The following is a 53,282-nucleotide window of genomic DNA, read 5'->3' as shown; positions in this document are numbered from 1 at the left end:
ACACGATCAAACACCACCTGACCGACGCGCTGCTGATGGCTTATTCGGCCGGCACGCTGCCCGAGGCGTTCAGCCTGGCCGTGGCGGCTCATATCTCGATGTGCGACGAATGTCGCGCCCGGCTGGGAGCGTTCGATACCGTCGGTGGTACGCTGATGGAAAACTGCGACGCGGCAGTGATGTCGGCAGACAGCCTCGACGCGACGCTGGCGATGATCGACCTGGCCGAAGCGCGACCTGCCGAAAGGGATGTGCCCCTGGGCGGCGGCGTGCTGCCCGCACCCGTGCGCGCCTATGTCGGCGGCGATCTCGACTCGGTGCGCTGGCGGCCGGTGGGCATGGGTGTCAAACAGGCGATCCTGCCCACGAAAGGCGACGCAACGGCGCGGCTACTGTACATCCCCGCCGGGGCCGCCGTGCCGGACCACGGCCACAAGGGCACCGAACTGACGCTGGTGATCCGGGGCGCCTTCGAGGACAAGGTCGATCATTTCGGCCCCGGCGATATCGAAGTCGCCAATGAAGACCTCGATCACACGCCGATCGCCGATATCGGCGAGGATTGCATCTGCCTCGCCGCGACCGACGCGCCGCTTCGCTTCAACAGCTGGTTGCCGCGGATCGCGCAGCCCTTCCTGCGGATCTGAGCCCGTCTACCCACCCTTCAGGCGTTTGAGCACTTCCTGCGAAGGGTTGCCGTCCGCGGTCATCCCGGCCGAGCGCTGGAAGGCCACGATGGCAGAGCGCGTGTTCGGGCCGATCAGGCCGTCGATCTTCTCGAGATCGTAACCGCGCCGCTTGAGCTGTCGCTGCAATTCCATCTTGTCGGTGAAGGACAGGGGCTCGTAGCCGCGCGGCCAAGTGCCCTGGATCGGCGGTCCGCCCTTCAGGCGGTCCGACAGGTGGCCGACTCCAAGCGCGTAGGCGTCGGAATTGTTATAGCGCTTGATGACCGAGAAGTTCTTGAAGACAAGGAAGGCCGCACCGTTCCGACCGGCTGGCATCAGCAGCGACGCGCTGCCATGGTCGCGCACCGGCCGGCCATCGATGCCCACGACGCCAAGCTTAGCCCATTGCGACGGCATCCGCTGCCCGCCCGTGCTGCCCAGGCCGCGGGGAACCCGAACCTCGACACCCCAGGGCTGGCCGGAAATCCACCCGAACCGCCGCAGGTAGGCGGCCGTTGATGCCAGTGCGTCACCGGGATCGTCCGACCAGACATCGCGCTTGCCGTCGCCGTCGAAATCCACCGCGTAGGCCATGTAGGAGGTCGGAATGAACTGGGTGTGCCCCATGGCGCCGGCCCATGAGCCCTTGAAATCGCGCAGGGTGACATCGCCCGACTGCACGATCTTCAGCGCGGTCACCAGCTGCTTCTCGAAGAAGCTGCCGCGACGCCCGTCGAAGGCAAGCGTCGCCAGTGCATCGACCATCGGATAGGTTCCCATCCGGGTGCCGTACCGGCTTTCCAGCCCCCAGACCGCCGCGACGACTTCCTTGTCGACGCCGTAGCGCTGTTCGACCCGGCGCAGGGTGCGGTCGTGGCGGCGTATCGCCTGCTGCCCTTCCTCGACCTTCGGCGGGGCGGCCGCATTGTCGAGGTAATCCCAGATGTTGCTCTTGAACTCCGTCTGGTTGCGGTCCTTGGCGATCACGTCGGGCGTATAGTGCGCCCCGCTGAAGGCCGCGTCGAAGACGCGCGAGCTGATCCCTTGTGCCTGCGCCCGGCCGCGGAACCCGCGAACCCACCTGTCGAACCCGGCGTGCGAGGTGGACACCGGGGCCTCCTGGGCCGTGTCCAGATCATTCGGGCGCGCAAGCGGTCGTATGCTGCGGGCCAGCCCGGCATAGACCGTGGCCTGTGTATCGGCGACCGCCGTCACCTCGGTGCTGCCGCCAGGCCGCGCCTTGGGTCGCAAGGAAGTTTCGACCGGCGACGCCAAGGCCATCCCGGCCGTGACAAACGCCGCCATGAGTCCCGTTATCAGTTCGCTGCTCATACCTGACCCTTTTCATGGGTGTTTTGCGGTATCGTAACGCGAAGACGCGTTTTGCGAAAGCGTGCACGCCATCGTGGCGCGATCTTCGGCCCTATCCGGCCGCCCGTTCCTGTGCTTGCGAGCTCATTTCGGCTAGATATGCGCGCAGCATCGGAACCCGGCGCGGCCGGAACGACGCGCCGGTAAGCGACAGTTCGCGCATCCGGTCCAGCCGGAAGGCGCGGAAGTCGTTGCGCAGGTGGCACCACGCCAGCAAACAGTGCGACGCCTGCATGTAGATCACCGAAAGCGGGTCGACCTCGCGCTGCGTCCCGCGCCCCTCGGCATCGGTATAGTCGAACCGGATGGTGCGCTCGTCCCACGTGGCCTGCCGCAACCGGCTGACGTCGATGCCGGGCTCGGGCAGGGGGGTGAAGCGCTGCGCGGTCAGGACGGCGTGTTTCAGCCGATGGGCCTGGCTGGCGGGCAGGCGCGCGCCCAGCTTGGCCAGCGCCGAACGTGCGGCGGCGGCCAGCACCGGGTCGCCGACCTGGTCGACCTCGCGTAGCCCCAGAACCAGCGCCTCCAGCTCGTCCGTGTCGAAACTGAGAGGTGGAAGCGCGGCATCCTCGATCAGTGTGTAGCCGAAGCCCGAGGCGCCATCGATCACCGCGCCTAGCCCGCGCAGGGCTTCGATGTCGCGATAGATGGTGCGTGGTGTCACGTCGAGCATGGCCGCAAGCTGCGCTGCCGTCGCCGGTGGCGGGACGCTGCGAAGCGCCTGCATAAGCTGGAACAGTCTGTCGGTGCGGCTCATGGTTTCAGTATCGCTGGAACTCCTGACAGATACTGTCATTAAGTGCTGATAGGGTCCAGATGATCCTGCCTTTACCAGAGACCGCCCATGCTGACCCTGCTTTCCTTTCCCGGCGACGACCGGCACCCGAGCTTCAGCCCGTTTTGCCTGAAGGCGATGTGCCTGCTCGATATGTCCGGGCAGGACTGGGAGCCGAGTTTCACGACCGATCCGTCGAAAATGCCCTATGGCCGCCTGCCGGTGCTGAAGACGGCAGAAGCCCTGATTCCCGACAGCGGCCGCATCCAGGTCTGGCTGGAGGAACGCGGCGCCGGCTTCGACGATGCACTCACCGCAGGCGAACGGGCGCATAGCCACGCGCTCGTGCGGATGGTCGAGGACGGGCTGCGCTACGGCCTCGTGCATGACCGCTGGCTGCGCGACGAATGCTGGGAGGTGCTGCGCGACCAGTTCTTCGGGGCGCTACCGGTTCCGTTACGGGGTACGATCGCCGGGACCGCCCGCAAGCGCACCCGCCGCATGCTCGAGATGCAGGGCACCGGCCAGTTTTCCGAGGCCGACCGGCTGGCCCGGATGGCGCGTGATCTCGAGGCCATCCGCGAGACTCTCGGCAACACCGACTACCTTTTCGGCCCGGAACCCAGCTCTGCCGACGCGGCCATCGTGCCGGTCCTCGACATGATCCGCGCGCTGCCTTGCGAGACGGACCTGAAGGCGCTGGTTCGCGACGACGCTCGGATCGATGCCTATCTCGACCGCGCCGTTGTCGCGCTTTACCCGTCATGAGCCTCGACGGCATGCCCGACCCGGTGCGTGATGTCATCGATGGCTACCCGCCCGATGCGCGCGCGGGTGTGCTCGAATTGCGTCGGTTGATCTTCGACGTGGCGCACGGCCTGCCCGGGGTCGGCCCGCTTGAAGAGACGCTGAAATGGGGCCAGCCCGCCTACCTGCCCCGGAAGTCGCGAACCGGATCGACCCTGCGGCTGGGGCTTCACGAGATGGCAAGCTTCGCGCTTTTTGCCCATTGCCAGACCACGATCATCTCTGATTACGCCCAGGCTTTCCCGGCGTGGGACAAGCTCGACGGCAACCGCGCGGTGCTCTTCGACAGGCCCGCGCAGATCGAGCCGGAGCGATTGTCGCACCTGGTCCGGCATGCGCTGACCTATCACCTCTGACGACGTCGCCCGCCCCGAAATATCCTTGTCACGGACCCTTGAAAGGCAACCGGGGCAGGCGCATCTGCCGAGTCTGAACGCCCAGTCTCCGGGCGCCAAGACGCAAGGGAGCACGGGAATGGACATTGTCCTCGTTCTGGCTGGACTGGTCGGGCTGCTCGTCGGCGGCGACATGCTGGTGCGCGGCGCCGTGGCGCTGGCGCGGGCCTTCGGTGTCTCGCCCCTGCTGATCGGCCTGACCATCGTGGGCTTCGGCACCTCGGCGCCGGAGCTTGTGACCAGCCTGCAAGCGGCTTTCGCCGGCTCGCCCGGCATCGCCATCGGCAACATCGTCGGCAGCAACAGCGGCAACATCCTTCTCATCCTCGGTATCGGCGCCCTGATCGCGCCTATCGGCGTGGCGCCCGAGGTGCTGCGCCGGGACGGCAGCGTTCTGGCGCTGGCCACGCTCGCCTGCGTTGGCGCCGTCATGGTCGGGGGTGTCGGGCGGCTGGTGGGGGCCGCGTTCGTCGCCGCCTTGCTGGCCTATCTCATCGCTACGGTGCTCATCGAACGCCGTCGGCACACCGCTGCCGCCGACATGTACGAACACGAGGCCGAGGTTCTGCCCGCGCCGCGGGGCGCCACGTGGCGCGCGGCATTGATCCTGCTGGTCGGCCTTGGCGCCACCTTGCTGGGGGCCCGGTTCCTCGTCGAGGGTGCCATCTCTCTCGCCGGGCGTTTCGGCATGCCGGAGGAGGTGATCGGCCTGACCATCGTCGCCATCGGTACCTCGATGCCCGAACTCGTCACCTCGGTCATCGCGGCGCGCAAGGGGCAGGGCGACGTGGCCTTCGGCAACGTCGTCGGCAGCAATATATTCAACATCCTCGGCATCCTTGGCATTACCGCCATGGTGTCGCCCCTTGCCGTGCCCGCCAGCATCGCCGTGTTCGACATCTGGGTCATGCTGGCCGCGACCGTGGTCTTCCTGGTCTTCGCGCGCACCGGTTGGCGCGTCGGGCGGCGCGAGGGCGCCGCACTGGTCACGGCCTACGTGGCCTATATTGGCTGGCTGGTCCTGACGATCTAGCGCCGGCTGCGCTTGACCTTGCGCTTGACCTTGGCGTCCTTCTTCGCGGCACGCGCGGGCTTGCGCTTCACCGGTTTGCCGCGGGACTTGCCCCTCTTGGCGCTCTGGCCTTGCTGAACAGCCTTGCCGTCGATGCTGATCAGGTCGAGCGCGATGCCCCCGGTCACCGGGGCCGCTTCCGATAGACGCACCGTCACCCGCTGCCCCAGCCCGATGGTGAGACCCGTATCGGCCCCCATCAGCGTGCCGGCATCCCGATCGAAATGGAAGAACTCCCGCCCCAGCGCGCGCACCGGGATCAGCCCGTCGGCGCCGGTTTCATCCAGCCGCACGAAGGCCCCGAACCGCGCCACGCCACTGACCCGGCCGGTAAACTCCTCGCCCACCCGTTCCGACAGGTAGGCGGCAAGGTAGCGGTCGTTCGTGTCCCGCTCGGCGGTCATCGAGCGGCGCTCGGTCTCGCTGATATGCTCGGCGGTGCTTTGCAGTTGCTCCTCGTCGGCGCGGCTCAGCCCGTCATCGCCCCAGCCATGGGCCGAGATGAGCGCCCGGTGCACCACGAGGTCGGCATACCGCCGGATCGGCGAGGTGAAATGCGCATAGGCCTGAAGCGACAAACCGAAGTGCCCGAAATTCGACGGGTTGTAATAGGCCTGGGTCATCGCCCGAAGGGTCGACATGTTGATGACGTCGGAATGGTCGGTGCCCTCGGCGGCGTGCAGCAACTGGTTCAGGTGCGACGTGCGCAGCACTTGCCCCTTCGCCAGCACCAGCCCGGCGGCTTCGGCCACCTCGCACAGGGTGTCGAGCTTCTCGGGCGGTGGTTCCTCGTGGACGCGGAAGAGCAGGGGAGATTTCTTGGCGATCAGGGTCTCGGCGGCGGCCACGTTGGCCAGCACCATGAACTCCTCGATCAGCTTGTGGGCATCCAGCCGGTCGGCGAAATTGACCGACAGGACCTTGCCCTCGTCGCTGAGCACCACCTTGCGCTCGGGCAGGTCGAGGTCCAGCGGCTGGCGGGTATTACGGGCGTCCTGCAACGCGGCATGGGCGGCGTAGAGGGGCTTGATCACCTCGTCCATCAACGGGCCGCACTTGTCGCTGGGCTCCCCGTCCATCGCCTGCTGCACCTCCTCGTAGCTCAGCGAGGCGGCGGAGCGCATCAGCCCGCGCACGAAGCGGTGCCCGACCTTCTGGCCATGCGCGTCGATCTGCATCCGCACGGCGATACAGGCGCGCGGCACACCCTCGTGCAGGCTGCACAGGTCACCCGACAGCCGGTCTGGCAGCATCGGCACGACGCGATCGGGGAAGTAGCTGGAATTGCCCCGCTTGCGCGCCTCGGCATCCAGCGCCGAGCCGGAGGTCACGTAATGCGCCACATCCGCGATGGCGACCCAAAGCACATGGCCGCCCTCGTTCTTCGGGTCGTCATCGGCATGCGCCCAGACGGCGTCGTCATGGTCGCGCGCATCCGACGGGTCGATGGTGACAAGCGGCATGTCGCGCAGGTCTTCGCGGCCCGACAGGCCGGCGGGCTTCATGCTGTCGGCCTCGGTGATCACCTCGTCGGGGAAATCGTCGGGGATGCCGTGCTGGTGGATGGCGATCAGCGACACCGCCTTGGGCGCCGAGGGGTCGCCCAGCCGTTCGACGATGCGCGCCTTGGGCAGGCCCATCCGGCCCTTGGGCCCGGCCTGTTCCGCCTCGACCAGCTCGCCATCCTTGGCGCCGCCAGCCGCATCGGCCGCCACTGTCCACTCCTTGCCGTCGCCCTTGTCGATGGGCACGATCCGCCCGCCTTCGGCGCCCTTGCGGAACACGCCGAGGATCTTGCGCGGGTTGGTTCCGATGCGGCGGATCAAACGGGCGTCGTAATGGTGATCCTCGCCTTTCACCTCCTGCAGGCGGGCGAGGATGCGGTCGCCCTCGCCAAGCGCCGGATCAGAGGCGCGCGGGATCAGCAGGACGACCGGCTCGACCCCCTCGCCATGCCATTCCAGCGGCTTGGCCAAAAGCTCGCCATCGCTGGTCTGGCCAGACACCTGGAGCACGCTCACCGGCGGCAGCTTGTCGGGGTCGCGATACGTCTTCTTGCGTTTCTCGAGATGGCCTTCATCCTCGAGTTCCCTGAGCACACGCTTCAGGTCGATCCGCGCGGCGCCCTTGATCCCGAAGGCCTTGGCGATATCGCGTTTCGAGGTGAGGGTCGGGTTGTCGGAAATCCACTTCAGGATTTCGTCCTTCGAGGGCATCTGGCTCATGGCAGTGAGGTAGCACGGTTGGGTAAGGGCGTCATCCGGGAAAAACGCGGGCGCCGCGCGACTGTTCCTGCCCCTGCCGGAAGATCAGCCCTGCCGCAGCATCCGGAAGGCGGCCGACGCGCCCCATCCGGCGGCAATGGCAATGGCCAGCGACATCAGCCCGTAGATCAGCGGCTGTTCCCGCGACATGTTGTAGAGCCAGCGTTCCAGCCCCACCTTGCGCACGTCGATCGTCGTTTCGTAGACGGAAACCACCCTGCCTTCGCGGGTCAGGAAGATGCGGGTGGAATATTCCCCTTCGGTCAGGTTCGCCGGCATGTCGATGGCGGTACGGAACAGCGTCTGCTGGTCGACGGCCACCGAGTCCTCGACGATCTTGTAGAGCCCCGAGCGTTCGCGGATGCGCACCACGGCATCGGCGAAGTTCTGGGCCCCGCGGATATGCATCGCGGCCCCGACCGAGCGGATGGCCCGTTCGATGGACACCCGGTGGCGCAGGTCCTCGACATCGGTCAGCACTTCGTCGAACGGCCCGCTGGTGGCGACGGCGTAGAAGCTCGGCGCGCTGTCGACAAGCACGCTGTCGGTGTTCACCCAGATGCCGAACCGCCGTTCCTTGCGGCGCACGAGCACGGGTTTCGATGGCCCCGAAACCGCGACCACCACCTGAAGCGGCGGGCCGTCCGGGATCGGCACCTCGCGCTTTACCGCCCCGAAGACAAGGATGTGAGAACCGTCGAAATTGGCGGTGATCGCCACTTCGCTCTGGCTGAGGCCGAGCACGACTTCCTCGGCCCGGGCGGGCAGGGCAAGGAACAGGAGAATGACCAGAAGCCGCACCATCGGTCAGTGCCCCCCGAGCGCGCCGATGGAGTAAAGCTCGCTCGGCTGCAGCAGAAGGTCGAGGGCCAGCTTGAAGCAGACGGCCAGCACCATCAGCGCCAGCAGAATGCGCAGTTGCTCCGCCTTCATCTTGGTGCCGATGCTGGTCCCGACCTGAGCGCCTATGACGCCGCCTACCAGCAGCAGCACCGCCAGCGCCACGTCGACCGTGTAGTTGGTGGTGGCATGCAGCATGGTGGTGAAGGCGGTGACGAAGATGATCTGGAAGAGCGACGTGCCGACAACCACCTTGGTGGGCATCCCGAGGATGTAGATCATCGCCGGAACCATGATGAACCCGCCGCCGACGCCCATGATGGCCGCCAGAATACCGACAAGGATGCCAACGATCACCGGGGGGATGACGCTGATGTAAAGGCCGGAGGTGCGGAAGCGCATCTTGAAGGGCAGGCCCTGCACCCAAGTATGCTTTCGCCGGGTCGGGGCCCCGCCACCCCGGCGCGATTTGCGAATCGCGCGCAAGCTTTCGAAGAACATCATCCCGCCGATAACGCCCAGGAAGACAACATAGCAAAGCCGAACCAGCAGATCGACCTGGCCCAGCGAGCGCAGGTAGTTGAACACCACGACACCCAGCGCGGCGCCGATCAGGCCGCCAATCAGCAGCACCGTTCCCATGCGCAGGTCGACCGTCTTGCGCCGCAGATGCGCCAGCACGCCCGAGAAGGAGGACGCGACGATCTGGTTTGCCTCGGTCGCCACGGCGACGGCGGGAGGGATGCCGATGAAGAACAGAAGCGGCGTCATCAGGAAGCCGCCACCAACGCCGAACATACCCGACAGGACACCGACCAGCCCGCCCAGCCCCAGCAGAAGGAAGGCGTTGACGGATACCTCGGCGATCGGAAGGTATATCAGCATGAAGCCCCTTAGCCCCATGTCCCCGCTCAATGCAAGCGAGCACGCCGCTGCAAACCGTTCTGGTCGGATCACATGTTGTGAACTGGCTTTACAGTTGCGTGAATATTCGCCTGTTGCCGGGCGACCCTGAACCGCATGTTACATGCTCATCACGGGCGTCAGGGTATAGAGGTCGGCGGGCACCAGGAGCAGGTCGAGCGCCAGTTTGAAACAGACGCCGACCACCAGTAGCGCCAGCAGAACCCGCAACTGTTCGGCGTTCATCCTTGTACCGATCATCGTGCCCACCTGCGCCCCGATCACCCCGCCCAGCAGAAGCATGACGGCCAGCACCACGTCGACCGTCTGGTTCGTGGTGGCGTGCAGCATTGTGGTGAAGGCGGTGACGAATATGATCTGGAACAGCGAGGTGCCCACGACCACCTTCGTCGGCATCCCGAGGATGTAGATCATTGCCGGCACCATGATGAAGCCGCCGCCCACGCCCATGATCGCCGCAAGCACGCCCACGCTGACCCCGACCAGCAGGGGCGGGATGGCGCTGATGTAAAGGCCCGAGGTGCGGAACCGCATCTTGAAGGGCAGCTTCTGAACCCATGTATGCTTCTTGCGGATCGTCTTGCCGCCCCGGCGCGACCGCCGCAGGGCGCGCAGACTTTCGACGAACATCAGCACCCCGATGATCCCGAGGAAGACGACATAACAAAGCCGTACCAGCAGATCGACCTGGCCAACCGCCTTGAGATAGTTGAACAGCACCACCCCCAGCGCCGCGCCGAACAGCCCGCCGACCAACAGGATCGTACCCATTTGAAGATCGACGGTCCCGCGCCTCAGATGCGCCAGTACCCCCGAGAACGACGCCGCGACGATCTGCGCCGCGCCGGTGGCCACCGCCACCGTCGGCGGGATGCCGATGAAAAACAGCAGCGGCGTCAGGAGAAATCCACCCCCCACACCGAACATGCCCGACAGGATGCCGATAAGCCCGCCGAGGCCCAGCAGCAGGAACACGTTGACCGCGACACCGGCGATGGGAAGGTAGATGTGCATGCTCTCCCCTTACGCCCATGGCAGCCGGGCCCGCAAGGTCGCAGTGCCAAATAGCTGGAGGGGGAACGCGCTCTACCGCTCTTTCACATATGGCTGGCCGCCGGCCCGCGGCGGGATCGCCCGGCCGACGAAGCCGGCAAGGATGATGACCGTCAGGATGTAGGGCAGCGCATCCATCAGCTGTACCGGGATGATCAGCCCGCCCAGCTCGATATTCTGATAGCGCAGGGCCACCGCCTGAAGCAGCCCGAACAGCAACGTGGCCGACAAGGCATACCACGGCCGCCACTTGGCGAAGATCAGCGCGGCAAGCGCGATGTATCCCCGGCCCGCCGTCATGTCCTTGACGAACCCGGCCTGCAGGGCCGTTGCAAGATAGGCGCCGGCGATCCCGCACAGGACGCCGCAGATCATGACGGCCGCAAAGCGCATACCCACGACCGAAATGCCCGCTGTATCGACCGCTGCCGGGTTCTCGCCCACCGCGCGAAGCCGCAGGCCGAAACGGGTGCGGAACAGCACCCACCATGTCGCCGGCACGCAGAGAAGCGCGAGATAGACAAGGATCGTATGGCCCGAGATCAGCTCGGCATAGACCGGTCCCAGTACCGGCACGCTCCTCAGGCTCTCGGCCAGCGGCAGGGTGATCGGCTCGAACCGCGCAGCGCCGATCAGCGAGGGGGTGCGCCCGCCTTCCGCAAACCAATCCTGCGCGATCAGCACGGTCATGCCAGCCGCAAGGAAGTTGATCGCAACGCCCGAGATCAGCTGGTTCCCCCGGAAGGTGATCGAGGCCAGCCCGTGCAGTCCCGCCAACAACATCGACGACCCGATTCCGGCCAGCAGGCCCAGCCACACCGAACCGCTGGCATACGCCACCGCCGCCGAGAAAAAGGCGGCGATCAGCATCTTGCCTTCCAGGCCGATATCGAAAATGCCCGCCCGCTCGCTGAACAGCCCGGCGAGGCAGGCCAAAAGAAGCGGCGTGGCCAGCCGGACCGTGCTGTCGAGCACCTGCAGGACGGTCATGAAATCCATCGCGCTACCTTTCTGCCGTGGCCAGCTTGAACGCGGCGAAGGTGAAGAATGTGCCCAGCCCGGCCTCGATCCACCGGCGCCCGCCGGCATAGGCCGCGCGCACCGGGCGGGAGGACAGCACGAGGGCCCAGGCCGCGTGCATCGCGAAGGAGATGACGAAGGCCCCAGCCACGAAGGCCGCGACCACCGGCGCCGGGGCCCCGTTCACAGCGCCCACGGCCGCGATCGCCAGCCAGAAGGCGATCGCCTTGGGGTTCGTGACCTGCAACAGATAACCTTTCGCGTAGAGCGCTGGGGCAGACTGTACAGCCGTGGCCTCCACGCTCACCTTCGGCGGGTTCAGCGCCTTGCGGAAGGCCCCCCAGGCCAGCCAGAGCAGGTAGGCCGCACCCACCAGCCGCAGCAGGTTCATCGCCCAGGCCGCCTGTGACAAGAGCAGCCCGACGCCGATCATCGTCAGCAGGTTGATTGTCATGCTGCCGGTGGCGATGCCGAAGCAGGTGATCAAAGCGGGCCCGCGCCCTTGTGTCGTCGAGATGCCCAACAGCATCGCCACAGCCGGGCCGGGCGAGGACGCGCCCACCAGCAGGATCGCATAGGCGGCGATGAAGCCGGGCAGGTAGGGGGCGAGCTCGGTCATGTCCGCCTCCGCTTGCGGGTTGCCATGAAAATCCGTTCCAGCGGCATCCGCACCATGTTGTCGAGCGCGCCCGTGAACAGGATCACCAGCGCCTGGATGACAATGATCAGTTCACGCGGGATCGTCGTCCACAGCGCCAGCTCCGCCCCGCCCTGGTAGAGGAAGCCGAACAGGATCGCCGCGAGAAACACGCCCAGCGGGTGATTGCGCCCCATCAGTGCCACGGCAATGCCGATGAATCCCGCTCCCTCCGTTGCGTTCAGGATAAGCCGCTCGGCCTCGCCCATCACGTTGTTGATCGCCATGCAGCCCGACAGCGCGCCGGATATGAGCATCGCGATGACCACGATCTTCACCGGCGGAATGCCGGCATAACGCGAGGCGCTTTGCGAATGTCCCAGAGCCCGGATCTCGAAACCCAACCGCGTGCGCCAGATCAGCAACCACACCAGCAAGCAGGCGGCGACTGCCACCACAAGGCTGATATTCGCCGGTGCCGACTTCGAGAACGCGATGCCGAAGGGTGCCAACAGGTCGTGCAACGTCGGCAGATGCGCCCCTTCGGGGAACTTCGCGGTCGCCGGGTCCATCGATCCGGCCGGGCGCAGGATGTTGACCAGCATGTAGTTTAGCACCGCGGCCGCGATGAAGTTGAACATGATGGTGGTGATGACGATATGGCTGCCCCGTTTTGCCTGAAGCCAGGCCGGGATGAGTGCCCAGAGCGCGCCGAACGCCGCTGCGCCGACGATGGCGGCGGGCAGGGCCAGCGCCCAGTGCGGCCATGGGATGGCAAGGCAGACCAGCGCCACGCCCAGCCCGCCGATCATCGCCTGACCTTCCGAGCCGATGTTGAAAAGCCCCGCGTGGCTTGCCACGGCAAAGGCCAGGCCGGTGAACAGGAAATTGGTGGCGTAGTAGAGCGTGTAACCCCAGCCATAGGTCGAGCCCAGCGCACCCGTCACCATCAGCTTGACCGCCGCGACCGGGTCCTCGCCGATGAACAGGATCACAAGCGCCGAAATCGATGCGGCGAGGATGATCGAGATGAGGGGCACCAGAACCGCGTCCGCCCAAGCCGGCATCCTATCCATGATGCTTTTCCCCCTCGGTCTCGGCCGCTTGGGCGAATTGCGCCTCCTCGACCGCTTTGAACGCGTCCTCGGGCTTGCCTTCGATCCCGGCCATCAGCAGGCCCAGCTCGGTTTCGTCTGTTTCGTCCGGGCGTCGCTCGCCCATGATCCTGCCGTCGAACATCACCGCGATCCGATCCGACAGCGCCATGATCTCGTCAAGCTCGACACTTACCAGCAGGATCGCCTTGCCCTCGTCGCGCAGGCGGATGATCTGGCTGTGAATGAACTCGATCGCGCCGATATCGACGCCCCGGGTTGGCTGGCCGATCAGCAGAACATCGGGGTTGCGCTCGATCTCCCGGGCGAGGACGATCTTCTGCTGGTTGCCGCCGCTGAAGTTCTTGGCCGAGAGCTTCTCGTCGGGCGGGCGCACGTCGAACCGGCCCATCTTGTCGCGGGCCCCGGCCATGAGGGCGGCATTGTTCATCAGCACGCCGCCACCGGTCGCAGGGTCGCGGTGGTAGCCGAAGATCATGTTCTCCCACGCGGTGTAATCCATGATCAGGCCCTCGCGCTGGCGATCCTCGGGCACGTGACCGATGCCTGCGGCCCGCCGGTCGCGGCCATTGGCGCCGCTGCCGCTCAGGGTCAGGGGCTGGCCGTTCACCCGCACCGTACCCTGCGCCTCGCGAATGCCGCCCAACACCTCCAGCAATTCGGACTGGCCGTTGCCGGCCACGCCGGCCAGGCCCACGATCTCGCCGGCCCGCACGGTCAGGTCGATGCCGCGCAACCGCTCGACGCCCTGGCTGTCGGTGACTTTCAACCCTTCGACCTCCAGCACCGGCTTTCCCGGCTTGGCGGGCGATTTCTCCACCCGCAACAGGACCTTGCGGCCCACCATCAGCTCCGCCAACTGCTCGGGGCTGCTTTCGGAGGTCTTCACCGTCTCCACCATCTCGCCCCGGCGCATGACGCTGACGGTATCTGTAATCTCCATGATCTCGCGCAGCTTGTGGGTGATCAGGATGATTGTCTTGCCCTCTTCCTTGAGCCGCGCGAGGATCCGGAAAAGCTGGTCTGCCTCGGCGGGGGTCAGCACGCCGGTCGGCTCGTCGAGGATCAGGATATCGGCCTGCCGGTACAACGCCTTGAGGATCTCGACCCGCTGCTGCATGCCGACGCCGATGTCCTCGATCAGCGCGTCGGGCTTGACGTGCAATTCGTATTCGTCGGCGAGGTCCTGCAACGAGCGTCGCGCCTTGGCGATGCTGGGTTTCAGCAACCGCCCGTCCTCGGCCCCGAGGATCACGTTCTCCAGGACGGTAAAATTCTCGACCAGCTTGAAATGCTGGAACACCATGCCGATGCCCGCGGCAATGGCGGCCTGGCTGTCGGGGATGCGCGTCTCGCGGCCCTTGATGAAGATCTTGCCGCTGTCGGCCTTGTAGAACCCGTAGAGGATCGACATCAGGGTCGACTTGCCCGCCCCGTTCTCGCCGATGATCCCGTGGATCGTGCCGGGCGCCACGGTGATCGAGATGTCCTTGTTCGCCTGAACCGGGCCGAACGCCTTCGAGATGCCCCTCAGTTCAATGGCCGGGGCGGCAGAAGCCTGCCGCCCCGTATCGTGTTCGCCCGTCATCCGCGGTTATTCGACCGGGCAGGTATTGTCGGACATGTAGTCATGCACCTCGAGCTCGCCGCTGGCGATTTTCTCGGCGGCCTCGTCGACGGCGGTCTTCATCTCGTCGGTGACAAGGCTTTCATTGTGCTCGTCCATGGCATAGCTGACGCCGTCATTCGAGATACCCATGACCTCGATGCCGGTTTCCATCTCGGGGCCGGCCGTCATCGCCTCGTAAACGGCGTTGTCGACGCGTTTGACCATCGACGTCAGGACCGAGCCGGGATGCAGGTGGTTCTGGTTGCTGTCCACGCCGATGCCGAGAACGCCCTCGTCGGCGGCGGTTTGCAGCACACCCGTGCCGGTGCCGCCGGCGGCGTGATAGATCACGTCGGCACCCTGGCTGATCTGCGCCTTGGTCAGTTCCGAGCCTTTCACCGGGTCGTTCCATGCCGCGGGCGTGGTGCCCGTCATGTTCTGGATCACCGTTGCATCCGCGTTCACCGCCTTCACGCCCTGCACGTAGCCACAGGCGAACTTGCGGATCAGGGGGATGTCCATCCCGCCGATGAAGCCCACCGTGCCGCTTTCGCTGGCCTGCGCGGCCATCATGCCAACAAGGTAGCTGCCCTGGTGCTCGTTGAAGACGACCGAGCGCACGTTGGGCTCTTCGACCACCATGTCGATGATTGCGAACTTGGTGTCGGGATAGTCCGCCGCGACCTCGCCCAGCGATTCGCCGAAGGCGAAACCGACCATGACGATCGGGTTGTTGCCGGCCTCGGCGAAGCGGCGCAGCGCCTGTTCGCGCTGGGCTTCCGATTGCAGCTCGACCTCGTTGTAGCTGCCGCCGGTTTCCTCGGCCCAGCGTTGCGCCCCGTTATGGGCGCTTTCGTTGAACGACTTGTCGAACTTGCCCCCCAGATCGAAGATCAGCGCCGGGTCGGCCAGTGCGGCGCCCGCGCCGAGGGCCAGCGTCGCCGCCGCGCCAAGGATGTGCTTCATCATCGTCATTCTGTCTCTCCCTGAACCTGACTGCACACGCCGGGCGGTTTGGCCTCTTCGCGTGCGCGGTCGCGATGTAATGGCGGCAAGTAAGCCCGCGTTTGCCGCCTCGGGTCAATAGAAGATACGGCCTGCCCCCGCGTCAAACCCCGGCCCGCTTCCGTGGCGCCGGGCAGGAGTTGCACCGGCTTTCACCTTTCCCCAACTACTCCCGCAGGGGGTATCCGACAGAGCCGCCCGGGGCGGCGCCTTCGATCAGACGAGCCGCTTTGCCATCAGCAGCGCATCCTCCGGCCCGTTCGGCGTCCGGTAATAGCCCCTGCGCCGGCCCGTCTCGCTGTATCCGGCGGACCGGTAAAGTGCGAGGGCAGCGGCGTTTCCCGCCGAAACCTCAAGGAAAGTGCGCGTCACCCCTCGCGCCGCGGCGGTGGCTTCGAAAGCCGATAGCGTTTTGCGGGCCAACCCCTGCCGGCGATGCGCCGGGTCGGTCGCGATGGTCAGCAACTCCGCCTCGTCTGCCACTGCGCGGCCGAGGGCAAAGGTCTGGGGGGAACCCACGGCAAAAACGTGCGGGCTGTCGAGGAGGTCGGCGAATTCCTGAGCCGCCCACTCGCGCCCCTGACCGGCAAAGGCACGGGCGTGGCAGGTGGCCATCTCTTCAGGTGTCATCGTCGAGGATGACCGGCGGGGCATCGCGCGACGGCGCCGCATCGGCCGGTCGGATGTAGAGCGGGGCAGGGGCGGGCGCAGGCACATCCGCCGTGGTTGCTGCCCGGGCGATGGCCAGCGCCAGTTGCCCGGGCTCGGGAGGATAGGCGAGCGGCTTACCGAGGCGCTCGGCCTCCTCCAATGTAACAAGGCGCGGCGCCGCGCCGTCCGGTCGGATGTAGACCTGCTCGCGCGGGGCAGGAACCGCCGGTATGTGCCGCTCTTCGGTGGCGAGGCTGATTGCGTCGAAGGTGGACACGCCTATCGCCGGGATATCCAGCGCAAGCGCCAGCCCGCGCGCCGCCGATACCGCAATTCGAATACCGGTGAAATTCCCCGGTCCGACGCCGGTGCCGATCCGGGACAGGTCGCGCCAGCCTGCGCCGCCCTCGGCCAGCACCTCTTCCAACAGCGGCATCAGCCGCTCGGCCTGTCCTCGGCCCATTTCTTCGGTGTGAACGCTCAAAACCCGGTCGCCAGACAGCAAAGCGGCCGCGCAATGCGCGGCCGATGTGTCAAGGCCAAGAACGAGCGTGTCAGATCCCAACGGGGCGCACCTCGGTCACCTCGGGGATGTAATGGCGCAGCAGGTTCTCGATGCCCATTTTCAGCGTGATGGTCGACGACGGACAGCCGGCACAGGCGCCCTGCATATGCAGGTAGACGACGCCGCGTTCGAACCCGTGGAAGGTGATGTCGCCCCCGTCCTGCGCCACGGCCGGGCGCACGCGGGTGTCGAGCAGTTCCTTGATCTGACCCACGATCTCTGCATCTTCGCCATCATGCTCTGCATGTCCGGAAGAGGCATCCGCCTCGCCAGACATCACGGGCTTGCCCGACTGGAAATGCTCCATGATCGCGCCAAGGATGGCGGGTTTCATGTGGTCCCACTCGGTTTCATCCGCCTTGGTGACGGTGACGAAGTCATTGCCGAAGAACACGCCGGTCACGCCCTGCACCTTGAACAGGCGCTCGGCCAGCGGCGACTTGCCTGCCGTCTCGGAGGTCGGGAAATCCGCGGTGCCGGCATCCAGCACGGTCTGGCCGGGCAGGAACTTCAGCGTGGCGGGATTCGGAGTGGATTCGGTCTGAATGAACATGGGTCGCGCCTTTCCAAAGATGCACCGGATATGCGCCCCATGGCTTCGCCTGTCAAGGTTTGGAACGATTCTAAATTGTGACAGGCAGCGCCGCGCCCGCCTACTCCACTGGCCGGATCAGCTTGCGTTCGAGCACCCGCAGAACGGTTTTCAGGTCGCTTCCTCGCTTCAAAACCTGCCCGTCCATGCCGATCACCGCATACTGCCCCTGCCGACCACGCAGACGGGGACGTTTCTCGATGCGGTAAAGCGGGTTTTCCGCCGTGCGCCGGAAGACGGAGAACACGGCCACCTCCCGCAGGCAAGAGATGCCGTAATCCCGCCATTCGCCAGCGGCGACCATTCGGCCGTATAGGGACAGGATGATGCCGAGTTCCGATCTCTGGAACGCCACCTGCGCGGGGTCGTGTTGCGCGGGAAACGGAGTGGATTGGAATGTCATGCCGTCAGAGTTGCGCCAAGTGACACATAAATCAAGAAAAATGCGCTACCAGTCCTGATACCATCGACCCTCCCGAGGCCCATGCGCCGGATATTCACGCGGCCTTCCTACTCAGGTGATGGCCTCCAGCCGTTCCTTCGACAGATCGCCCGGCACGATGGTCAGCGGGATCGTCAGCGTGCCGGAGTTCTTCGAAAGCTGGGTGACAAGCGGGCCGGGGCCTTTCTTGTCGGTGCCGGCGCCAAGCACCAGGACGCCGATCTCCGGGTCTTCCTGGACCTGTGCCATGATCTCCGATACCGGTTCGCCTTCGCGGATGACCAGTTCCGGGTCGACCCCCTGCTTGTCGCGCATCCACTTGGCGAACACCTCGAAATGCGCGTGTATCCTCTCCCGCGCCTCTTCCCGCATGATGTCGCCCACACCGATCCAGTGGTTGAATTCCTCGGGCGGAATCACCGCCAGGACTTCGACACCCGCACCGGTATGGGCTGCCCGCATCGCCGCGAACCGCATGGCGTTCAGGCACTCCTTGCTGTCGTCCAGAACCACAAGAAACTTGCGCATGGTCTCACTCCTCGCCCGTTGGGCATGATGCCCGGAACACCCGGTGCTGGCAATATCATGATACGCGGCGCCGTTTCGCGCCTTCAGTCGAACGTGCCCGTCACCCGCCCCAGCAGCATGAAGGCGCGCGATGTACGGGTGTTCGACAGCTCGGTCAGGTCTGAATCCGTGGCGGTTTCGGTGAAGGCCGAGATCATCCGGTCGAAGATCCGCAGGAAGTGGTGCACGGCGTCACGGAAGATCGGGTCGCTTTTCATCCGCGCAGCGGTCAGCGCCAGCGAGGAACGATCACGGATGCCCCCCAGCTGGGCAATGGAACGGCCGCGCTCTCCGGCGGCGAAGCGGCGCCAGACCTCGGGGCGGGCAAGGTCGGGGCGGAGGTCGTCCATGTAGATGCCGTCATGCGACATCAGCGTCAGCACGTCCTGCGCGGCCTGGATCAGCTGTGCCGTGGGCCGGTCTTTCAGCGCGCGGCGCAGCGCGGCGAAGCCTTCCTTGTCCTCGGCTGTTTCCGGGAAGTTCAGAGCGCGAATGAAATCGGAGCTGGCCAGTGGCGGCCGCATGTCCTCGGCCGGGGTGCCGAGCGGAAGGGCCACCTGGGCGTCGCCTTGGGGCGGGGCGGCCTCGATCTGCTTCGGGGCTTGCGGCGGGGCCAGCGCGTGGCGGGTCGAGGAGAAGGTGGCCAGCGCGGTTTCCGTCTTGCGCTGGGCCGCCGCGATCTCTTCGAGCTTCTTCGAGACCGATGGCTCGCTGACCGCGTTCCGGTTCTGGCTTTGCGTGATATAGGCGTGGCGCATGGCGTCGATGGCCACCTGCAGCCGCTGGCTTTCCTCGCGCATAACCCGCGACGAGCGCGCGGCGGTTGCCGCCACCCAGATCATGGCCACGGGCATGAAGACGGCCAGCATCACCACGATGAACCATGCCGCGCCGCCGGCACCGCCGATCAGCGCTTCCGAGTCCATGAAGAGAAAGAACACGGCCGCCAGCACCAGCCAGCCGGCGGACAGCGCCGCGGCGACTACCTCGATCGCCGTGACCCGTTCCCTGCGTGACTTGTCGTAGAGCCCCAGCGGGGTGGGCGGGGTCTGTTGACGGTCGGCCATGATCAGGACCTGCTAGATATAGGCGATCTTTAGCACTTCGTAGGCCTTGTCACCACCGGGCGTGTGCACTTCGACGCTGTCGCCCTCTTCCTTGCCGATCAAGGCCCGTGCAATGGGCGATTTGATGTTCAGCAGGCCTTTTTCAATACTCGCCTCGTATTCGCCGACGATCTGGTAGGTCTTCTCCTCGTCGGTGTCCTCGTCCACAAGCGTCACGGTCGCGCCGAACTTGATCGGCCCGGACAGCTTGGCGGGGTCGATCACGTCGGACAGGCTGATCGCGCCTTCCAGTTCCTTGATCCGGCCCTCGATGAACGATTGCTTCTCCTTGGCCGAATGATACTCGGCATTCTCCGACAGGTCGCCATGCTCGCGCGCCTCGGAGATCGCCTTGATGATGGCAGGGCGTTCCACCGACTTGAGCTGTTTCAGCTCGGCTTCGATGGCCTCGTAACCCTTGCGTGTCATCGGGATTTTTTCCATTCGGAGTGCCCTTCATGCTGACGGGGCCGCGCGTGTCGGCCCCGGCCTTTGACCATTTCAGATGTCGCGACAGATTGCCCCGATGCTCAAGGTCTTTGCAATAGCCGATGCATGAGGCGGGCGCATTCCGTTGGCGGAATTGCGGCAAATTGCCGTTTTTAACCATCACTAACGTCGTGTTCCAATTGACGGGGGTGTTTCCGAGACGATAACCACGTGCGGAACGAATTCCGGCGGCCGCGTGCCGCGCCTTTGGAAGGAAGACATATGTCCGAGATCGAACGCGAAGCCATGGAATACGATGTCGTGATCGTGGGGGCGGGCCCGGCGGGTCTGTCCGCGGCGATCCGGTTGAAGCAGCTCGACCCCTCGCGCGAGGTCGTGGTGCTGGAGAAGGGCTCGGAAGTGGGCGCGCACATCCTGTCGGGCGCCGTACTTGACCCGTGCGGGCTGAACAAGCTGATCCCGGACTGGAAGGAAAAGGGCGCGCCGCTGAACGTGCCGGTGAAAGACGACAATTTTTTCATGCTGGGCGAGGGGGGCAAGGTGCGCATCCCCAACTTCCCGATGCCGCCGCTGATGAACAACCACGGCAACTACGTGGTCTCGATGGGCAATGTCTGCCGCTGGATGGCCGAGCAGGCCGAGGAACTGGGCGTCGAGGTGTTCCCGGGCATGGCCTGCTCGGAAGTGATCTATGGCGAGAACGGCGAGGTGAAGGGCGTTGTCGCGGGCGAGTTCGGGCGCAACCCCGACGGCACGCCGGGCCCGTCCTACGAGCCGGGGATGGAGCTGCATGGCAAATACGTGTTCCTGTCGGAAGGCGTGCGCGGCAGCCTGTCGAAGGAGGTGATTGCCAAGTACGACCTGTCGAAAGGCAAGGAGCCGCAGAAATTCGGCCTTGGCATGAAGGAGATCTGGGAGATCGACCCGGCCAAGCACAAGCCCGGCAGCGTGACCCACACGATGGGCTGGCCGCTGGGCTCGAACGCCGGGGGCGGGTCGTTCATCTACCACCTCGACAACAACCAGGTCTACGTGGGTTTCGTGGTCCACCTGAACTACAAGAACCCGAACCTCTACCCCTACATGGAATTCCAGCGCTTCAAGCATCACCCGATGGTCAAGGAGCTGCTCGAAGGCGGCAAGCGCGTGGCCTATGGCGGCCGGGCGATCACCGAGGGCGGTTACCAGTCGATGCCGAAGATGGTCGCGCCCGGCGTGGCGTTGCTGGGCTGTTCGGTGGGCATGGTCAACGTGCCGCGGATCAAGGGCAACCACAACGCGATGCTGTCGGGCATGGCGGCCGCCGAGGCGGCGCATGCCGCGATCGAGGCCGGCCGGGCAAGCGACGAGCTGAATGACTACGAGACCGAAGTGCGCGAGGGCGCGATCGGCAAAGACCTCAAGAAGGTCCGCAACGTCAAGCCGCTGTGGTCGAAGTACGGGCTTCTGGCCAGCCTCAGCCTTGGTGGGCTGGACATGTGGACGAACACGCTGGGCTTCTCGCTGTTCGGCACGCTGAGCCACGGCAAGACCGATGCCGAGGCGACCGAGCCCGCCGACAAGCACAAGACGATAGATTATCCCAAGCCCGACGGAAAGCTGAGCTTCGACCGGCTGACCAATGTCAGCTTTTCGATGACCAACCACGAGGAAAACCAGCCCTGTCACCTGCGGCTGATGGATCCGACCATCCCGATCGAGCACAACCTTCCCAAGTTCAACGAGCCCGCGCAGCGCTATTGCCCGGCCGGGGTCTACGAGGTGGTCGAAAAGGAGAGCGGGCCGGAATTCGTGATCAACTTCCAGAATTGCGTGCACTGCAAGACTTGCGACATCAAGGACCCGCCCCAGAACATCAAGTGGGTGACGCCGCAGGGCGGAGACGGTCCGAACTACCCGAACATGTAAGTCTCCGAAAACGTGATCGGCCGGGGCGCGGCAAACCGCCTGCCCCGGATTGCCTTGACGGGGCCGGCAGTCTACCTTGAGCGGCGACAGGAGTTATAGAAGGCAGGCAACCCCGTGACTCGTACAAAGCTCTCGGTTCTCGCACTCGCAGCCGCCCTTTTGCAGGGGGGTGCACAGGCTGCCTCGGCCGACGAGGCAATCGGCGCGTATCTTGCCGCGCGGCAGGCCAGTCTCGACAACGATTACAAAGCCGCCGCCGAGTATTTCACCAAGGCGCTGGCCGAGGACCAATCGAACCCCGCAATCCTGGAAAGTGCCGTGGTGGCCCATGTATCGCTGGGGCACTTCGACCAGGCAATCCCGATTTCCCGGAAGATCGAGGATGACGAACTCTTGAGCCAGGTCGCCTTCATGGTGCTGGTGGCCGACGAGGTGAAGCGCGGAGCGTTCGACGACCTGCTGGACCGCTTCGGACGGGATCACGGCATCGGGTCGCTGGCCGACGGGCTAATCGCGGCCTGGGCGCAGCTTGGCAAGGGCGACATGAGCGCCGCGCTGGATCGGTTCGACGCCGTGGCCGAAGAGCAGGGCCTGCGCAGCTTCGCCATCTATCACAAGGCGTTGGCGCTGGCCTCGGTGGGCGATTTCGAGGCCGCCGAGCAGATTTTTGCTGGCAAGTCCGACGGGCCGATGCAGCGCACCCGCCGCGGCACGGTGGCCTGGGCGGAAATTCTCAGCCAGCTTGAACGCAACGACGAGGCGGTGGCGCTGATCGACGATGCGTTCGGCGCCGACCTGGACCCGGAGATAAGCCAGCTGCGCGAGATGCTTGCGGCGGATCAGCGGGTTCCCTTCTCGCTCATTTCGGGCGCCGGGGACGGCGTGGCCGAGGTGTTCTATTCGCTGGGTCGGGCGCTGATCTCCGACACGAGCGAGGATTACGTCCTGCTCTATTCGCGGATTGCCGAGTATCTCAACCCGGAACACATCGATTCCGTGATGATGACGGCAGAGTTGTTCGAGTCGCTCGGCCGCTACCAACTGGCCACCGATACCTACAAGTCGGTCCCGCGCGAACACCCCTCCTTCACCGCGGCCGAGATGGGCCGGGCCGAGGCGTTGCGCCGGGCCGACCGGACGGATGCCGCCGTCGAGGTGCTGGAACAGCTTTCGGAATCGCACCCGGAACTACCGGCGGTGCACGTGTCGGCGGGGGATCTCTATCGCCAGCTCGAGCGGTTCGGTGACGCGGCGGCCGCCTATGAACGGGCGCTCGACCGGTATTCCGATGATGCCGAGGAACAGTGGTTCGTGCATTACGCGCGGGCGATCTGTTACGAGCGGCTGGGCGAGTGGGAGAAGGCGGAATCCGACTTCCGCCGCGCGCTTGAGCTGAACCCGGAACAGCCGCAAGTGCTGAACTACCTCGGCTATTCGCTGGTCGAAAAGCAGATCAAGCTGGACGAGGCGCTTGGCATGATCGAGCGCGCCGTCGCCAAGCAGCCGAACAGCGGCTACATCGTCGACAGCCTTGGCTGGGTCCTGTACCGTTTGGGCCGGTATGACGAGGCGGTCGACCACATGGAACGTGCCGCAGAACTGATGCCGGTCGACCCGGTGGTGAACGATCACCTGGGCGACGTTCTTTGGGCCGTGGGGCGCAAGAACGAGGCGGAATTTCAGTGGAAACGCGCCCTGTCCTTCGTGGATCAGGAAAAGCCCTCGCCCGATATCAAGCCCGACCGCATTCGCCGCAAGCTCGAGGTGGGACTGGACGTGGTGCTGGAGGAAGAAGGCGCGCCGCCGCTGGAGATCGTCGATGACGGTGGTTGAGGCCTTTGTTCCGGCAAAGGTCAACCTGACGCTTCATGTGACCGGCCAGCGCGAGGATGGGTATCACACGCTCGATTCGCTGGCCATGTTCGCCGATATCGGCGACCGCATGACCATCACCATGCCCGGCGACTACAAGCTGACGGTCGAGGGGCCGATGGCCGAGGGCGTGCCGGAGGACGAAAGTAACCTGGTGCTGCGGGCGGCGCGGATGATGCGGATCAATGCCGATATCCGGCTGGAAAAACACCTTCCCAACGCCGCCGGGCTTGGCGGCGGGTCGGGGGACGCGGCAGCGACGCTGCGGGTGCTGTCGGGGTTTTCCGGAAAGCCGGTTCCGGGCGACGGGATCGAGCTGGGCGCCGACGTGCCGCTGTGCCTGCAATCGGAACCGGCCCGGGTGACCGGGATCGGCGACAAGGTCACACCGGTGCACAACCTGCCACCGCTCGACGCCGTACTGGTGAACCCGCGCCTGCCGGTGCTGACGGCGGAGGTGTTCAAGCGGCTCAGGCACAAGGTCAACCGCCCGATGCCCGATGTGATCCCGGCCTTCGAAACCTCGGCGGAGCTGATCGACTGGCTGCGCGGAATGCGGAACGACCTGCAGGAACCGGCGATCGAGGCCGAGCCGGTCATCCAGCAGGTGTTCGAGACGCTGGAGAAGACACCGGGCTGTCAGATGGCGCGCATGTCCGGCTCTGGCGGCACCTGCTTCGGCATCTACAAGGACGCGGAAACCGCCGGCTCGGCGGCGGGCCGGTTGCAGGAAAGCTATCCGTCGTGGTGGGTGCGGGCGACGCGGCTGAACGCGCCCAACATGTTCGGCTGACCGCTCAGGTCAGGCGCGCGACCACGTAATCCGCCAGTTCGATCAACATCCGCCGCACTTCGTGCTCCGGCAGTTTGGCCATGGCCGTCTTGGCGCGCTCGGCCCAGGCAAGCGCGTCGTCGCGGGTGCGGTCGAGCGCGTCGTGGCGGGTGAGGATGGCGAGCGCTTCCTCGAGGTCGCCGTCGCGCTGGTCGCCCTTCTCGATGGTGCGTCTCCAGAAGGCGCGTTCCTCGTCTGTCGCATCGGCCACCGCCTTGATCACCGGCAGGGTCAGCTTGCGTTCGCGGAAATCGTCGCCGACATTCTTGCCGGTGGACTTGGCGTCGCCCTGGTAGTCGAGCAGGTCGTCGGCGATCTGGAAGGCGATGCCGAGCGCGTCGCCGTAATCGTAGAGTGCCCCGATCCGCTCCTCGCCGGCGTTCGAGATGACGCCGCCGACCTCGGTGGCGGCAGAGAACAGCGCGGCCGTCTTGCCGCGCACGATCTGGAGGTAGATATCCTCGTCGGTTCGCAGGTCGCGGGCGGCGCTGAGTTGCAGTACCTCGCCCTCGGCAATGGTGGCGGCGGCGTTCGACAGGATGTCGAGCACCCGCAGGTTGCCGGTTTCGACCATCAGCTGGAACGCCCGCGCGAAGAGGTAATCGCCCACCAGCACGCTGGACTTGTTGTCCCACAGCAGGTTGGCCGTGGGCCGGCCGCGGCGCTGCTGGCTTTCGTCGACCACGTCGTCATGCAGCAGGGTGGCGGTGTGGATGAATTCCACCGTCGCGGCGAGGTTGACGTCGTATTCGCCGTCGTAGCCGCACATATCGGCCGTGGCGAGCGTGAGCATGGGGCGCAGCCGCTTGCCACCCGCCTCGACCAGGTGCGCAGTGACCTCGGGAATACGCGGCGCGTGGCGCGAGGCCATGCGTTCGCGGATCAGGGTGTTGACCGCCTCAAGCCGCCCCGCGAGGTGGCGCGCGAGTTCCTCATGTGGTTTGGTAGAGGCGTGATCCAGTCCCATTCAACTCACCGTCACACGGCTCGACAAACCGTGCCCCCTCGCCTTATCTCTTGGCCATGAAACAGCTATTGCGCACGAACGACCCGGCCTCGATCGCCTTTGCCAAGGCGCTGCTTCAGGGCGAGGGTATAGACTGCTTTGAAATGGACGTAAACATGAGCGTTCTCGAAGGCTCGATCGGTATTTTCCCGCGGCGGATCATGGTGGCGGATTCGGATTACGAGGATGCCGTGCAAACCCTCACCGACAACGGGATAGAGGTGGATGACGGGGGGTGAGCCGGACGAGGTGACGGCCGACGATTTTCTCGGGGGGAAGCTGCGGATTTACCAGCCGAGGCGCGGGTATCGGGCGGGGATCGACCCGGTGATGCTGGCCGCCGGGGTGCCGGCGAAACCGGGGCAGAGCGTGCTGGACCTTGGCTGTGGCGTGGGCGTTGCGGCACTGTGCCTTGGCCGGCGGGTGCCGAAGTTGCGGCTGACGGGGCTGGAATTGCAGGGTGACTATGCCGCGCTGGCGCGTCGCAACGGGGCGGAGAACGGGCTGGCGTTCGAGGTGGTGGAGGGCGACCTGTCGGACATGCCGAGGGCGCTCAGGGAACGGCAATTCGATCATGTCATTGCCAACCCGCCCTATTTCGACCGTGCCGCCAGCACCCCGGCCACCGAGCCGGGGCGCGAGGCGGCGTTGGGCGAGCGGACGCCGCTGGCGGAGTGGGTGAAACAGGCGGCGCGGCGGTGCATGCCCGGCGGGCACGTCAGCCTGATCCACCGGGCCGAGCGCCTGCCGGAGCTGCTGACGGAGGTGGCGCGGCATCTTGGCAGTATCGAGTTGCTGCCGCTGGTGCCGCGTGAGGGCCGGGAGGCAAGGCTGGTGCTTCTCCGGGCGCGAAAGGGCGGGCGTGCGGAGTTTCGCCTGCACGACGGCTGGATCCTGCACGCGGGGGTTGCGCATCCGGGAGACCGAGAAAACTATACTGCGGCGACCGCCTCGGTTCTGCGTCAAGGCAAGGCACTGCCGTTTTCCGGCTCATTTTAACAGCATTTGAATCGCATAGTTCCGCTTATGCTGCGCCTGCAGCGTGACAGAGTCATAATTCTGTGATGCACTGAAAAGGTGCATAACGCACATCAGCAACGAGAGGAGACGCCAATGAGCTTGAGTTCACATGTCGAGGAACTGAAGAAGAAACATCAAACCCTCTCCGAACGGGTCGAGGAAGTACAGCGCTCTCCGGGCGCGTCCGACTTCGAAATCGCCGAACTCAAGAAGCAGAAACTGCGCCTCAAGGAAGAGATCGCACGCCTGTCGGAAGACGCCTGAACGGTGTCGTCCGCCGTGAATTGCCGAGGTTGATGACAGCCGTCATGGCGTGATTTCACGGGCCTGATCAAACAGATAGCCAGTTGCGTATCCGCGCGACCAGCGGGCGTTTTGTGCGCCGCCAAACCTCACGAAACACCACCACGGAACGCGAAAAGGGGCCGGTCAAGATGACCGGCCCCGTTGTGCTTACGCGATTGCATCCGGAGAATCAGCCGAAGAACTGCGCGCCGTTGGCCGAGATGGTCGATCCGTTGATGAACTGCGCGTCGTCGGAGGCAAGGAAGGTGACGCAGCGGGCGATCTCTTCCGGCTCGCCAAGGCGGCCGGCGGGGATCTGGGCGACGATCGACTCGCGCACCTTTTCCGGCACGGCCATCACCATCTCTGTCGCGATGTAGCCGGGGCAGACGGCGTTGGCGGTGATGCCGGCGCGCGCGCCTTCCTGGGCGAGGCTGCGGACGATGCCGATGTCGCCTGCCTTGGTCGCGGCATAGTTGACCTGTGCGAACTGGCCCTTCTGGCCATTGATCGAGCTGATCACGATGACGCGGCCGAACTTGCGTTCGCGCATGCCGGGCCAGACCGGGTGAACGGTGTTGAAAACGCCGGTCAGGTTGGTGTCGATCACCTCCTGCCATTGCTCGGGGCTCATCTTGTGGAAGGGCGCATCGCGCGTAATGCCGGCATTGGCGACGACGATGTCGATCGGGCCAAGCTCCTCCTCGACCTTGGCGATGCCGGCCTTGCTGGCCTCGTAGTCGGCCACGTTCCACTTGTAGGTCTTGATGCCGGTGGCCTCTGTGAAGGCGGCGGCCTTTTCGTCATTGCCGGCATAGGTGGCGGCGACGTTGTAGCCTTCGACCTTCAGCGCCTTCGAGATGGCCTCGCCGATGCCTCGGCTGCCGCCGGTCACGAGTGCAGTTCTTGCCATGTGATTCCTCCAATTCATTACTTGGCTTGGTAACGGTGTTACCGATACGGGCTCAGGTACGCAACATTGTTACTCTCGTAAAATCCGCTTCGCGTCCGCCGCGCCCATCTTCCATGTCTCCAGCAGCTTGGCGGGGTCAGTGAAGTCAATCTTGTCGGCCGGTGTCTCACTGCCGGGATGCACGTAATAGCGGCTGTCGTCGTCGGGCAGCCGCTTGTAGTCGCGCGTCAGCAGGATGAGGGTCTCTCCCTCGTCGGGCTCGGGCATGGGCGCCTGATCGGCCATGCCGCCATCCACCACCGGGCGGCCATCCCAATGGGGCGGCTTGAAGACCGGCGGGATGACGGCGGCGGCACAGACGAGGTCATCCAGAACCCTCTCCCGCGCGGCCTTGTTGGCGTCGACCAGGGAATAGTCGAGCCCCATCTTCTCGGCCCAGTCGAAATGGGGCGCGTTCTTGATGTGCAGCTCGGCCTCGTAGGCGAGGGTCATCGCCGCGCCCGAAAGGGCGGGCGGGAGCGGGTCGGGCGGGTGCGCGATGAGAATCTGGAATTGCGGGCCGTCGGCGATCTTTGACTGCACCGCGTCGTCGAGCGCCTCGGAGACGACTTCGCAATAAAGGGTCTGGTGCGGCGTCAAGCCGCTGTCGTCATCCTCGAACAGGTTGATATTGCTGTCCTGCTCCTCGAACCGGGCGCACATGACCTGAAGCAACCTGTCCTCGATGCCGCCGAGCCACGCTGCACCGGCAAGGGCGCCGCCCGACACGCCGGTGATCCGCGCTGGCTTGAAATGCCGGGTCTTTTCAAGTTCCTGCATGAACCCGCCTTGCCAGAAACACCTCAGGCCTCCGCCGGAAAAGACGATTTGCTTGGGGTTTTCGGGCAGGATCTGGCGCATGAAAAAAGGGCGGGGCCGAAGCCCCGCCGTTTCTGTCTTACGGGCGTTCGACGCACATGGCGACGCCCATGCCGCCACCGATGCAGAGCGTGGCGAGGCCTTTCTTGGCGTCGCGGCGCTTCATCTCGAAGAGCAGGGTGTTCAGAACGCGGCAGCCCGAGGCGCCGATCGGGTGGCCGATGGCGATGGCGCCGCCGTTCACGTTCACGATCGAGGGATCCCAGCCCATGTCCTTGTTCACGGCACAGGCCTGGGCGGCGAAGGCTTCGTTGGCTTCGACGAGGTCGAGGTCATCGACGCTCCAGCCTGCCTTCTCCAGCGCCTTGCGGCTGGCGCTGATAGGGCCCACGCCCATGATCGACGGGTCGAGCCCGGCGGTGGCGTAGGAGGCGATGCGCGCGAGCGGTTCGATGCCGCGCTTTTCGGCCTCATCGGCGCTCATCAGCAGGACGGCGGCGGCACCGTCGTTGATGCCCGAGGCGTTGGCGGCGGTGACGGAGCCGTCTTTCGCGAAGGCCGGGCGCAGCTTCTGCATGGCGTCGATGGTGGCGCCGTGGCGGATGTATTCGTCCTTGTCGACCACGATGTCGCCCTTGCGGGTCTTGACCGTGAAGGGGGTGATCTCGTCCTGGAACCTGCCGGCGTTCTGGGCGGCTTCGGCCTTGTTCTGCGAGGCGACGGCGAACTCGTCCTGCATCTCGCGGGTAATCTGCCACTGGTTGGCGACGTTCTCGGCGGTCTGGCCCATGTGGTAGCCGTTGAAGGCGTCCCAGAGGCCGTCGCGGATCATGGTGTCGATGTACTTCACGTCGCCCATCTTGTGACCGGCGCGCAGGTGCGCGGCGTGGGGCGAGAGGGTCATGTTTTCCTGGCCGCCGGCGGCGATGATGCTGGCATCGCCAAGCTGGATGTGCTGGGCGCCCAGCGCCACGGCGCGCAGGCCCGAGCCGCAGACCTGGTTGATGCCCCAGGCGGCGCTTTCGATCGGCAGGCCGGCGTTGACATGCGCCTGGCGGGCCGGGTTCTGGCCCTGGGCGGCGGTCAGCACCTGGCCGAGGATGGTTTCCGACACTTCGGCCTTGTCGATGCCCGCGCGCTCGACGATGGCTTCGAGCACGGCGGTGCCGAGATCGTGGGCCGGGGTGTTGGCAAATGCGCCGCTGAACGAGCCGACGGCGGTGCGTGCCGCGGATGCGATAACTACGTTGGTCATGTCTTCCTCCACCAGGTGACTGCGTGACCGGAGGCGCCCCGGCGCCCGCCATGGGTGCCTGTGCGGACTCCCCCGCCTTGGCTGGGTGATACCGCATGGCTTGGGGCCCGGCAACGGTTGGATTGTCACAGGAGGCGGGTCAGGCGGTGGCGGTTTCGCCGGTGTCGGATTCCCACGGGGGATGCACCGTGGGGGCGCCGAAGAAATAGCCCTGCAGGCAGTCCATCCCGATGGATTGGAGGAAGGCCGCGTCCTCGGCGGTTTCGACGCTTTCGGCGATGCAGACCATGTCGAAATGTTCGGCGATGGACATGAGCGCGCCGGTCAGGACCTGGTTATCGGTGTCGCGGGCGACGCAGTGGATGAACTGGCCGTCGATCTTGAGGATGTCGAAGTAGAACTGCTTGAGATAGCGGAAGGAGGTGTAGCCCGAGCCGAAATCGTCGAGCGCGAAGCTGACGCCCTCGGACTGCATCTCGGTCATGAAGGCGATTACCAGCTCGGGCACGACGATGGCCGAGCTTTCGGTGATCTCGAGGATCAGGCGTTCGCCGGCGGTCGGGTCGGCGCGCAACCCGTTGCGCAACGTCGCGATCCAGCGCGGATAGCCGATCGAGCGGGCCGACATGTTGATGGCGAGCCGCAGGTCGGGGTAGTCGTGCATTGCCCGAAGCCCCTGTTCCAGCGCGATGCAGTCGATGATGCGGCCGGTTTCCGTCGTCTCGATCTCGGCGATGAAATCGCAGGCGGGAATGATCCGGCCGGTGCTGTCCATCACCCGGATTAATCCTTCGTAAAAGGCGGGCTTTCCCGGCGCGCCGGCGGGCACGATGGCCTGGTAGGCCAGCATCGCGCGATCGTTCTGGACCGCGTCGGTTACCATTTCGATAACCGACCGGTCCCGGCTGGTCACGGCGAAGTTCAGCGGGTTGTCATGCCCGGCCGGAATGTCGGCCCAGTCACTTGGATATTTCCCCATTTGCGCGCTCCTGATTGCACCCGCTTCACAGGGTGGGGCGCAGCCGCTAAGGAAGGCTTAAAGCGCGAATTTGAGCGACCGGGCCGGTCGGGGAGGCAATCCATGGGCGAAAGATGCGGCTGGGTGGGCGATGACCCGATCTACGAGGCCTATCACGACACCGAGTGGGGCGTGCCCGAATGGGACAGCCGGGCGCTTTGGGAGAAGCTGGTTCTCGACGGGTTCCAGGCGGGGCTGAGCTGGATCACGATCCTGAAGAAGCGCGACAATTTTCGCGCGGCTTTTCAGGGGTTTGACCCGAACGTGATTGCCGGATGGGGCGAGGCGGAGGTGCAGCGCTGCCTGGCGGATCCGGGGATCATCCGGCACCGGGGGAAGATCGAGGCGACGATTGGAAATGCCCGTGTCTGGCAGGAGATCGAGGCGGAGCAGGGGTTCGATACGTACCTTTGGGCCTATGTCGGCGGGCGGCCGATCCAGAACCGGTTCGCAAGCCTGGCGGAGGTGCCGACCGAGACGGAAATTTCGCGAGCAATTTCAAAGGATTTGAAGAAAAGAGGCTTCAAGTTCTGCGGGCCGACCATCGTCTATGCGTTCATGCAAGCGGTGGGGATGGTGAACGACCATATCGTCACCTGCCCCTGTCACGAGCCGGTTCGGAAGCTGGGCTGAGGGGTCAAAAACCAACGTCGGTATTTTGTCGGTATTTTGTCGGTATTGCGTCGGTGCGGTTTCGGTGCGGGCGCGGGCCTCGTCCGGCCTTTCGGCCGGCCTCGCGCGGGGGGATCAGTTGCCGGCGGGCGCGCGGGTATCGAGGAAGGTCTCGATCATTGGCAGCAGCGCGGGCTGTTCGAGGATCGTGAGATGCGTCGTGTCCGGCAGGATCGCGAGCTGTGCCCCGGGGATCGTGCGGTAGAGGTGGAGCGCGTGCTCGGGCTGGATGAAATCGGTGTCGCCGTTGACCACGAGGACCGGGACGCCGATGCCGGCGATGCGGTCGTCGGGCCAGCCCCAGTCGGAGGTGATGAAGGCGGTCATCTTCTGCATGGTCTGCGGCACGGTTTCGGCGCCGCCGGGGTTCTTGGCGGCGATCTCGGCCGCCATGTCGGCGAAATCCTCTTCGCTGGGCATGAGGGCCAGCACGTCCGGAGAGGGCTGGTAGTTCGGATCCTTCTGCATCTCGATCATGCCGGGCATGAAGCCCGAGGGCTGTGACGCGGCGGAGATCGCCACGACCGAGGCGACGCGCCCGGGGGCGTTCACGGCAAGTTCCAGCGCCAGCATGCCGCCGGCGGAGAAGCCCACCACGTGCACGCGGTCGACCGAGAGGGCGTCGAGCACGCCCAGCGTATCGCGGCGCATGGTCTCGGCCGTGAGCGGGCCGTCGTGCAGGGGCGTATGGCCGTGGCCCTGCTGCTCGACGCCGATCACGGTATGGGTTTCGGTCAGCACGGGCAGCATGGCGCCGTAACTGGCCTCGAAGCTCATCATGCCGCCGTGGAGCATGAGCACCGGCACGGTGTCGGGGGTGAGTTCGCCGTGGACCTCGTAATAGATGTCGTGCCTGTCGACGGAGGCGGTGTCGGCCCCTGCGGGGGCGGCAAATGGCAGGAGGGCGAGCGGCAGGGCGGCGGCCCGGGATAAGCGTTTCATGTTCGAATGTCCTGTTGAGGGTGGTGCCCGGGGCCGGGGCCCCGGGTGGTACGCCGAGAGGTCAGCCGCGGCGGGCGGCCTCGATCGTGGCGATGTCGATCTTCTTCATCGGCATCATGGCTTCGAAGGCGCGCTTGCCCTCTTCCCCGCCGGCGGCGAGCGCGTCGGAGAGAACGCGCGGGGTGATCTGCCAGGAGATGCCCCACTTGTCGCGGCACCAGCCGCATTGCGATTCCTGCCCGCCGTTATCGACGATCGCGTTCCAGTAGCGGTCGGTTTCTTCCTGGTCGTCGGTGGCGACCTGGAAGGAGAACGCCTCGGAATGGGTGAACATCTCGCCGCCGTTCAGGCCGAGGCAGGGGATGCCCATGACCGTGAAGGTGACGGTGATGACGTTGCCCTTCTTGCCGCCGGGATAGTCGGAGGGCGCGCGGTGGACGCCCGTGACCTCGCTGTCGGGAAAGGTCGCGGCGTAGAAATTCGCGGCTTCCTCGGCATCATCGGTGTACCACAGGCAGACGGTGTTCTTGGGGGTGGTGGTCATCGTGTTGTTCTCCTCCACGCCTCGATCAGGCGGTTTCGGTTTCGCGGGCCGCGTCGGCGGCCTGCCAGTGGGCCATGTGATCGCGCATGGCGCGTTCGAAGGCGGGCCGGGCGGTGGCGCGGTCGAGGTAGGCGCTGAGGGCTCCGTGATCGGCGAGCCCTCCTTCGGAGGCGACGTTGCGCAGGGTGTCGACCATGGCGATGTCGGCGATGCTGAAATCGCCGGCGATCCAGTCGCGTGTCGCCATGCGTTTCTCTATCGCGTCGAGCCGGGTTTTCGCGAAGGCGAAGGCGTGGTCGATGACGTCGCCCGAGGGGGGCGGGCCGAAGAAATCGGGGAACTTCTGCCCCAGCAGCATGACCTGCCAGTGCATCGTCGCCATCTCGACGGTGTTCAGCGCCGCGAAGAGCCACTGGCTGATCTCGGCGCGCCGGTCGTCGGGGAAGAGCGCGGTGCCGCGGGCCACGTGTTGAAGGATGGCGCCGGATTCGAAGAGGGTGAGGTCGCCGTCGCGGATGATCGGCACCTGTCCGAAGGGCTGCATGCCGAGATGCGTGTCGGACTTGGGGCGCGAGGGCACGGTGGCGGTTTCATAGGGCTGGCCGACCTCCTCGAGCGCCCAGCGGACGCGGAGGTCGCGGACGAAGCCGCGGGGGAAGTCGGGGACCCAGTCGAGGGTGTAAAGCGTGAGGGTCATGCTGCTGCCGCCTTTTCCTTCGAGTCGAACAGCGGCTCGAACCCGCCCCATGTCATGCGCATGCCGTCGAAGGGCATCTGCGACATGTCGTAATCGGCCATGTCGGCCTCCATCTGCTTGGCGGCGGCGTCGCACGTGGCGCGGTCGGGCCAGGTGACCCAGCTGAAGAGGGGCATTTCACCGTCTTCGGCCTTGGTGGCGCGGTAGAAGTCGGTTTGCTTGCCATGGGGGACGTAATCGCCCCAGTTCTCGGTCATGCCGGTGGCGCCGAGCTTCTCGAACATCTGCCAGCCCTCGTCGGCCATGTCGGCATAGGCCTGGCGGTTCTTTTCCGGGACGGCGAGGATGAAGCCCTGGTAGTAGCCGGCATCGGCGAGGGTGCCGCGTTCGTAGACGGGCTCGAACCCGCCATAGATCATCCGGCTGCCGTCGAAGGGCATTTCGGACATGCTGGCCATGGCCGGGTCGGACATCATCTTTTCCCAGGCTGTGTCGGAGGTCGCCTTGTCGGGCCAGATGATCCACGAGAACACGATGGATTCGTCGTCCTTGGCGTTCACCGCGCCGTAGAAGTCGGTGACCTTGCCCTTGGGGATATCGACGCCCCAGGTTTCGATCATGCGCGTGGCGCCGTGGGATTTCATGATCGGCCAGGCCTCGTTGCAGTGGTCGAGGTACTTCTGCCGGTTCGCGGTGGGCACGGCCATGATGGCGCCGGTGTAATAGGTCATGTCGCGTTTTCCTTTGTCCTGAACGGGGCCGTCCGAATCGGGCCCGATGACCTAGCGTGACACTTGCAGTAGTAAAAAACAACTGATAGTATGAAAACATGACTGAACAGGCGAAAACCCCCCGCCTTCGCTATGACGAAGGCTGTCTTGCCGCCCATGCGCTGAACCTGATCGGTGATCGCTGGGCGCTGCTGGTGGTGCGCGAGCTGGTGTTCGCGCCGAAGCGGTTCCAGATGATCCGGGCCGGGCTGCCGGGGATCACGGCGAGCGTGCTGACCGGGCGGCTGGGGCAGCTGGTCGAGGCCGGGGTGGTGGCGCATGATGTGCGGCTGGGGATCTACAGCTTGACCGACGCCGGGCACGGGCTGTTGCCGGTGCTGGAGGCGCTGTGCCGCTGGGCGCTGATGGTGCCGGGGCATGACCCCAGCCGGTTCATCAGCCCGACGGCGCTGATGATCTCGATGGGGGTGAACCTGTTGCCGGAGAAGGCCGGGGAAGCCGTGGCCGGGTTCGATTTCGGCAGCGAGGCGTTCGAGATGCGGGTGACGGGTGGAGAGGTTCGGACCGTGGCGGTCGAGAGGCCGGAGGCGCCTTTCTTGCTGAAGGGCAACGGGAACGGGATGGCCTCGGCCGTCTACGGGCGGCTGACGCTAGAGGAGTTGGTGGAGAACGGGCGGGTGAGCGTGACGGGCGATGCCGAAGCGGCGCAGCGTTTCGTGGCGATGTTCGGCCTGAGGCGCGAGGGGGCGCGTGACGCAACAGATTGACATGCGGGGCGGTTGGCCCCATATGGGCGCTGTCCGCTGCGCAGCCGCGTGAGCTTGCCGTGCCCCATAAAGGGCCATCAGCGACACCATGCTTTCTAGGTCCCCATCACGCAGGGTTCTTGACGCAACGGCCGGATGGCGCGGGAGACGCCCGCCCGTTCCGAGGCCAGCGCAAACCCTCGACGGCCGCGATGCGGCCAGACGCAAAGGCCGCAGGGACGCGGCCCAAGAAGGATACCCTTTGCAAGATTTTTCCGAATTCGGCCTGTCGCCGAACATCATCGCCGCGCTGACCCGCGCCGGCATCGACAAACCGACCCCGATCCAGACCAAGGCGATTCCGCCGGCGCTGGAGGGGCATGACATCATGGGGCTGGCGCAGACCGGCACTGGCAAGACGCTGGCCTTCGGCCTGCCGCTGGTGGAGCATCTGCTGGCCAACCCCGGCAAGCCGCTGCCGAAGACGGTGAAGGCGCTGGTGCTGGCGCCGACGCGCGAGCTGGTGAACCAGATCGCCGACAATCTGCGCCCGCTGACCGAGGGCACCAAGCTGCGGGTCTTTACCGTGGTGGGCGGCCAGTCGATCAACAAGCAGATCGCCGCGCTGGGCCGGGGGACGGATATCCTGGTGGCGACGCCGGGCCGGCTCATCGACCTGATGGATCGCGGTTCGGTCGACCTGAGCCAGGCGAAATCGCTGGTGCTGGACGAGGCGGACCAGATGCTCGACATGGGGTTCATCCATGCGCTGCGGAAGATCGCGCCGAAGCTGGGCACGCCGCGCCGGACGATGCTGTTCTCGGCCACCATGCCGAAGCAGATGGAGGAGCTGTCGGGCGCCTACCTGACCAACCCGGTGAAGGTGCAGGTGGCCCCCCCGGGCAAGGCCGCCGACAAGATCACCCAGTCGGTGCATTTCCTCGACAAGGGCGACAAGCCCGGCAAGCTGCGCGAGATCCTGACCATGAACAGCGACGCGCTGACGCTGGTGTTCGCGCGCACGAAACATGGTGCCGAGAAGCTGATGAAGGGGCTGGTGCGTGACGGGTACAACGCCGCCTCGATCCACGGCAACAAGAGCCAGGGCCAGCGCGACCGCGCGATCAAGGCGTTCCGCGAGGGCACGGTGACGGTTCTGGTGGCGACGGACGTGGCCGCGCGGGGGATCGACATTCCCGACGTGGGCTATGTCATCAACTACGACCTGCCGGAGGTGCCGGACAATTACGTGCACCGGATCGGGCGGACCGCGCGGGCCGGCCGAGAGGGCGAGGCAATTGCCTTCTGCGCGCCGGAGGATGCGGACCTGCTGCACCAGATCCAGCGGCTGATGAAGATCGAAGTGCCGGTGGCCAGCGGCGAGAGCCCGCTGCCGGCCAATGGTGCGCGCGGACCGCGCCGGGGTGGCGGGCAGAACCGTCGTCGAGGCGGCGGGGGCGGGGGTGGCAACCCTGCCGCCAACAACGCCCCCGGCGGTGCGCCCAAGCGCAACCGCCGCAGGCGCCGCCGGAGCAAGGCCGCGTAAGGCAAAAACTTTTGGAATCGGCGTGCAGATCGTATATCTGCACGCATCTGAGAACAGGACCGCCAGAGCCATGACCGATAGTGCCCCCATCACCCAGGATGTGCTGACGATCCCCCGGAAGCTTCCGGAGGGGCCGGTGAATATCGTCGGGCTGACCCGTGACAAGCTGCGGGAGGCGCTGATTGCCAATGGCACGCCCGAGAAGCAGGCCAAGATGCGGGTCAACCAGATCTGGCAGTGGGTCTACTGGTGGGGCGTGCGCGATTTCGAGGCGATGACGAACCTGTCGAAGGCGTATCGCGCGCAGTTGGCGGAGAAATTCGTCATCGAGATCCCGGAGATGGTGAGCAAGCAGGTCAGCGCGGACGGGACACGCAAGTATCTCGCCCGCATCGCCGGCGGGCACGAGGTCGAGGTGGTGTATATCCCCGAGACCGACCGGGGCACGCTGTGCATTTCGAGCCAGGTGGGCTGTACGCTGACCTGTTCCTTCTGTCACACCGGCACGCAGAAGCTGGTGCGCAACCTGACCGCCGGGGAGATCGTGGGCCAGGTGATGATGGCGCGCGACGACCTGGGCGAGTGGCCCAAACCCGGCGAGGGCGCGGGGGAGAAGCCGCGCCTGCTGTCGAATATCGTGCTGATGGGGATGGGCGAGCCGCTTTACAATTTCGACAACGTGCGGGACGCGATGAAGATCGCCATGGATGGCGAGGGGATTTCCCTGAGCCGCCGGCGGATCACGTTGTCGACCTCCGGCGTGGTGCCGGAGATTGCCAAGACGGCCGAAGAGATCGGCTGCATGCTGGCGGTCAGTTTTCACGCCACCACCGACGAGGTGCGCGACAAGCTGGTGCCGATCAACAAGAAGTGGAACATCGCCACGCTACTGGAGGCGCTGAAGGCCTATCCGAAGGCGTCGAATTCCGAGCGGATTACGTTCGAGTACGTGATGCTGAAGGACGTGAACGACAGCGACGAGGATGCAAGGCGGCTGGTGCAGCTGATCAAGGGCATCCCGGCAAAGATCAACCTGATCCCGTTCAACGAATGGCCCGGCGCCCCGCACCAGCGGAGCGACTGGGAGCGGATCGAGCGGTTCGCCGATATCGTCTACAAGGCGGGGTATGCGAGCCCGATCCGGACGCCCCGGGGCGAGGACATCATGGCGGCCTGCGGGCAGCTCAAGTCGGCCACCGAGCGGCAGCGGAAATCGCGCAAGGCCATCGAGGCCGAGGCGGGGATGGGCTGAGCGTTTCCGTCCCGGTGCGGGCGGAATCCTGGAAAAATTCCGGGGTAGGACATTCGAATGTCCTACCCCGTTTTTTTGCAGAGAACGGCGCGTCGGCGCCCGGGGTCAGCCCGCCATGCGGTGCAGTACCTCGTCGCGGCGAATGAGGCGATGCCAGATCACCGCCATGGCGATATGGCCGAGGATCAGCAGCGCAAGGACCCAGCCCATTTCGCCGTGCAGTTCGGCGGGGGCCTGCATCCAGGCGATTTCCGTTTCGCGGGGGGCGAAGATCTGCCAGCCGAAATAGGAAAAGCCGCGATCGCTGCCTGCGGCGGCGAGGAGGCGGGTGAAGGGCACGATGACCATCAGCGCGTAGATCGCCACGTGGCCCGCCACCGCCGCCCGGCCGAAGAGGTCGCCGGTATGGGCGGGCCGGCGGGGCAAATTGGCGAGCCCCCACGCCCCGCGCAGCAGCACCAGCAGGAAGAGCGTGGCGCCAAGGGGGTAGTGGTAGCTCCAGAGCAGGTCGCGGGTGGCATTCTCGCGCGGCAGCGCCCAGTGGGCGGCGGCGGAGAGGAACTGGGCCGCGAAGAGCAGGGCCATGCCCCAGTGCAGGATGCGGGTGATCAGGCCGTAGCGGTGGGGGGTGTCGGTGAGGGTGGTCATATACTCTCCGGTCATCTGTGGAATGGATGGTTTGAAATCGGCAGGTGCTGTGCCGGTTTAGAACAGCTAACACGTTGACCCTGAACCGGATTGTCGCGAGCTCACGGAAATGTAACCGGGGGTGATGGGCCGGGCGCCAAGGATCGGGCCACGGTGCGCGACAATGCCGGGAAAACGGGCCGGATTGTGATTGCCTCTGGCGGGGGGGCGCCTAGATTGGCGGTATGGTTTCGCCCGAGAACAGCTTTGCGCCCCTGCCGCAGCCGGACACCGCCGAGGGCGGGCCGCGCCTGACCGGTGTGGAGATCGAGCTGGGCGGGCTGGACGAGGCGCGCTGTGCCGAGTTGTGCGCGCGGCACCTGGGTGGGGTGGCGCGGCAGGTGGACGAGGCGATCTGGCAGGTCGAGGGCAGCCGGATCGGGGGGCTGAAGGTTTATCTCGATACCGCGCTGCGCCATGCCGACAAGACCGCGCTCAGGGATGCCGCGCTGAGCCTTGGCCGGGAGGTGATCCCGGTGGAGATCGTGACCGACCCGCTGGACCGCGACGGGCTGATGGCGCTGGACGATCTGCGCGAGGCGTTGAGGCAGGCCGGTGCGCTGGGCAGCGGGGGCGGGCTGTTCTTCGGGTTCGGGGTGCATCTGAACGTGCAGGTGGCGTCGGACCGGGCGGAGGCGATCGTGCCGCCGCTCTTGGCCTATGCGCTGATCGAAGACTGGTTGCGGACCGCCAACCCGATCGACCAGATGCGCCGGGTGCTGCCCTTTGCGGCGCCCTATCCGCGGCGGCTGGTGCGGCGGCTGATCGCGCTGGGGCGCGGGGCGCGGCTCGGGCACGTGATGGATGCCTATGTGCAGGAGGCGCCGTCGCGGAATTTCGGGCTGGACATGCTGCCGGTCTTCGCGTGGATCGACGCGGCGCGCATCGAGTCGGTTCTGACCAGTGCCACCTCGGCGCGGCCGACCTTCCACTTCCGTCTGCCGGATTGCCGGATCGACGAGCCCGGCTGGTCGCTGGACCGGGAATGGCGGCGCTGGCGGACGGTGGAGCGGGTGGCGGCCAATGCCGATGCGCTGGCGGAGCTGTCGCAGGGATGGGACGCGGCCCATGCGGGCGTGCCGCTGCCAAGGGCGTTCTGGGCCGAACGGTGCGGCGCCGTGCTGACACAGCGGGGGCTGGCGGATGCGGGCGGGGGCCCGGCATGAGCCGGCCGGTGATCGCGGTCACCACCTCGCGCCGGTCGGGCTGGCGGATTTTCCCGCTGGTGGCGCTGAACGTCTGGATCGCCGGGGGCAAGTCGGTGCGCTGGGACGAGGCGGGAGAGGTCGACGTGCCGTCGGTGGACGGGGTGATCATCGGCGGTGGGGACGACATATCGCCCGACCTTTATGGCGGGCAGATCGTGACCTCGGCGCGGCTCGACCCCGAGCGGGACGCGATGGAGCGCGGGATCGTCGAGGCGTGTTTCGAGGCGAAGAAGCCGGTCCTGGGCATCTGCCGGGGGAGCCAGATGCTGAACGTCGCGCTGGGCGGGACGCTGCACCAGGATGCCTACGAGATCTACCAGGAGAGCCGCAAGCACTGGACCGTATTGCCGCGCAAGACGGTGCAGGTGGAGCGGCACACGCGGCTGGCGTCGATTGCCGGCGAGCACGCGATGCGGGTCAATGCGCTGCACAGCCAGGCGGTGGACGAACTGGGCCGGGGGATGCGGGTGGCGGCGCGCGATCCGGGCGGCATGATCCAGGCGGTGGAGCGGGTGCGCGACCCGTTCGCGCTGGGGGTGCAGTGGCATCCGGAGCATTTGTTCTATGCAAGGCGGCAACGGCGGCTGTTCCGGGCGCTGGTGGCGGCGGCGACCGCACGGCGCGAGCGCGAGGCGCAGTTGCAGCGGATCGATGACGTTATGTGAGGCGGGGTCTGCAGGTGCGCGGCAGGGAAGGGACATGACGGAGACCGAGCGACACCTGGCGGCGCTGTTGCGCGTGGAGCTCACGGCGGTGCATCAGCAGTTCCTGCACATGCTGGTTCTGAGGGCGTTGCGGGACGAGGGGCACCTGGCGCGGGTGACCGCCATCGACGAGGTGGATTTCGCCAACGCGATGGACATTGCCGCGCTGCTGGTCGAGCGGGGCGTTCCCGTGCGGCTTCCGGCGCATCTGGTCCGGCCGGGGCGGGACATGCCGTCGGTGCTGCGGGCGGAATGGGAGATGGAGGAGGCCATGGCGGCGGTGCTGGGGGCCGCGCGGGCAGAGGATGACGCGGCGCGGGACTGCATTGCGCGGGCCGCGGCGCCGAGAGCGGATTACCGGGCATGGCTGGAGGCGCGGCTTGCGGAGGCTGGCGCGCCGGGCCCGGATGTCGAGACGGCGCCGGAGCTGGAAGGGGTGCTGGCGCTGCTGACCGCGCTGGTGGAACAGGCCATGTTGCATGCCTTCCTGTCGCGCGCGGAGGCCGACGGGGCCGGGGCCGACAACGCCTGGCGGCTGAGCGGGGCGGCGATGCTGTATGCCACGGCGATCGTGCGGGCCGGGCTGACGGACGGGCAGGGCGTCGTGCCCGGGGAGGTTCCGGGGGTGGGCATGGCAGAGACACCAGAGGCGGCGTTCGACGCGGACATGGCCCTGACCCGCCGGTGCGCCGCGGCGGCGCGGCGGGCGGCCGAGGCGCAGGCGGAACCGGAGATGGGCCGGCTTTGCGGGCGGATTGCCGAGGCCTGTGACCGGATCGCCGGGATGGAGCGGAACGGCGCTTTTCCCGAGGGGTTCGGGCGGGCGCCGATGTTCGACGATTTCGAGGCGACCTGTGCGAGGTTCCTGAGCTGACGTCACGGCTGACGCCGCCGCGAAGATACCCGCGCCTTGCCCCAATTCGGCACGATTGTTGCCACAAGGCGAAATTATCCCGGTTCCAGGAACATTACTGTCCGAGGGAAGGAAACAGATATGGAACCGATGAACCCGAACAAGATCCGCGACCTTGTGATGCGCGAGCGCGCGCTGGCCGTGTCGGACCGCGAATGGCAGCATCGCCTGCGCGGCTATGGTTATGGCATCCGCGACACCGACGAGGGGCGCGTTGTCACCTCGTTGGTGCAGGGCAGCGACCTTTGCGCGCTGGGCGCGCCGGCCTGAGCTAGCCCTCGGCCCCGCCAAGCACGCCGGTGCGCACGCCGTAATCGACGGCAAGCTGGTAATCCGGGTCGTCGTCGCTGTCGACGACGAGGTGGCCGGCCTTCTTCAGAAGGCGGTGGCAATCCGGGCTGAGATGGCGGAGCTTGATGCGCTTGCCCGCGGCCTCGTATTTCGCCGCGATGGCTTCGATGGCCTGCAGGGCCGATTGATCGACGACGCGGCTGCGCGCGAAATCGGCGATGACCGCGTCGGGGTCATTCTCGATGTCGAAGAGCTCGGCGAAGCCCGCGGCCGAGCCGAAGAACAGCGGCCCCTGGATTTCATAGACCTTGGCGCCGGTTTCGGTGACCGAGTCGCGGGTATGGGCGTGAATGCGGGTGGCGTTGTTCCACGCGTAGGCCAGCGCCGAGACGATGACACCCACGACCACCGCGATGGCGAGGTCGTATTGCACCGTGACGATGGTGACGAGCACGATGACCAGCGCATCGGTCAGGGGAACCTTGCGCAGGATCGTCAGCGAGTTCCACGCGAAGGTGCCGATCACCACCATGAACATCACGCCGACGAGCGCCGCGAGCGGAATCTGTTCGATCAGCGGTGCGGCGAAAAGGATGAAGACCAGCAGGAAGAGCGCCGCCGCGGTGGCGGCGATGCGGGTGCGGCCGCCGGATTTCACGTTGATCATCGACTGGCCGATCATGGCGCAGCCGCCCATGCCGCCGAAGAAGCCGGTGACGGTGTTGGCGATCCCCTGGGCCACGCATTCCTGGCTGGCGCCGCCGCGCTTGCCGGTCATCTCGCCAACGAGGTTGAGGGTGAGCAGGCTTTCGATGAGGCCGATGGCGGCGAGGATCACCGCGTAGGGCAGGATGATTTCCAGCGTCTCGAGGGTGAGCGGCACCATCGGGATATGCAGCGAGGGCAGCCCGCCCTGGATCGAGGCAAGATCGCCCACGCGGGGAACGTCGAGGCCGAGGGCGATGACGAGCCCCGCGACGATGGCGATGCCGGCGAGCGGCGCGGGGATCAGCCTCGTGATGCGGGGCATGACCCAGATCAGCGCCATGGTCAGTGCGACGAGGCCGAGCATGGTGTAGAGCGGCATGCCCGACAGCCATTGGCCGCCCGACATGCCGTGATCGGTTTGCACCATGGTGCCGGGCACCTTGAACTGGCCAAGCTGGGCGAGGAAGATCACGATGGCGAGCCCGTTGACGAAGCCCAGCATCACCGGGTGCGGCACGAGGCGGATGAACTTGCCCCAGCGCAGCACGCCGGCAGTGATTTGCAGGAGACCCATCAGGACAACCGTGGCGAAGAGGTATTCGACACTGTGCTGGGCCACGAGCGAGACCATGACCACGGCCAGCGCGCCGGTGGCGCCCGAGATCATGCCGGGGCGGCCGCCGATCAGCGCCGTGATGAGCCCGACGAGGAAGGCCGCGTAGAGGCCCACGAGCGGGTGCACGCCCGCGACGAAGGCGAAGGCCACCGCCTCGGGAACCAGCGCCAGCGCAACGGTGAGCCCCGACAGGAGCTCGATCCGGAGGCGGGCGGGGGTGAGCGGTTCCCGCGGATCGGGGCGCAGGTGGGGGATGGCAAGACGGCTGGCTACGGCGGCCTTGAGGTCGCGTGTCACGGGGCGGTTCTCTCTGAGATTTTTGTCGCGTTCCGCGCGTGATACTGCAGCGCAGCATTTTTCGCCACCCCCTTCGCGGGAAAGGTGCCTTGTGGTGGCTGCATGGATACACCGGGGCGGCTTTCCATTCGGGGCGGCGCGGGGCAAAGTGCTGGAAACGCAGGCAGGGAGAACGTGATGACGGAGACGATGATCGGGGTGATCGGCGGATCGGGGCTGTACCAGATCGACGGGCTGGACGGTGCCGAGTGGGTGAGCGTCGAGAGCCCGTGGGGCGCGCCGTCGGACCAGGTTCTTTGTGGCACGCTGGGCGGCGTGAAGATGGCGTTCCTGCCGCGGCACGGACGGGGGCATGTGCATTCGCCCAGCACGGTGCCGTATCGGGCCAATATCGACGCGCTGAAAAGGCTGGGGGTGACGGATGTGATTTCCGTTTCCGCCTGCGGGTCGTTCCGCGAGGAGATGGCGCCGGGGGATTTCGTGATCGTCGACCAGTTCATCGACCGGACGATCGCGCGGGACAAGAGTTTCTTCGGGACGGGCTGCGTCGGGCATGTGAGCCTGGCGCATCCGACCTGTCCGCGGCTGGGCGAGGCGTGCGAGAGTGCCGCAAGGGCCGCGGGGATCACGGTGCATCGGGGCGGGACGTACCTGGCGATGGAGGGGCCGCAGTTCTCGACGCTGGCGGAATCGAAGATGTACCGCGAGGTGTGGGGGTGTGACGTGATCGGGATGACCAACATGCCGGAAGCCAAGTTGGCGCGGGAGGCGGAGCTTTGTTATGCCTCGGTGGCGATGGTGACGGATTACGACAGCTGGCACCCGCATCACGGCGAGGTGGATATCACCGCGATCATCGCGACGTTGCAGGGCAATGCCGACAAGGGGCGGGCGATGGTGAAGGGGCTGCCCGCGTTGCTGGGGGCGGAACGGGAGGCGTGCCCGCACGGGTGTGACCGGGCGCTGGAGTTCGCGATATTGACGGCGCCGGAGGCAAGGGATCCGGAGCTGGTGGCGATGCTGGATGCGGTTGCGGGGCGGGTGTTGTCTTCACAGTGAGGACGGCTGTGTTTCGGACCTGGTCCGGGGTCTCTGGCTGGGCGAGGTCCCGGCTCGGGGGCCGGGACGGGTGAGTGCCGGGCGTTGACGTGGGGGCGGGTTCGGGGTTGGGTATCTCGGGAGAGGTGCCGGGCTGAAGCCCGGCCTACGGATTGAGAGGGGAGATTTCCATGCCATTCGATCTCTGGCTGGCCTTTGCGGCCGCGTCGACCGCCCTGCTGCTGATCCCGGGGCCGACCGTGCTTCTGGTGCTGAGCTATGCGCTGAGCCAGGGCAAGCGGGTGGCCGTGGCGAGCGCGACCGGCGTGGCGCTGGGGGATTTCGTTGCGATGACCGCCTCGCTGATGGGGCTGGGGGCACTGGTGCTGGCGTCGGCGACGCTGTTCACCGTGCTGAAATGGGCAGGGGCGGTGTACCTCGTGTGGCTGGGGATCAAGCTGTTGCGGAGTGCGCCGGCGGGCGGGCTCGAGGAGGTGGGCGGTGCGCAGGTGAACGGGCGCGGGGTGTTCTGGCACGCGGCGGCGGTGACGGCGCTGAACCCCAAGTCGATTGCGTTCTTCATCGCCTTTGTCCCTCAGTTCGTGACGGTGGGTGAGCCGCTGGCGCCGCAATTCGCCATCCTGATCGCCACCTTCGTGGGGTTGGCGGCGGTGAATGCGCTGGCCTATGCGCTTCTGGCCGACAGGTTGCGGCAGACGATCCGCAAGCCGGGGGTTATCACCTGGCTGACGCGCGGGGGCGGCGTGGCGCTCATTGGCATGGGGGTGATGACCGCGACCCTGCGCCGGAGCGCATGAGCGGCCATACGGGAAAGGTTTTGATCCTCGGGGCCGATGGGTTCATCGGGCGGCATCTGGCCTTCGGGTTGCGGGCGGCGGGGTGGCATGTGATGGCATCTGCGCGGCGGTGCGGGCGGCTGGCGCGGATGGGGTTCGAGACGGTGGAGGCTGACCTGGCGGCGCCGGAGGCGGCGAGTGTGGATTTCTGGCAGGGGCGGCTTGCAGGGGTGAGCCACGTGGTGAACGCGGCGGGCGTGCTGAGCGCGTCGGAGGGCGTGTCGGAGGCGGTGCATGTGCGGGCGCCGGCGGCGGTTTACGAGGCGCTGGGCGGTGTCCGGGGCGTGCTGATCTCCGCCGTGGGCATCGATGACAGCGAGACGGGGTTTGCGCGGCACAGGCGCGAGGGTGAGGCGGTGGCGCTGGCGCACGGGATCGTGCCGCTGCGGGCCGGGCTGGTGCTGGGGGAGACGTCTTATGGTGGCTCGTCGCTGGCAAGGGCGTTGGCGGCGCTGCCCTTCGTGACGCCGGTGGTGGGGAAGGGCGACCAGCCGTTCAACCCGGTGCATGCGGCGGACCTGACGCGGGCAGTGGCGCATTTCCTGGCGCATCCGGTGGAGGGCGTGCAGGAGATCGGCGGGCCGGAGGTGGTGACGCAGGCGGAGATGTTGCAAGGGCTGCGCGGCTGGCTGGGGCTTTCGGCGGTGCCGGTGTTGCGGTTGCCGGTCTGGCTGTGCCGGGGGATGGGGCGGATGGGCGACGCGATGCGGCTGGGGCCGATCTCGCTGACGGCGGTGCGGCAGTTGGAGGCGGGGGTGCTGGCCGAGCCGAGCGCGGCGGTCAGGCGCATGCCTGAGGGGCCGCGGGGGTTTTCGGAGTTCTTGGGTGCAAGGCCCGCGGGGACGCAGGACCTGTGGCATGCGCGGCTGTACCTGATGCGGCCGGTGCTGCGGGTGGTGCTGGCGGTGTTGTGGCTGGCCTCGGGGGTGATCGGGCTGTTCCTACCAGCGGCGGAGTTCCTGCCGCTGATCGCGGGGAGCGGCGTGCCGGACTGGCTGGCCATCGGGTTCGCGCGGCTGGGGGGCGTGGTTGACCTGGCGATTGCCGGGGCGTTGCTGCGGGGGTGGCGGCCGAGACTGATGGCCGGCGTGCAGGCGGCGATGGTGCTGGGATACACGGTGGCGTTCAGCCTGCTGGCGCCGGTGTTGTGGCTGTTGCCGCTGGGCGGGCTCTTGAAGAACCTGCCGGTGCTGGCGCTGATCGCGGTGGTCTACGTGCTGGAGGATGAGCGGTGAGCGTCGATCCGTACCTGCTGGCGAAATGGCTGCATATCCTGAGCTCGACGGTGCTGTTCGGCACGGGGATCGGGACGGCGTTCCAGATGGTGTGGGCGATGCGGACGGGGCGGCTGGAGACGATCCACTCGGTCGCGTCGGGGGTGGTGGTGGCGGACTGGCTGTTCACCCTGCCCGCCGGGATCGTGCAGCCCTTGACGGGTCTGTGGCTGGTGCACCTGGCGGGGTATGGCGCGGGGGAGCCGTGGCTGGTGGTGACCTACGCCCTCTACCTCGTGGCGCTGGCGGCGTGGGTGCCGGTGGTGCGGTTGCAGATTGGCATCCGCGACATGGCGGCGGAGGCGCTGGTTGCCGGGGAGGGCTTGCCGGAGGCGGCGCGGCGGGCGTTCCGGGTGTGGTTCGTGCTGGGCTGGCCGGCGTTCATCGCGCTGGTGGGCGTCTTCTGGTTGATGGTGGCCAAGCCCGCGCTTTGGTGAGCGCGCGGGTCAGCCGTTCTTGTCCACGAAGCTGCGGATGAAGGCGCGGATTTCGCGGGCGGCGCTGGTGTCCATCTCCTTGCAGAGCTTGATGAATTCATCCCGCTCCTGCTTGTCGAGGCGAAGGATCAACTGGCTGTCTTTCTTGCCCGATTTCTTCTTGTCCTTCTTGTCGTCTTTCTTGTTCACGCTGTTTTCGCCTCTGACATGCTTGACATTCTGCCAATACAATGTATATACATTGCATATGCAGTCGAGGCCAACATAACGGCCAAACGGCGGGAAAGGAACTGAAAAAATGACACTCGATACCGCAAAGTACTATCTCGTGCGCGAACGGATGGACTGGAAACGCCCGCACCTGCGCTGGGTGCCGAACGCGCTTTACACGCTGATCGTCAGGACGCGGAACGTGCACTGACGCCGCGCGCCCGGCGGGGCGCGCCCGACCCGGCCCCTTGCGAACGGGGCCGGGATCGGCGAAACCGGACCACGGAACCGACATCATCCCGGGGGCCGGACATGCCGAAATCCACCAATGTGAAAGACTATATCCGCACGATCGCCGATTTCCCGCACGAGGGGATCATGTTCCGCGACGTGACGACGCTGTTCGCCGATCCGCGCGGGTTCCGCATGGCGGTGGACCAGATGCTGCACCCCTATGCCGGGCTGCGGATCGACAAGGTGGTGGGGCTCGAGGCGCGGGGGTTCATCCTTGGCGGCGCGATGGCGCACCAGCTTTCGGTGGGGTTCGTGCCGATCCGGAAGAAGGGGAAACTTCCGGGGAAGGTGATATCGGAGGATTACCAGCTCGAGTATGGCGAGGCGGTCGTCGAGGTGCATGACGACGCGATCGCTGCGGGCGAGACGGTGCTGCTGGTCGATGACCTGCTGGCGACGGGCGGCACGGCGGAGGCCGGGATCCGGCTGATCGAGCGGCTTGGGGGCGAGATCATGGGCTGTGCGTTCATCATCGACCTGCCGGAGCTGGGCGGCCGGGCAAGGCTTGAGAAGCTGGGGATGGATGTGCACGCGCTTTGTGCGTTCGAGGGCGCTTGAGCGGGGGCGTTTGCGGTTCGATGGCCCGGCCCGTGGGCGGCGCGAGGTCCCGGGTCAGGCCCGGGACGGGTTTCCCGCTGGCGTAAACGGTGAATTAACCTTGACGCTCTAGTTACGGGGGCAGCCGACCCTGGTCGGCCTTGCTTGCGGGCCTTTCCGTAGGATCGTGCCGGCGCCCCGTTCCCTCCCTCCTGGAACGGGGCGCCAATACGCCGGTCAGGGGTGGGGGATCTCGCCGCTCCAGTTGTCGATGATTTCCATGGCCTGCTGGGCCGTTTCGACGAACTGGAAGAGGTCGAGGTCTTCGGCCGAGATGGTGCCGGCCTCCGACAGCGCTTCCCAGTTGATGATGGTGCGCCAGAACTCCTCGCCGAAGAGCAGGAAGGGGACGCGGTTCATCCGGTCGGTCTGGATCAGGGTCAGGGCCTCGAACATCTCGTCGAGCGTGCCGAAGCCGCCGGGGAAGCAGCAGATGGCGCGGGCGCGCATCAGGAAGTGCATCTTGCGGATGGCGAAGTAGTGGAAGTTGAAGCAGAGGCCCGGCGTCACGTATTCGTTCGGCGCCTGTTCGTGCGGCAGGACGATGTTGAGCCCGATCGAGGAGCCGCCCGCATCGGCCGCGCCGCGGTTGCCGGCCTCCATCACGCCGGGGCCGCCGCCGGTGGCGATGACGAATTCCTTGCCGTAGGTCCCCATCGATTTCATCGTCATCAGCCGGGCGAATTCGCGCGCCTCGTCGTAGAAGCGCGAGAGGCCCGCCAGCGTTTCGGTGCGGGCGGTGTCCTTCTTCGCGGGCTCGGGGATGCGGGCGCCGCCGAAGAGGACGACGGTGCTTTCGATGCCGCGCTCGTTGAGGATCATCTCGGGCTTGAGCAGCTCGAGCTGGAGGCGCACCGGGCGCAGTTCGTCGCGGCAGAGGAAATCGTCATCGGCGAAGGCCAGGCGGTAGGCGGGGGCCCGGGTCTGGGGCGTGTCGGGCACCTGTTCGGCGGTGTTTCGGTCGGCATGGGCGTCGCGGAACTGGCTGTAGCGTTCGTCTTGCATGAAGCGTGTCTTCCCTGCTTGGGTCTGGCCTACTAGGGGTATAGGGTTCGCCCGGATTTGACCAGCGGGAGGGACGGGCGATGGACTGGAAAGCCGGGATAGAGGCAGCGTGGCACCGGGTGGGCGGCCACGTGCGGCGGACGCCGGTGGTGGAGGCCCGTGGCTTCGGACTGGACGACCCGGTCGAGATGAAGCTGGAGCAGGTTCAGCATACCGGGAGTTTCAAGGCGCGGGGGGCGTTCAACACGCTTTTGTCGATGGAGGTGCCGGAGGCCGGGCTGGTGGCGGCGTCGGGCGGCAACCATGGCGCGGCGGTGGCCTATGCCGGGGCGCAACTGGGGCACAGGGCGCGGATTTACGTGCCGGAGATGGCGGGGCCCGCGAAGATCGGGCTGATCGAGCGGTTGGGGGCCGATTTGCAGGTGGTGCCGGGGGCCTATGCCAACGCGCTGGAGGCGGCGCGGGCCTACGAGGCCGAGACCGGGGCGATGCAGATCCATGCCTATGACGCGGAGGCGACGGTGGCCGGGCAGGGCACCTGCTTGGCCGAGTGGGAAGACCAGGGGCTGGCGGCCGACACGGTGCTGATCGCCGTGGGTGGCGGCGGGCTGATCGGCGGCGCGCTGGCGTGGCTGGCCGGGCGGCGCAAGGTGGTGGCGGTGGAGCCCGCGACCTCCTGCGCACTGCACGCGGCGCTGGCAGCCGGCGGGCCGGTGGACGTCGAGGTGTCGGGCGTGGCCGCCAACGCGCTGGGGGCCAGGCGGATCGGCGAGATCTGTTACGGGCTGGCCAGGGCACAGGGGGTCGAGAGCGTGCTGGTCAGCGACGAGGCCATCACGGAGGCACAGGTCGCGCTGTGGCGGGAGATGCGGCAGCTCGTGGAGCCGGCCGGCGCCACGGCGCTGGCGGCGCTGATGTCGGGGGCCTACGCGCCAGAGCCCGGTGAGCGGGTGGCGGTGCTGGTTTGCGGCGGCAACATCGCGCCGGACCCGCTATCGGCGGATTGATGCCCGCTTACCCTAGGTCAGGCGCCTGCTGCCGGAACGCAGACAGGGAGGTTGCGTTGTGTCCTCGACGTGCTGGCGAGCCAGGGGTTTGCGCGGCGCGGTCTAACAGCAAAGAGGAATCTAGCCATGAAGACGCAACTTCTCACCATGACCCTGATCGGAACCCTGGGCGCCGGCGCCGCATATGCGGACACCAGCGCCACCGCCGTGACCGACCTGAACCTGCGCGCCGGCCCCGGACCGCAGCAGGCCATCGTCGGCGTGATCCCTGCCGAGGCGGCCGTGAACGTGCAAGGCTGCCTTGCCGAGAACTCGTGGTGCCAGGTCAGCTTCGACGGCGTCGAGGGCTGGGCCTATGGCGATTACCTGTCGGCCTCGCTCGAGGGCGAGCAGCTGATGATCGCGCCGAACCGTGACCAGATCGAAGTGAGCACGGTGACCTACGAAGATGACAATGCCGACGATGTCGCCGCCGGTGGCGTTATCGGCGGTGTGATCGGCGGCATTGCCGGCGGTCCTGCTGGTGCCGCGGCCGGTGCCGCTGCCGGCGGTGCGCTGGCCGGGTCGACCGATCCGGGCGAGGAAACCGTGGTCTACGTGCGCGACAACCCGGTCGATCCGGTCTATCTCGAAGGTGAAGTCGTCACCGGCGTGGAACTGCCCGAGACCGTGACGCTGAGCACCGTGCCGACTTCGGACTACCGTTATGCCTACGTGAACGGCGTGCCGGTTGTCGTCGACCCGGCCGAGCGCCGCGTGGTCTACATCGTGCGGTAACGTCGCGGACGCGCGGACTGTGAACCGGCGGGTGCCAGGCGGCGCCCGCCGGTTTTTTCGTGCGGACAGGTGAGACGTGCCGCGAACGGCCGGTGCGGCGTCGCATTGCGATCTGCCCCGCCGGCCCGTATAGGGCATGGCAGCAAGAACCAGACCTGTCACGGAGACGCCCGATGTCGAACGCCCAACTTGAACAAGCCATCGAAGCCGCGTGGGATGCACGCGACAGCATCACGCCCTCGACCGGCGGCGAGACGCGCGAGGCGATCGAGGACACGCTCGAGGCGCTGGACAGCGGCAAGCTGCGCGTGGCCGAACGGCAGGAAGATGGCGAGTGGCACGTCAACCAGTGGGCCAAGAAGGCCGTGCTGCTGGGCTTCCGCATCAAGGACATGGAGCAGCATGACAACGGCCCGCAAGGCGGCGGCTGGTGGGACAAGGTCGACAGCAAGTTCAAGGGCTGGGGCGATAACCAGTGGAAGGCGGCCGGGTTCCGGGCCGTGCCGAACTGCATCGTGCGCAAGTCGGCCTATATCGCGCCGGGCGTGGTGCTGATGCCGTCCTTCGTGAACCTCGGCGCCTACGTGGACGAGGGGACGATGGTGGATACCTGGGCGACCGTGGGCTCCTGTGCGCAGATCGGCAAGGGCGTGCACCTGTCGGGGGGCGTGGGGATCGGCGGCGTGCTGGAGCCGATGCAGGCCGGCCCGACGATCATCGAGGACAACTGCTTTATCGGGGCACGGTCGGAGGTCGTGGAGGGCTGTATCGTGCGCGAGGGTTCGGTGCTCGGCATGGGCGTCTATATCGGCAAGTCCACCAAGATCGTCGACCGGGAGACCGGCGAGGTCTTCATGGGCGAGGTGCCGCCCTACTCGGTGGTGGTGTCGGGCTCGATGCCGACGAAGAACAACCTCAACCTCTATTGCGCGGTGATCGTGAAGCGGGTGGACGAGCAGACGCGCTCGAAGACCGGGATCAACGAGCTGCTGCGGGATTGAGATTGATGCGCGCCCCGTTGCGGGGCGCGCCTGCCCGCGTCAGGCAGTGGGCATGACATGGACCTCGCGCACTTCGGCGCGGGGGTCTTGCGACAGGGCGAAGATGACGGCCCCGGCGATATCCTCGGGCTTGAGCTTGTCGGGCTTGGCCTCGTCGAAGAAGGGCGTGTCGACCATGCCGGGCGAGATCAGGGTGCAGCGGCCGCCCCAGTCTCGCATTTCCTCGGACATGTTGCCGGCATAGCCGTGCACGAACCACTTGCTGGCCGAGTAGATCGAGCCCTTGATGTGATTGCGGCCGGCGGCGGAGCCGGTGAGGAGGAGGTGGCCGCGCGTCTTGCGCAGTTCCGGCAGGGCGGCGCGGGCGGTGTAGAGCACGCCCATCACGTTGAGATCGACCAGTTTGCGCCATTCCTCGGGGTCGCCGCCCTCGGTGCCCGGTTTGTCGAGCCCGGTGCCGGCATTGGCGAAGGCCGCGTCGAGGGCGCCGAAGCGGTCGACGGTGCGGCGCACGGCGTCTTGCTGTGCCGCGAGGTCGGTGGCGTCGCCGGAGAGGGGGAGCGCGGCGTCGCCGAGTTCAGCGGTGAGGGTGTCCAGCTTGTCGGCGGAGCGGGCCATCAGGCCCACGTTCCAGCCTGCCGCGACGGCGGCGCGGGCGGTGGCGGCGCCGATGCCGGTGGAGGCGCCGGTGATGAAGAGGGTCTTGGGCATGGGGGGCTCCCGTGTGGTCTGTATTGGGTCGGGAGGTGTGGTTTCTTGCCGTGATGGCAAGGGGGGCGAGATCTTTAAAAGATCTTGTCCGTTTTCTTTTAAAGAAAACGGTTACTTGGGTTTGACCGGCTTCTCGCCGACCGGGCCGCCGGCCTTCTTCCAGCCGGAGAAGCCGTCGTCGATATGGCTGACGTTCTCCAGCCCCATCTCCTGGGCGGTGCGGGCGGAGAGGGCGGAGCGCCAGCCCGACGCGCAGTAGAAGACGAAGCGGTTGCCGGTCTGGAACTGGTCCTTGGCGTAGGGCGAGTCGGGGTCGATCCAGAATTCGAGCATGCCGCGCGGGCAGTGGAAGGCGCCGGGGATCATGCCCTCGCGCTCCAACTCGCGCGGGTCGCGGAGGTCGACGAAGGTGACCCCCTCGGCGTCGTGCCGGTCGAGGTAATCGGTGGCGGGGGCGTGGTCGACCATGGCGTTTGCCTCGGCGACCATGTCCTTGATGCGTTTCATTCGGTTGCCTCCTGTGCCGTTCCGCAGAGGGTATGGTCTCTGGTCGGGATTGCAAGCGGCGGGATTGACTTGGCGTGTCGTGTGGCGCAGGGCAGGGCCGAACGGGAAAGGATCAGCG

Annotated in this window: 60 protein-coding genes (1 of these 60 running past the window's edge); 27 read left to right on the top strand and 33 right to left on the bottom strand. The window is 66.3% G+C overall.

What is annotated here, in order from left to right:
* Positions 1 to 647 carry the 3' portion of a ChrR family anti-sigma-E factor gene (locus tag QUV18_RS15820; RefSeq protein WP_300894978.1) on the top strand. The gene continues 16 nt to the left of window position 1, outside the view, so only the last 647 of its 663 coding nucleotides appear in the window; the start codon falls outside the window, past its left edge; the stop codon is at positions 645 to 647.
* Between the two features lie 6 nt (positions 648 to 653).
* Here QUV18_RS15820 and QUV18_RS15815 read toward each other — a convergent pair whose 3' ends face one another.
* Complete coding sequence (locus QUV18_RS15815; protein ID WP_300894977.1) at positions 654 to 2,000, bottom strand: lytic murein transglycosylase; 1,347 nt, start codon at positions 1,998 to 2,000, stop codon at positions 654 to 656.
* Between the two features lie 91 nt (positions 2,001 to 2,091).
* Entirely contained in the window at positions 2,092 to 2,796 is a 705-nt protein-coding gene (locus QUV18_RS15810; protein ID WP_300894976.1) for a YafY family protein, read from the bottom strand.
* Between the two features lie 87 nt (positions 2,797 to 2,883).
* On the opposite strand from QUV18_RS15810, the gene QUV18_RS15805 reads away from it, so the two are divergent.
* The 3 genes from QUV18_RS15805 to QUV18_RS15795 all read left to right on the top strand — a co-directional run bounded on the left by QUV18_RS15805 (position 2,884) and on the right by QUV18_RS15795 (position 5,049).
* Complete coding sequence (locus QUV18_RS15805; RefSeq protein ID WP_300894975.1) at positions 2,884 to 3,582, top strand: glutathione S-transferase family protein; 699 nt, start codon at positions 2,884 to 2,886, stop codon at positions 3,580 to 3,582.
* Positions 3,579 to 3,977, top strand: coding sequence for a DUF1801 domain-containing protein (locus QUV18_RS15800; RefSeq protein WP_300894974.1), 399 nt, complete (start codon positions 3,579 to 3,581; stop codon positions 3,975 to 3,977). The genes QUV18_RS15805 and QUV18_RS15800 overlap by 4 nt, the downstream gene beginning before the upstream one ends.
* A gap of 118 nt (positions 3,978 to 4,095) precedes the next feature.
* Positions 4,096 to 5,049 carry a calcium/sodium antiporter gene (locus QUV18_RS15795; RefSeq protein WP_300894973.1) on the top strand — a complete coding sequence of 318 codons (954 nt, stop codon included), beginning with the start codon at positions 4,096 to 4,098 and terminating at the stop codon, positions 5,047 to 5,049.
* Here QUV18_RS15795 and rnr read toward each other — a convergent pair.
* The 16 genes from rnr to greA all read right to left on the bottom strand — a co-directional run bounded on the left by rnr (position 5,046) and on the right by greA (position 19,922).
* A complete protein-coding gene (gene rnr / locus QUV18_RS15790) occupies positions 5,046 to 7,313 on the bottom strand; it encodes a ribonuclease R (protein ID WP_300894972.1) in 2,268 nt (755 codons plus the stop codon). The two genes, QUV18_RS15795 and rnr, sit on opposite strands and share 4 nt — an antisense overlap.
* A gap of 84 nt (positions 7,314 to 7,397) precedes the next feature.
* Complete coding sequence (locus QUV18_RS15785; RefSeq protein ID WP_300894971.1) at positions 7,398 to 8,156, bottom strand: TIGR02186 family protein; 759 nt, start codon at positions 8,154 to 8,156, stop codon at positions 7,398 to 7,400.
* Between the two features lie 3 nt (positions 8,157 to 8,159).
* Positions 8,160 to 9,077, bottom strand: a complete 918-nt coding sequence (locus QUV18_RS15780; RefSeq protein ID WP_300894970.1) for a sulfite exporter TauE/SafE family protein — start codon at positions 9,075 to 9,077, stop codon at positions 8,160 to 8,162.
* Between the two features lie 138 nt (positions 9,078 to 9,215).
* Positions 9,216 to 10,130, bottom strand: a complete 915-nt coding sequence (locus QUV18_RS15775) for a sulfite exporter TauE/SafE family protein (protein WP_300894969.1) — start codon at positions 10,128 to 10,130, stop codon at positions 9,216 to 9,218.
* Between the two features lie 72 nt (positions 10,131 to 10,202).
* Positions 10,203 to 11,168 (bottom strand): ABC transporter permease, encoded by a 966-nt coding sequence (locus tag QUV18_RS15770; RefSeq protein ID WP_300894968.1) that lies wholly within the window; start codon positions 11,166 to 11,168, stop codon positions 10,203 to 10,205.
* A 4-nt stretch (positions 11,169 to 11,172) separates the two neighbouring features.
* Positions 11,173 to 11,808 (bottom strand): LysE family translocator, encoded by a 636-nt coding sequence (locus tag QUV18_RS15765; RefSeq protein WP_300894967.1) that lies wholly within the window; start codon positions 11,806 to 11,808, stop codon positions 11,173 to 11,175.
* Complete coding sequence (locus QUV18_RS15760) at positions 11,805 to 12,902, bottom strand: ABC transporter permease (RefSeq protein WP_300894966.1); 1,098 nt, start codon at positions 12,900 to 12,902, stop codon at positions 11,805 to 11,807. Before QUV18_RS15760 ends, QUV18_RS15765 begins: the two co-directional genes overlap by 4 nt.
* Positions 12,895 to 14,529, bottom strand: a complete 1,635-nt coding sequence (locus QUV18_RS15755) for an ABC transporter ATP-binding protein (protein WP_300894965.1) — start codon at positions 14,527 to 14,529, stop codon at positions 12,895 to 12,897. The genes QUV18_RS15760 and QUV18_RS15755 overlap by 8 nt, the downstream gene beginning before the upstream one ends.
* A gap of 6 nt (positions 14,530 to 14,535) precedes the next feature.
* The gene (locus QUV18_RS15750; RefSeq protein ID WP_300894964.1) at positions 14,536 to 15,525 is read right to left on the bottom strand and encodes a BMP family ABC transporter substrate-binding protein; all 990 of its coding nucleotides are present in this window, start codon (positions 15,523 to 15,525) and stop codon (positions 14,536 to 14,538) included.
* Between the two features lie 246 nt (positions 15,526 to 15,771).
* The gene (locus QUV18_RS15745; protein WP_300894963.1) at positions 15,772 to 16,170 is read right to left on the bottom strand and encodes a GNAT family N-acetyltransferase; all 399 of its coding nucleotides are present in this window, start codon (positions 16,168 to 16,170) and stop codon (positions 15,772 to 15,774) included.
* 4 nt (positions 16,171 to 16,174) lie between these two features.
* Positions 16,175 to 16,771: a tRNA (adenosine(37)-N6)-threonylcarbamoyltransferase complex dimerization subunit type 1 TsaB gene (gene tsaB, locus QUV18_RS15740; RefSeq protein WP_300894962.1), complete on the bottom strand. Its 597-nt coding sequence runs from the start codon at positions 16,769 to 16,771 to the stop codon at positions 16,175 to 16,177.
* Positions 16,761 to 17,324 (bottom strand): NifU family protein, encoded by a 564-nt coding sequence (locus tag QUV18_RS15735; protein ID WP_300894961.1) that lies wholly within the window; start codon positions 17,322 to 17,324, stop codon positions 16,761 to 16,763. The genes tsaB and QUV18_RS15735 overlap by 11 nt, the downstream gene beginning before the upstream one ends.
* Before the next feature lie 100 nt (positions 17,325 to 17,424).
* Positions 17,425 to 17,766 (bottom strand): DUF2794 domain-containing protein, encoded by a 342-nt coding sequence (locus tag QUV18_RS15730; RefSeq protein WP_300894960.1) that lies wholly within the window; start codon positions 17,764 to 17,766, stop codon positions 17,425 to 17,427.
* Between the two features lie 111 nt (positions 17,767 to 17,877).
* The gene (locus QUV18_RS15725; RefSeq protein WP_300894959.1) at positions 17,878 to 18,333 is read right to left on the bottom strand and encodes a universal stress protein; all 456 of its coding nucleotides are present in this window, start codon (positions 18,331 to 18,333) and stop codon (positions 17,878 to 17,880) included.
* Between the two features lie 83 nt (positions 18,334 to 18,416).
* Positions 18,417 to 19,439 carry a hypothetical protein gene (locus QUV18_RS15720; RefSeq protein ID WP_300894958.1) on the bottom strand — a complete coding sequence of 341 codons (1,023 nt, stop codon included), beginning with the start codon at positions 19,437 to 19,439 and terminating at the stop codon, positions 18,417 to 18,419.
* Between the two features lie 12 nt (positions 19,440 to 19,451).
* On the bottom strand, positions 19,452 to 19,922 hold the full coding sequence (gene greA / locus QUV18_RS15715; protein ID WP_300894957.1) for a transcription elongation factor GreA: 471 nt from the start codon (positions 19,920 to 19,922) through the stop codon (positions 19,452 to 19,454).
* Positions 19,923 to 20,189: 267 nt separating this feature from the next.
* On the opposite strand from greA, the gene QUV18_RS15710 reads away from it, so the two are divergent.
* From QUV18_RS15710 to QUV18_RS15700, 3 genes are all read left to right on the top strand, one after another.
* Positions 20,190 to 21,836: an electron transfer flavoprotein-ubiquinone oxidoreductase gene (locus QUV18_RS15710; protein WP_300894956.1), complete on the top strand. Its 1,647-nt coding sequence runs from the start codon at positions 20,190 to 20,192 to the stop codon at positions 21,834 to 21,836.
* Between the two features lie 114 nt (positions 21,837 to 21,950).
* Positions 21,951 to 23,669 (top strand): tetratricopeptide repeat protein, encoded by a 1,719-nt coding sequence (locus tag QUV18_RS15705; RefSeq protein WP_366914668.1) that lies wholly within the window; start codon positions 21,951 to 21,953, stop codon positions 23,667 to 23,669.
* A complete protein-coding gene (locus QUV18_RS15700) occupies positions 23,656 to 24,501 on the top strand; it encodes a 4-(cytidine 5'-diphospho)-2-C-methyl-D-erythritol kinase (protein ID WP_300894955.1) in 846 nt (281 codons plus the stop codon). The genes QUV18_RS15705 and QUV18_RS15700 overlap by 14 nt, the downstream gene beginning before the upstream one ends.
* A gap of 4 nt (positions 24,502 to 24,505) precedes the next feature.
* Here the strand turns inward: QUV18_RS15700 and QUV18_RS15695 are convergent, their stop codons facing one another.
* Positions 24,506 to 25,507, bottom strand: coding sequence for a polyprenyl synthetase family protein (locus QUV18_RS15695; RefSeq protein ID WP_300894954.1), 1,002 nt, complete (start codon positions 25,505 to 25,507; stop codon positions 24,506 to 24,508).
* Positions 25,508 to 25,563: 56 nt separating this feature from the next.
* Between QUV18_RS15695 and QUV18_RS15690 the strand changes: the two genes are divergently transcribed.
* From QUV18_RS15690 to QUV18_RS15680, 3 genes are all read left to right on the top strand, one after another.
* Positions 25,564 to 25,785 carry a DUF2007 domain-containing protein gene (locus QUV18_RS15690; protein ID WP_300894953.1) on the top strand — a complete coding sequence of 74 codons (222 nt, stop codon included), beginning with the start codon at positions 25,564 to 25,566 and terminating at the stop codon, positions 25,783 to 25,785.
* Complete coding sequence (locus QUV18_RS15685; protein ID WP_300894952.1) at positions 25,772 to 26,545, top strand: methyltransferase; 774 nt, start codon at positions 25,772 to 25,774, stop codon at positions 26,543 to 26,545. Before QUV18_RS15690 ends, QUV18_RS15685 begins: the two co-directional genes overlap by 14 nt.
* 114 nt (positions 26,546 to 26,659) lie before the next feature.
* Complete coding sequence (locus QUV18_RS15680; protein ID WP_300894951.1) at positions 26,660 to 26,830, top strand: YdcH family protein; 171 nt, start codon at positions 26,660 to 26,662, stop codon at positions 26,828 to 26,830.
* Between the two features lie 211 nt (positions 26,831 to 27,041).
* Here QUV18_RS15680 and phbB read toward each other — a convergent pair whose 3' ends face one another.
* From phbB to QUV18_RS15660, 4 genes are all read right to left on the bottom strand, one after another.
* On the bottom strand, positions 27,042 to 27,764 hold the full coding sequence (phbB, locus tag QUV18_RS15675; RefSeq protein ID WP_300894950.1) for an acetoacetyl-CoA reductase: 723 nt from the start codon (positions 27,762 to 27,764) through the stop codon (positions 27,042 to 27,044).
* A 69-nt stretch (positions 27,765 to 27,833) separates the two neighbouring features.
* The gene (locus QUV18_RS15670) at positions 27,834 to 28,664 is read right to left on the bottom strand and encodes a patatin-like phospholipase family protein (protein ID WP_300894949.1); all 831 of its coding nucleotides are present in this window, start codon (positions 28,662 to 28,664) and stop codon (positions 27,834 to 27,836) included.
* Between the two features lie 37 nt (positions 28,665 to 28,701).
* Positions 28,702 to 29,877 (bottom strand): acetyl-CoA C-acetyltransferase, encoded by a 1,176-nt coding sequence (locus tag QUV18_RS15665; protein WP_300894948.1) that lies wholly within the window; start codon positions 29,875 to 29,877, stop codon positions 28,702 to 28,704.
* Positions 29,878 to 30,016: 139 nt separating this feature from the next.
* On the bottom strand, positions 30,017 to 30,856 hold the full coding sequence (locus QUV18_RS15660; protein WP_300894947.1) for an EAL domain-containing protein: 840 nt from the start codon (positions 30,854 to 30,856) through the stop codon (positions 30,017 to 30,019).
* A 102-nt stretch (positions 30,857 to 30,958) separates the two neighbouring features.
* Here QUV18_RS15660 and QUV18_RS15655 point away from each other — a divergent pair, with 102 nt between their 5' ends.
* Positions 30,959 to 31,528: a DNA-3-methyladenine glycosylase I gene (locus QUV18_RS15655; protein WP_300894946.1), complete on the top strand. Its 570-nt coding sequence runs from the start codon at positions 30,959 to 30,961 to the stop codon at positions 31,526 to 31,528.
* A 114-nt stretch (positions 31,529 to 31,642) separates the two neighbouring features.
* Here the strand turns inward: QUV18_RS15655 and QUV18_RS15650 are convergent, their stop codons facing one another.
* The 4 genes from QUV18_RS15650 to QUV18_RS15635 all read right to left on the bottom strand — a co-directional run bounded on the left by QUV18_RS15650 (position 31,643) and on the right by QUV18_RS15635 (position 34,481).
* Positions 31,643 to 32,509: an alpha/beta hydrolase gene (locus QUV18_RS15650; RefSeq protein WP_300894945.1), complete on the bottom strand. Its 867-nt coding sequence runs from the start codon at positions 32,507 to 32,509 to the stop codon at positions 31,643 to 31,645.
* A gap of 61 nt (positions 32,510 to 32,570) precedes the next feature.
* The gene (locus QUV18_RS15645) at positions 32,571 to 33,053 is read right to left on the bottom strand and encodes a VOC family protein (RefSeq protein ID WP_300894944.1); all 483 of its coding nucleotides are present in this window, start codon (positions 33,051 to 33,053) and stop codon (positions 32,571 to 32,573) included.
* 25 nt (positions 33,054 to 33,078) lie between these two features.
* Positions 33,079 to 33,750, bottom strand: a complete 672-nt coding sequence (locus QUV18_RS15640; RefSeq protein ID WP_300894943.1) for a glutathione S-transferase family protein — start codon at positions 33,748 to 33,750, stop codon at positions 33,079 to 33,081.
* Positions 33,747 to 34,481, bottom strand: a complete 735-nt coding sequence (locus QUV18_RS15635) for a DUF1428 domain-containing protein (protein ID WP_300894942.1) — start codon at positions 34,479 to 34,481, stop codon at positions 33,747 to 33,749. The genes QUV18_RS15640 and QUV18_RS15635 overlap by 4 nt, the downstream gene beginning before the upstream one ends.
* A gap of 98 nt (positions 34,482 to 34,579) precedes the next feature.
* Between QUV18_RS15635 and QUV18_RS15630 the strand changes: the two genes are divergently transcribed.
* The 3 genes from QUV18_RS15630 (at position 34,580) to rlmN (ending at position 38,025) form a co-directional block, all read left to right on the top strand.
* Positions 34,580 to 35,248: a helix-turn-helix domain-containing protein gene (locus QUV18_RS15630; RefSeq protein WP_300894941.1), complete on the top strand. Its 669-nt coding sequence runs from the start codon at positions 34,580 to 34,582 to the stop codon at positions 35,246 to 35,248.
* A 241-nt stretch (positions 35,249 to 35,489) separates the two neighbouring features.
* The gene (locus QUV18_RS15625; protein WP_300894940.1) at positions 35,490 to 36,773 is read left to right on the top strand and encodes a DEAD/DEAH box helicase; all 1,284 of its coding nucleotides are present in this window, start codon (positions 35,490 to 35,492) and stop codon (positions 36,771 to 36,773) included.
* A gap of 70 nt (positions 36,774 to 36,843) precedes the next feature.
* Positions 36,844 to 38,025: a 23S rRNA (adenine(2503)-C(2))-methyltransferase RlmN gene (gene rlmN, locus QUV18_RS15620; protein ID WP_300894939.1), complete on the top strand. Its 1,182-nt coding sequence runs from the start codon at positions 36,844 to 36,846 to the stop codon at positions 38,023 to 38,025.
* Positions 38,026 to 38,130: 105 nt separating this feature from the next.
* On the opposite strand, the gene QUV18_RS15615 is transcribed toward rlmN, so the two are convergent.
* Positions 38,131 to 38,688, bottom strand: a complete 558-nt coding sequence (locus QUV18_RS15615) for a cytochrome b (RefSeq protein WP_300894938.1) — start codon at positions 38,686 to 38,688, stop codon at positions 38,131 to 38,133.
* Positions 38,689 to 38,897: 209 nt separating this feature from the next.
* On the opposite strand from QUV18_RS15615, the gene QUV18_RS15610 reads away from it, so the two are divergent.
* The 4 genes from QUV18_RS15610 (at position 38,898) to QUV18_RS15595 (ending at position 41,807) form a co-directional block, all read left to right on the top strand.
* Positions 38,898 to 39,878, top strand: a complete 981-nt coding sequence (locus QUV18_RS15610; protein ID WP_300894937.1) for an amidoligase family protein — start codon at positions 38,898 to 38,900, stop codon at positions 39,876 to 39,878.
* Positions 39,875 to 40,585: a gamma-glutamyl-gamma-aminobutyrate hydrolase family protein gene (locus QUV18_RS15605; RefSeq protein WP_300894936.1), complete on the top strand. Its 711-nt coding sequence runs from the start codon at positions 39,875 to 39,877 to the stop codon at positions 40,583 to 40,585. Before QUV18_RS15610 ends, QUV18_RS15605 begins: the two co-directional genes overlap by 4 nt.
* A 34-nt stretch (positions 40,586 to 40,619) precedes the next feature.
* Entirely contained in the window at positions 40,620 to 41,498 is an 879-nt protein-coding gene (locus tag QUV18_RS15600) for a hypothetical protein (RefSeq protein ID WP_300894935.1), read from the top strand.
* 120 nt (positions 41,499 to 41,618) lie between these two features.
* Positions 41,619 to 41,807, top strand: coding sequence for a hypothetical protein (locus tag QUV18_RS15595; RefSeq protein WP_300894934.1), 189 nt, complete (start codon positions 41,619 to 41,621; stop codon positions 41,805 to 41,807).
* A 1-nt stretch (position 41,808) separates the two neighbouring features.
* On the opposite strand, the gene QUV18_RS15590 is transcribed toward QUV18_RS15595, so the two are convergent.
* Positions 41,809 to 43,407 (bottom strand): SulP family inorganic anion transporter, encoded by a 1,599-nt coding sequence (locus QUV18_RS15590; protein ID WP_300895002.1) that lies wholly within the window; start codon positions 43,405 to 43,407, stop codon positions 41,809 to 41,811.
* Between the two features lie 219 nt (positions 43,408 to 43,626).
* Between QUV18_RS15590 and QUV18_RS15585 the strand changes: the two genes are divergently transcribed.
* From QUV18_RS15585 to QUV18_RS15570, 4 genes are all read left to right on the top strand, one after another.
* Entirely contained in the window at positions 43,627 to 44,508 is an 882-nt protein-coding gene (locus QUV18_RS15585) for an S-methyl-5'-thioadenosine phosphorylase (RefSeq protein ID WP_300894933.1), read from the top strand.
* Positions 44,509 to 44,678: 170 nt separating this feature from the next.
* Positions 44,679 to 45,305, top strand: coding sequence for a LysE family translocator (locus QUV18_RS15580; protein WP_300894932.1), 627 nt, complete (start codon positions 44,679 to 44,681; stop codon positions 45,303 to 45,305).
* Positions 45,302 to 46,579 carry a DoxX-like family protein gene (locus tag QUV18_RS15575; protein WP_300894931.1) on the top strand — a complete coding sequence of 426 codons (1,278 nt, stop codon included), beginning with the start codon at positions 45,302 to 45,304 and terminating at the stop codon, positions 46,577 to 46,579. Before QUV18_RS15580 ends, QUV18_RS15575 begins: the two co-directional genes overlap by 4 nt.
* Positions 46,576 to 47,055 (top strand): DUF2269 domain-containing protein, encoded by a 480-nt coding sequence (locus QUV18_RS15570; RefSeq protein WP_300894930.1) that lies wholly within the window; start codon positions 46,576 to 46,578, stop codon positions 47,053 to 47,055. The genes QUV18_RS15575 and QUV18_RS15570 overlap by 4 nt, the downstream gene beginning before the upstream one ends.
* 9 nt (positions 47,056 to 47,064) lie before the next feature.
* Here QUV18_RS15570 and QUV18_RS15565 read toward each other — a convergent pair whose 3' ends face one another.
* Positions 47,065 to 47,244 carry a hypothetical protein gene (locus QUV18_RS15565; protein WP_300894929.1) on the bottom strand — a complete coding sequence of 60 codons (180 nt, stop codon included), beginning with the start codon at positions 47,242 to 47,244 and terminating at the stop codon, positions 47,065 to 47,067.
* Positions 47,245 to 47,353: 109 nt separating this feature from the next.
* On the opposite strand from QUV18_RS15565, the gene QUV18_RS15560 reads away from it, so the two are divergent.
* The gene (locus QUV18_RS15560) at positions 47,354 to 47,476 is read left to right on the top strand and encodes a hypothetical protein (protein WP_300894928.1); all 123 of its coding nucleotides are present in this window, start codon (positions 47,354 to 47,356) and stop codon (positions 47,474 to 47,476) included.
* 101 nt (positions 47,477 to 47,577) lie between these two features.
* Positions 47,578 to 48,117, top strand: a complete 540-nt coding sequence (locus QUV18_RS15555; protein WP_300894927.1) for an adenine phosphoribosyltransferase — start codon at positions 47,578 to 47,580, stop codon at positions 48,115 to 48,117.
* A 216-nt stretch (positions 48,118 to 48,333) separates the two neighbouring features.
* On the opposite strand, the gene QUV18_RS15550 is transcribed toward QUV18_RS15555, so the two are convergent.
* Positions 48,334 to 49,161 carry a TIGR00730 family Rossman fold protein gene (locus tag QUV18_RS15550; RefSeq protein ID WP_300894926.1) on the bottom strand — a complete coding sequence of 276 codons (828 nt, stop codon included), beginning with the start codon at positions 49,159 to 49,161 and terminating at the stop codon, positions 48,334 to 48,336.
* An 80-nt stretch (positions 49,162 to 49,241) separates the two neighbouring features.
* Between QUV18_RS15550 and QUV18_RS15545 the strand changes: the two genes are divergently transcribed.
* From QUV18_RS15545 to dapD, 3 genes are all read left to right on the top strand, one after another.
* The gene (locus QUV18_RS15545) at positions 49,242 to 50,168 is read left to right on the top strand and encodes a threonine/serine dehydratase (RefSeq protein WP_300894925.1); all 927 of its coding nucleotides are present in this window, start codon (positions 49,242 to 49,244) and stop codon (positions 50,166 to 50,168) included.
* 126 nt (positions 50,169 to 50,294) lie between these two features.
* A complete protein-coding gene (locus QUV18_RS15540) occupies positions 50,295 to 50,945 on the top strand; it encodes a DUF1236 domain-containing protein (protein ID WP_300894924.1) in 651 nt (216 codons plus the stop codon).
* Positions 50,946 to 51,118: 173 nt separating this feature from the next.
* Positions 51,119 to 51,946 carry a 2,3,4,5-tetrahydropyridine-2,6-dicarboxylate N-succinyltransferase gene (dapD, locus tag QUV18_RS15535; protein WP_300894923.1) on the top strand — a complete coding sequence of 276 codons (828 nt, stop codon included), beginning with the start codon at positions 51,119 to 51,121 and terminating at the stop codon, positions 51,944 to 51,946.
* A 39-nt stretch (positions 51,947 to 51,985) separates the two neighbouring features.
* Here the strand turns inward: dapD and QUV18_RS15530 are convergent, their stop codons facing one another.
* On the bottom strand, positions 51,986 to 52,657 hold the full coding sequence (locus tag QUV18_RS15530; RefSeq protein ID WP_300894922.1) for an SDR family NAD(P)-dependent oxidoreductase: 672 nt from the start codon (positions 52,655 to 52,657) through the stop codon (positions 51,986 to 51,988).
* 111 nt (positions 52,658 to 52,768) lie between these two features.
* On the bottom strand, positions 52,769 to 53,164 hold the full coding sequence (locus QUV18_RS15525) for a rhodanese-like domain-containing protein (protein ID WP_300894921.1): 396 nt from the start codon (positions 53,162 to 53,164) through the stop codon (positions 52,769 to 52,771).
* Between the last annotated feature and the right edge of the window lie 118 nt (positions 53,165 to 53,282).

This window comes from Roseovarius sp., from assembly GCF_030373445.1.
GTDB lineage: Bacteria > Pseudomonadota > Alphaproteobacteria > Rhodobacterales > Rhodobacteraceae > Roseovarius.
Note: the sequence above shows the minus strand (reverse complement) of the source record. Positions and strands in the feature narration are given on the sequence as shown.

Excerpts from the sequence above, each read along its gene's own strand:
- QUV18_RS15755 (WP_300894965.1), bottom strand. The coding sequence starts at position 14,529 with ATGACGGGCGAACACGATACGGGGCGGCAGGCTTCTGCCGCCCCGGCC.
- QUV18_RS15635 (WP_300894942.1), bottom strand. The coding sequence starts at position 34,481 with ATGACCTATTACACCGGCGCCATCATGGCCGTGCCCACCGCGAACCGG.
- QUV18_RS15525 (WP_300894921.1), bottom strand. The coding sequence starts at position 53,164 with ATGAAACGCATCAAGGACATGGTCGCCGAGGCAAACGCCATGGTCGAC.
- QUV18_RS15760 (WP_300894966.1), bottom strand. The coding sequence starts at position 12,902 with ATGGATAGGATGCCGGCTTGGGCGGACGCGGTTCTGGTGCCCCTCATC.
- rnr (WP_300894972.1), bottom strand. The coding sequence starts at position 7,313 with ATGAGCCAGATGCCCTCGAAGGACGAAATCCTGAAGTGGATTTCCGAC.
- QUV18_RS15585 (WP_300894933.1), top strand. The coding sequence starts at position 43,627 with ATGACGGAGACGATGATCGGGGTGATCGGCGGATCGGGGCTGTACCAG.
- QUV18_RS15785 (WP_300894971.1), bottom strand. The coding sequence starts at position 8,156 with ATGGTGCGGCTTCTGGTCATTCTCCTGTTCCTTGCCCTGCCCGCCCGG.
- QUV18_RS15645 (WP_300894944.1), bottom strand. The coding sequence starts at position 33,053 with ATGACCACCACCCCCAAGAACACCGTCTGCCTGTGGTACACCGATGAT.
- QUV18_RS15690 (WP_300894953.1), top strand. The coding sequence starts at position 25,564 with ATGAAACAGCTATTGCGCACGAACGACCCGGCCTCGATCGCCTTTGCC.
- QUV18_RS15650 (WP_300894945.1), bottom strand. The coding sequence starts at position 32,509 with ATGAAACGCTTATCCCGGGCCGCCGCCCTGCCGCTCGCCCTCCTGCCA.
- QUV18_RS15595 (WP_300894934.1), top strand. The coding sequence starts at position 41,619 with ATGGAACCGATGAACCCGAACAAGATCCGCGACCTTGTGATGCGCGAG.
- QUV18_RS15580 (WP_300894932.1), top strand. The coding sequence starts at position 44,679 with ATGCCATTCGATCTCTGGCTGGCCTTTGCGGCCGCGTCGACCGCCCTG.
- QUV18_RS15805 (WP_300894975.1), top strand. The coding sequence starts at position 2,884 with ATGCTGACCCTGCTTTCCTTTCCCGGCGACGACCGGCACCCGAGCTTC.
- QUV18_RS15530 (WP_300894922.1), bottom strand. The coding sequence starts at position 52,657 with ATGCCCAAGACCCTCTTCATCACCGGCGCCTCCACCGGCATCGGCGCC.
- rlmN (WP_300894939.1), top strand. The coding sequence starts at position 36,844 with ATGACCGATAGTGCCCCCATCACCCAGGATGTGCTGACGATCCCCCGG.
- QUV18_RS15670 (WP_300894949.1), bottom strand. The coding sequence starts at position 28,664 with ATGCGCCAGATCCTGCCCGAAAACCCCAAGCAAATCGTCTTTTCCGGC.
- QUV18_RS15695 (WP_300894954.1), bottom strand. The coding sequence starts at position 25,507 with ATGGGACTGGATCACGCCTCTACCAAACCACATGAGGAACTCGCGCGC.
- QUV18_RS15770 (WP_300894968.1), bottom strand. The coding sequence starts at position 11,168 with ATGGATTTCATGACCGTCCTGCAGGTGCTCGACAGCACGGTCCGGCTG.
- QUV18_RS15660 (WP_300894947.1), bottom strand. The coding sequence starts at position 30,856 with ATGGGGAAATATCCAAGTGACTGGGCCGACATTCCGGCCGGGCATGAC.
- QUV18_RS15600 (WP_300894935.1), top strand. The coding sequence starts at position 40,620 with ATGACGGAGACCGAGCGACACCTGGCGGCGCTGTTGCGCGTGGAGCTC.
- QUV18_RS15810 (WP_300894976.1), bottom strand. The coding sequence starts at position 2,796 with ATGAGCCGCACCGACAGACTGTTCCAGCTTATGCAGGCGCTTCGCAGC.
- QUV18_RS15550 (WP_300894926.1), bottom strand. The coding sequence starts at position 49,161 with ATGCAAGACGAACGCTACAGCCAGTTCCGCGACGCCCATGCCGACCGA.
- QUV18_RS15630 (WP_300894941.1), top strand. The coding sequence starts at position 34,580 with ATGACTGAACAGGCGAAAACCCCCCGCCTTCGCTATGACGAAGGCTGT.
- QUV18_RS15665 (WP_300894948.1), bottom strand. The coding sequence starts at position 29,877 with ATGACCAACGTAGTTATCGCATCCGCGGCACGCACCGCCGTCGGCTCG.
- QUV18_RS15540 (WP_300894924.1), top strand. The coding sequence starts at position 50,295 with ATGAAGACGCAACTTCTCACCATGACCCTGATCGGAACCCTGGGCGCC.
- QUV18_RS15720 (WP_300894958.1), bottom strand. The coding sequence starts at position 19,439 with ATGGCCGACCGTCAACAGACCCCGCCCACCCCGCTGGGGCTCTACGAC.
- QUV18_RS15795 (WP_300894973.1), top strand. The coding sequence starts at position 4,096 with ATGGACATTGTCCTCGTTCTGGCTGGACTGGTCGGGCTGCTCGTCGGC.
- QUV18_RS15730 (WP_300894960.1), bottom strand. The coding sequence starts at position 17,766 with ATGACATTCCAATCCACTCCGTTTCCCGCGCAACACGACCCCGCGCAG.
- QUV18_RS15710 (WP_300894956.1), top strand. The coding sequence starts at position 20,190 with ATGTCCGAGATCGAACGCGAAGCCATGGAATACGATGTCGTGATCGTG.
- QUV18_RS15750 (WP_300894964.1), bottom strand. The coding sequence starts at position 15,525 with ATGACGATGATGAAGCACATCCTTGGCGCGGCGGCGACGCTGGCCCTC.
- QUV18_RS15745 (WP_300894963.1), bottom strand. The coding sequence starts at position 16,170 with ATGGCCACCTGCCACGCCCGTGCCTTTGCCGGTCAGGGGCGCGAGTGG.
- QUV18_RS15610 (WP_300894937.1), top strand. The coding sequence starts at position 38,898 with ATGGTTTCGCCCGAGAACAGCTTTGCGCCCCTGCCGCAGCCGGACACC.
- QUV18_RS15615 (WP_300894938.1), bottom strand. The coding sequence starts at position 38,688 with ATGACCGGAGAGTATATGACCACCCTCACCGACACCCCCCACCGCTAC.
- QUV18_RS15765 (WP_300894967.1), bottom strand. The coding sequence starts at position 11,808 with ATGACCGAGCTCGCCCCCTACCTGCCCGGCTTCATCGCCGCCTATGCG.
- QUV18_RS15735 (WP_300894961.1), bottom strand. The coding sequence starts at position 17,324 with ATGTTCATTCAGACCGAATCCACTCCGAATCCCGCCACGCTGAAGTTC.
- QUV18_RS15640 (WP_300894943.1), bottom strand. The coding sequence starts at position 33,750 with ATGACCCTCACGCTTTACACCCTCGACTGGGTCCCCGACTTCCCCCGC.
- greA (WP_300894957.1), bottom strand. The coding sequence starts at position 19,922 with ATGGAAAAAATCCCGATGACACGCAAGGGTTACGAGGCCATCGAAGCC.
- QUV18_RS15725 (WP_300894959.1), bottom strand. The coding sequence starts at position 18,333 with ATGCGCAAGTTTCTTGTGGTTCTGGACGACAGCAAGGAGTGCCTGAAC.
- QUV18_RS15605 (WP_300894936.1), top strand. The coding sequence starts at position 39,875 with ATGAGCCGGCCGGTGATCGCGGTCACCACCTCGCGCCGGTCGGGCTGG.
- QUV18_RS15555 (WP_300894927.1), top strand. The coding sequence starts at position 47,578 with ATGCCGAAATCCACCAATGTGAAAGACTATATCCGCACGATCGCCGAT.
- QUV18_RS15700 (WP_300894955.1), top strand. The coding sequence starts at position 23,656 with ATGACGGTGGTTGAGGCCTTTGTTCCGGCAAAGGTCAACCTGACGCTT.
- QUV18_RS15775 (WP_300894969.1), bottom strand. The coding sequence starts at position 10,130 with ATGCACATCTACCTTCCCATCGCCGGTGTCGCGGTCAACGTGTTCCTG.
- QUV18_RS15655 (WP_300894946.1), top strand. The coding sequence starts at position 30,959 with ATGGGCGAAAGATGCGGCTGGGTGGGCGATGACCCGATCTACGAGGCC.
- QUV18_RS15575 (WP_300894931.1), top strand. The coding sequence starts at position 45,302 with ATGAGCGGCCATACGGGAAAGGTTTTGATCCTCGGGGCCGATGGGTTC.
- QUV18_RS15560 (WP_300894928.1), top strand. The coding sequence starts at position 47,354 with ATGACACTCGATACCGCAAAGTACTATCTCGTGCGCGAACGGATGGAC.
- QUV18_RS15685 (WP_300894952.1), top strand. The coding sequence starts at position 25,772 with ATGACGGGGGGTGAGCCGGACGAGGTGACGGCCGACGATTTTCTCGGG.
- QUV18_RS15800 (WP_300894974.1), top strand. The coding sequence starts at position 3,579 with ATGAGCCTCGACGGCATGCCCGACCCGGTGCGTGATGTCATCGATGGC.
- QUV18_RS15545 (WP_300894925.1), top strand. The coding sequence starts at position 49,242 with ATGGACTGGAAAGCCGGGATAGAGGCAGCGTGGCACCGGGTGGGCGGC.
- phbB (WP_300894950.1), bottom strand. The coding sequence starts at position 27,764 with ATGGCAAGAACTGCACTCGTGACCGGCGGCAGCCGAGGCATCGGCGAG.
- QUV18_RS15680 (WP_300894951.1), top strand. The coding sequence starts at position 26,660 with ATGAGCTTGAGTTCACATGTCGAGGAACTGAAGAAGAAACATCAAACC.
- QUV18_RS15815 (WP_300894977.1), bottom strand. The coding sequence starts at position 2,000 with ATGAGCAGCGAACTGATAACGGGACTCATGGCGGCGTTTGTCACGGCC.
- QUV18_RS15780 (WP_300894970.1), bottom strand. The coding sequence starts at position 9,077 with ATGCTGATATACCTTCCGATCGCCGAGGTATCCGTCAACGCCTTCCTT.
- dapD (WP_300894923.1), top strand. The coding sequence starts at position 51,119 with ATGTCGAACGCCCAACTTGAACAAGCCATCGAAGCCGCGTGGGATGCA.